The 57,243-nt window shown below is 63.2% G+C and carries 48 protein-coding genes, 2 tRNA genes and 1 pseudogene (1 of these 51 only partly in view); 18 read left to right on the top strand and 33 right to left on the bottom strand.

Annotated elements, in window-relative coordinates:
* The 3 genes from GGR39_RS15525 to GGR39_RS15515 form a co-directional block, all read right to left on the bottom strand.
* Positions 1-235: the 5' portion of a ThiF family adenylyltransferase gene (locus tag GGR39_RS15525; protein WP_183618332.1), read on the bottom strand. It extends 1,484 nt beyond the left edge of the window; only the first 235 of its 1,719 coding nucleotides appear in the window; the start codon lies at positions 233-235; its stop codon lies beyond the left edge, outside the window.
* Complete coding sequence (locus GGR39_RS15520) at positions 232-1,437, bottom strand: nucleotidyltransferase domain-containing protein (protein WP_183618330.1); 1,206 nt, start codon at positions 1,435-1,437, stop codon at positions 232-234. Before GGR39_RS15520 ends, GGR39_RS15525 begins: the two co-directional genes overlap by 4 nt.
* A gap of 130 nt (positions 1,438-1,567) precedes the next feature.
* Entirely contained in the window at positions 1,568-5,521 is a 3,954-nt protein-coding gene (locus tag GGR39_RS15515) for an ATP-binding protein (protein ID WP_183618328.1), read from the bottom strand.
* Between the two features lie 203 nt (positions 5,522-5,724).
* On the opposite strand from GGR39_RS15515, the gene GGR39_RS15510 reads away from it, so the two are divergent.
* From GGR39_RS15510 to GGR39_RS15500, 3 genes are all read left to right on the top strand, one after another.
* The gene (locus GGR39_RS15510; RefSeq protein WP_221226172.1) at positions 5,725-6,936 is read left to right on the top strand and encodes a phospholipase D family protein; all 1,212 of its coding nucleotides are present in this window, start codon (positions 5,725-5,727) and stop codon (positions 6,934-6,936) included.
* Positions 6,936-7,463: a GNAT family N-acetyltransferase gene (locus GGR39_RS15505; RefSeq protein ID WP_183618324.1), complete on the top strand. Its 528-nt coding sequence runs from the start codon at positions 6,936-6,938 to the stop codon at positions 7,461-7,463. The genes GGR39_RS15510 and GGR39_RS15505 overlap by 1 nt, the downstream gene beginning before the upstream one ends.
* Before the next feature lie 127 nt (positions 7,464-7,590).
* On the top strand, positions 7,591-8,538 hold the full coding sequence (locus tag GGR39_RS15500) for a hypothetical protein (RefSeq protein ID WP_183618322.1): 948 nt from the start codon (positions 7,591-7,593) through the stop codon (positions 8,536-8,538).
* A gap of 183 nt (positions 8,539-8,721) precedes the next feature.
* On the opposite strand, the gene GGR39_RS15495 is transcribed toward GGR39_RS15500, so the two are convergent.
* Together GGR39_RS15495 and traA are read right to left on the bottom strand one after the other, a co-directional pair.
* On the bottom strand, positions 8,722-9,423 hold the full coding sequence (locus tag GGR39_RS15495; protein ID WP_183618320.1) for a DUF6118 family protein: 702 nt from the start codon (positions 9,421-9,423) through the stop codon (positions 8,722-8,724).
* Between the two features lie 9 nt (positions 9,424-9,432).
* Positions 9,433-12,282 carry a Ti-type conjugative transfer relaxase TraA gene (gene traA / locus GGR39_RS15490; protein ID WP_183618317.1) on the bottom strand — a complete coding sequence of 950 codons (2,850 nt, stop codon included), beginning with the start codon at positions 12,280-12,282 and terminating at the stop codon, positions 9,433-9,435.
* A gap of 172 nt (positions 12,283-12,454) precedes the next feature.
* Between traA and GGR39_RS15485 the strand changes: the two genes are divergently transcribed.
* Both GGR39_RS15485 and GGR39_RS15480 read left to right on the top strand, forming a co-directional pair.
* Entirely contained in the window at positions 12,455-12,793 is a 339-nt protein-coding gene (locus GGR39_RS15485) for a conjugal transfer protein TraD (protein ID WP_183618315.1), read from the top strand.
* A complete protein-coding gene (locus GGR39_RS15480; protein WP_183618313.1) occupies positions 12,759-13,109 on the top strand; it encodes a conjugal transfer protein TraD in 351 nt (116 codons plus the stop codon). The genes GGR39_RS15485 and GGR39_RS15480 overlap by 35 nt, the downstream gene beginning before the upstream one ends.
* On the opposite strand, the gene GGR39_RS15475 is transcribed toward GGR39_RS15480, so the two are convergent.
* The gene (locus tag GGR39_RS15475; RefSeq protein WP_183618312.1) at positions 13,022-13,750 is read right to left on the bottom strand and encodes a hypothetical protein; all 729 of its coding nucleotides are present in this window, start codon (positions 13,748-13,750) and stop codon (positions 13,022-13,024) included. The genes GGR39_RS15480 and GGR39_RS15475 overlap by 88 nt on opposite strands.
* Positions 13,751-13,827: 77 nt before the next feature.
* Here GGR39_RS15475 and GGR39_RS15470 point away from each other — a divergent pair, with 77 nt between their 5' ends.
* From GGR39_RS15470 to GGR39_RS15455, 4 genes are all read left to right on the top strand, one after another.
* Positions 13,828-14,001 carry a DUF6771 family protein gene (locus tag GGR39_RS15470; protein ID WP_183618310.1) on the top strand — a complete coding sequence of 58 codons (174 nt, stop codon included), beginning with the start codon at positions 13,828-13,830 and terminating at the stop codon, positions 13,999-14,001.
* 27 nt (positions 14,002-14,028) lie between these two features.
* The gene (locus GGR39_RS15465; RefSeq protein ID WP_183618308.1) at positions 14,029-14,373 is read left to right on the top strand and encodes a DNA ligase-like domain-containing protein; all 345 of its coding nucleotides are present in this window, start codon (positions 14,029-14,031) and stop codon (positions 14,371-14,373) included.
* A gap of 314 nt (positions 14,374-14,687) precedes the next feature.
* Positions 14,688-15,272, top strand: a complete 585-nt coding sequence (locus GGR39_RS15460) for a hypothetical protein (protein WP_183618306.1) — start codon at positions 14,688-14,690, stop codon at positions 15,270-15,272.
* Between the two features lie 288 nt (positions 15,273-15,560).
* On the top strand, positions 15,561-15,770 hold the full coding sequence (locus GGR39_RS15455; RefSeq protein ID WP_183618304.1) for a helix-turn-helix transcriptional regulator: 210 nt from the start codon (positions 15,561-15,563) through the stop codon (positions 15,768-15,770).
* A 43-nt stretch (positions 15,771-15,813) separates the two neighbouring features.
* On the opposite strand, the gene GGR39_RS15450 is transcribed toward GGR39_RS15455, so the two are convergent.
* From GGR39_RS15450 to GGR39_RS15405, 10 genes are all read right to left on the bottom strand, one after another.
* Positions 15,814-16,098, bottom strand: coding sequence for an RNA polymerase sigma factor (locus tag GGR39_RS15450; RefSeq protein WP_183618302.1), 285 nt, complete (start codon positions 16,096-16,098; stop codon positions 15,814-15,816).
* On the bottom strand, positions 16,095-16,976 hold the full coding sequence (locus GGR39_RS15445; RefSeq protein ID WP_183618300.1) for an ArdC family protein: 882 nt from the start codon (positions 16,974-16,976) through the stop codon (positions 16,095-16,097). Before GGR39_RS15445 ends, GGR39_RS15450 begins: the two co-directional genes overlap by 4 nt.
* Before the next feature lie 404 nt (positions 16,977-17,380).
* Positions 17,381-17,680, bottom strand: a complete 300-nt coding sequence (locus GGR39_RS15440; RefSeq protein WP_183618298.1) for a hypothetical protein — start codon at positions 17,678-17,680, stop codon at positions 17,381-17,383.
* Positions 17,681-17,690: 10 nt separating this feature from the next.
* Positions 17,691-18,593 carry an HNH endonuclease gene (locus GGR39_RS15435; protein ID WP_183618296.1) on the bottom strand — a complete coding sequence of 301 codons (903 nt, stop codon included), beginning with the start codon at positions 18,591-18,593 and terminating at the stop codon, positions 17,691-17,693.
* A 351-nt stretch (positions 18,594-18,944) separates the two neighbouring features.
* Positions 18,945-20,912, bottom strand: a complete 1,968-nt coding sequence (locus GGR39_RS15430) for an ATP-dependent nuclease (RefSeq protein ID WP_183618294.1) — start codon at positions 20,910-20,912, stop codon at positions 18,945-18,947.
* Between the two features lie 190 nt (positions 20,913-21,102).
* A complete protein-coding gene (locus GGR39_RS15425; protein WP_183618292.1) occupies positions 21,103-21,549 on the bottom strand; it encodes a hypothetical protein in 447 nt (148 codons plus the stop codon).
* A 234-nt stretch (positions 21,550-21,783) separates the two neighbouring features.
* A complete protein-coding gene (locus GGR39_RS17320) occupies positions 21,784-23,067 on the bottom strand; it encodes a type II toxin-antitoxin system HipA family toxin (protein ID WP_183618290.1) in 1,284 nt (427 codons plus the stop codon).
* Positions 23,064-23,354: a helix-turn-helix transcriptional regulator gene (locus GGR39_RS15415; protein WP_183618288.1), complete on the bottom strand. Its 291-nt coding sequence runs from the start codon at positions 23,352-23,354 to the stop codon at positions 23,064-23,066. The genes GGR39_RS17320 and GGR39_RS15415 overlap by 4 nt, the downstream gene beginning before the upstream one ends.
* A 126-nt stretch (positions 23,355-23,480) precedes the next feature.
* Positions 23,481-24,704 carry a tyrosine-type recombinase/integrase gene (locus GGR39_RS15410; RefSeq protein WP_183618287.1) on the bottom strand — a complete coding sequence of 408 codons (1,224 nt, stop codon included), beginning with the start codon at positions 24,702-24,704 and terminating at the stop codon, positions 23,481-23,483.
* Between the two features lie 232 nt (positions 24,705-24,936).
* Positions 24,937-25,023, bottom strand: a tRNA-Leu gene (locus tag GGR39_RS15405).
* Between the two features lie 257 nt (positions 25,024-25,280).
* Between GGR39_RS15405 and GGR39_RS15400 the strand changes: the two genes are divergently transcribed.
* Complete coding sequence (locus GGR39_RS15400) at positions 25,281-26,249, top strand: complex I NDUFA9 subunit family protein (RefSeq protein ID WP_183618284.1); 969 nt, start codon at positions 25,281-25,283, stop codon at positions 26,247-26,249.
* 78 nt (positions 26,250-26,327) lie between these two features.
* On the opposite strand, the gene GGR39_RS15395 is transcribed toward GGR39_RS15400, so the two are convergent.
* Positions 26,328-26,999 carry a glutathione S-transferase family protein gene (locus GGR39_RS15395; RefSeq protein ID WP_058735781.1) on the bottom strand — a complete coding sequence of 224 codons (672 nt, stop codon included), beginning with the start codon at positions 26,997-26,999 and terminating at the stop codon, positions 26,328-26,330.
* 196 nt (positions 27,000-27,195) lie between these two features.
* Between GGR39_RS15395 and GGR39_RS15390 the strand changes: the two genes are divergently transcribed.
* On the top strand, positions 27,196-27,573 hold the full coding sequence (locus GGR39_RS15390; RefSeq protein WP_183618282.1) for a VOC family protein: 378 nt from the start codon (positions 27,196-27,198) through the stop codon (positions 27,571-27,573).
* Between the two features lie 15 nt (positions 27,574-27,588).
* Positions 27,589-28,350, top strand: a complete 762-nt coding sequence (fdhD, locus tag GGR39_RS15385; protein ID WP_183618280.1) for a formate dehydrogenase accessory sulfurtransferase FdhD — start codon at positions 27,589-27,591, stop codon at positions 28,348-28,350.
* 69 nt (positions 28,351-28,419) lie between these two features.
* Here fdhD and metW read toward each other — a convergent pair whose 3' ends face one another.
* From metW to metX, 3 genes are read right to left on the bottom strand one after another with little or no spacing between them, the layout of a single operon-like run.
* On the bottom strand, positions 28,420-29,007 hold the full coding sequence (gene metW / locus GGR39_RS15380) for a methionine biosynthesis protein MetW (RefSeq protein ID WP_058735782.1): 588 nt from the start codon (positions 29,005-29,007) through the stop codon (positions 28,420-28,422).
* The gene (locus tag GGR39_RS15375; protein ID WP_183618278.1) at positions 29,007-29,462 is read right to left on the bottom strand and encodes a GNAT family N-acetyltransferase; all 456 of its coding nucleotides are present in this window, start codon (positions 29,460-29,462) and stop codon (positions 29,007-29,009) included. Before GGR39_RS15375 ends, metW begins: the two co-directional genes overlap by 1 nt.
* The gene (metX, locus tag GGR39_RS15370) at positions 29,459-30,574 is read right to left on the bottom strand and encodes a homoserine O-acetyltransferase MetX (RefSeq protein WP_183618276.1); all 1,116 of its coding nucleotides are present in this window, start codon (positions 30,572-30,574) and stop codon (positions 29,459-29,461) included. Before metX ends, GGR39_RS15375 begins: the two co-directional genes overlap by 4 nt.
* 177 nt (positions 30,575-30,751) lie before the next feature.
* Between metX and hisC the strand changes: the two genes are divergently transcribed.
* The 3 genes from hisC (at position 30,752) to GGR39_RS15355 (ending at position 33,677) form a co-directional block, all read left to right on the top strand.
* Positions 30,752-31,864, top strand: a complete 1,113-nt coding sequence (hisC, locus tag GGR39_RS15365) for a histidinol-phosphate transaminase (RefSeq protein ID WP_183618274.1) — start codon at positions 30,752-30,754, stop codon at positions 31,862-31,864.
* 32 nt (positions 31,865-31,896) lie between these two features.
* Positions 31,897-32,817 carry a prephenate/arogenate dehydrogenase family protein gene (locus tag GGR39_RS15360; RefSeq protein ID WP_183618272.1) on the top strand — a complete coding sequence of 307 codons (921 nt, stop codon included), beginning with the start codon at positions 31,897-31,899 and terminating at the stop codon, positions 32,815-32,817.
* Positions 32,818-32,900: 83 nt separating this feature from the next.
* On the top strand, positions 32,901-33,677 hold the full coding sequence (locus GGR39_RS15355) for a transglutaminase-like domain-containing protein (RefSeq protein WP_183618270.1): 777 nt from the start codon (positions 32,901-32,903) through the stop codon (positions 33,675-33,677).
* Here the strand turns inward: GGR39_RS15355 and GGR39_RS15350 are convergent.
* The 4 genes from GGR39_RS15350 to ftsE are packed head-to-tail and all read right to left on the bottom strand — an operon-like array spanning position 33,658 to position 36,581.
* Positions 33,658-34,374: a lysophospholipid acyltransferase family protein gene (locus GGR39_RS15350; RefSeq protein ID WP_183618561.1), complete on the bottom strand. Its 717-nt coding sequence runs from the start codon at positions 34,372-34,374 to the stop codon at positions 33,658-33,660. The two genes, GGR39_RS15355 and GGR39_RS15350, sit on opposite strands and share 20 nt — an antisense overlap.
* Complete coding sequence (locus GGR39_RS15345) at positions 34,374-34,916, bottom strand: YdcF family protein (protein ID WP_183618268.1); 543 nt, start codon at positions 34,914-34,916, stop codon at positions 34,374-34,376. Before GGR39_RS15345 ends, GGR39_RS15350 begins: the two co-directional genes overlap by 1 nt.
* A 10-nt stretch (positions 34,917-34,926) precedes the next feature.
* Positions 34,927-35,865, bottom strand: coding sequence for a cell division protein FtsX (locus GGR39_RS15340; RefSeq protein WP_183618266.1), 939 nt, complete (start codon positions 35,863-35,865; stop codon positions 34,927-34,929).
* Complete coding sequence (ftsE, locus tag GGR39_RS15335) at positions 35,862-36,581, bottom strand: cell division ATP-binding protein FtsE (protein ID WP_058735773.1); 720 nt, start codon at positions 36,579-36,581, stop codon at positions 35,862-35,864. Before ftsE ends, GGR39_RS15340 begins: the two co-directional genes overlap by 4 nt.
* Positions 36,582-36,794: 213 nt before the next feature.
* Here ftsE and GGR39_RS15330 point away from each other — a divergent pair, with 213 nt between their 5' ends.
* Together GGR39_RS15330 and GGR39_RS15325 are read left to right on the top strand one after the other, a co-directional pair.
* Entirely contained in the window at positions 36,795-37,559 is a 765-nt protein-coding gene (locus GGR39_RS15330; RefSeq protein WP_183618264.1) for an MJ0042-type zinc finger domain-containing protein, read from the top strand.
* Positions 37,560-37,665: 106 nt separating this feature from the next.
* Positions 37,666-37,752 (top strand) — tRNA-Leu (locus tag GGR39_RS15325).
* A gap of 107 nt (positions 37,753-37,859) precedes the next feature.
* Here the strand turns inward: GGR39_RS15325 and GGR39_RS15320 are convergent.
* The 4 genes from GGR39_RS15320 to GGR39_RS15305 form a co-directional block, all read right to left on the bottom strand.
* Complete coding sequence (locus GGR39_RS15320) at positions 37,860-38,900, bottom strand: sensor histidine kinase (protein ID WP_183618262.1); 1,041 nt, start codon at positions 38,898-38,900, stop codon at positions 37,860-37,862.
* A complete protein-coding gene (locus GGR39_RS15315; protein WP_058735775.1) occupies positions 38,897-39,343 on the bottom strand; it encodes a response regulator in 447 nt (148 codons plus the stop codon). Before GGR39_RS15315 ends, GGR39_RS15320 begins: the two co-directional genes overlap by 4 nt.
* Complete coding sequence (locus GGR39_RS15310; RefSeq protein ID WP_288486046.1) at positions 39,340-40,827, bottom strand: sensor histidine kinase; 1,488 nt, start codon at positions 40,825-40,827, stop codon at positions 39,340-39,342. The genes GGR39_RS15315 and GGR39_RS15310 overlap by 4 nt, the downstream gene beginning before the upstream one ends.
* Before the next feature lie 77 nt (positions 40,828-40,904).
* Positions 40,905-41,606 carry a glutamine amidotransferase gene (locus tag GGR39_RS15305; protein ID WP_183618260.1) on the bottom strand — a complete coding sequence of 234 codons (702 nt, stop codon included), beginning with the start codon at positions 41,604-41,606 and terminating at the stop codon, positions 40,905-40,907.
* A gap of 174 nt (positions 41,607-41,780) precedes the next feature.
* Here GGR39_RS15305 and GGR39_RS15300 point away from each other — a divergent pair, with 174 nt between their 5' ends.
* Complete coding sequence (locus GGR39_RS15300) at positions 41,781-42,590, top strand: ferredoxin--NADP reductase (protein WP_058735778.1); 810 nt, start codon at positions 41,781-41,783, stop codon at positions 42,588-42,590.
* A gap of 51 nt (positions 42,591-42,641) precedes the next feature.
* Here the strand turns inward: GGR39_RS15300 and GGR39_RS15295 are convergent, their stop codons facing one another.
* The 5 genes and pseudogenes from GGR39_RS15295 to GGR39_RS17600 all read right to left on the bottom strand — a co-directional run.
* Complete coding sequence (locus GGR39_RS15295; protein ID WP_183618258.1) at positions 42,642-43,853, bottom strand: HlyD family type I secretion periplasmic adaptor subunit; 1,212 nt, start codon at positions 43,851-43,853, stop codon at positions 42,642-42,644.
* Positions 43,850-46,009 carry a type I secretion system permease/ATPase gene (locus GGR39_RS15290; protein WP_183618256.1) on the bottom strand — a complete coding sequence of 720 codons (2,160 nt, stop codon included), beginning with the start codon at positions 46,007-46,009 and terminating at the stop codon, positions 43,850-43,852. Before GGR39_RS15290 ends, GGR39_RS15295 begins: the two co-directional genes overlap by 4 nt.
* Positions 46,002-47,351 (bottom strand): TolC family protein, encoded by a 1,350-nt coding sequence (locus GGR39_RS15285; protein ID WP_343055906.1) that lies wholly within the window; start codon positions 47,349-47,351, stop codon positions 46,002-46,004. Before GGR39_RS15285 ends, GGR39_RS15290 begins: the two co-directional genes overlap by 8 nt.
* Positions 47,352-47,429: 78 nt before the next feature.
* Positions 47,430-57,008 carry an Ig-like domain-containing protein gene (locus GGR39_RS15280; RefSeq protein WP_343055905.1) on the bottom strand — a complete coding sequence of 3,193 codons (9,579 nt, stop codon included), beginning with the start codon at positions 57,006-57,008 and terminating at the stop codon, positions 47,430-47,432.
* A 51-nt stretch (positions 57,009-57,059) separates the two neighbouring features.
* Positions 57,060-57,200: pseudogene (locus GGR39_RS17600) on the bottom strand (Ig-like domain-containing protein); the annotation flags it as partial.
* Between the last annotated feature and the right edge of the window lie 43 nt (positions 57,201-57,243).

Here is a 57,243-nt window from a genome sequence, read left to right as displayed (position 1 = left end):
GGCGTTTTCCGTCCCGAGGCAGGATCCACGGCGCGGCGTCGGGAAAGAGATCGGGATAGACGAGCGTCAGCGGTATTGTTCGGTCGCCGATCTGGACGTCGAAGTCGAAAGCGACCCGCATACCTTCGGCGAGCCGCTTGATGGGGTTGCTCAGCCAGGAGCTGCGTTCGGCAAGTTGGCCGAGCGCCCTTTGCTCCTGGATGGCCCGTTTGGTGTCTTCAGCCCACCAGTTCAAGCGAACCCCTTGGGCGAGGTCGGCTCGCGACGGGTGCTCGGGAAGGCAGGAGCGCTGGCTGCGCCCGCGCCAATGATGGCTGCGGACGCGGCCGGACGGAGCATGCTGCCGGAACTCGGACCCAACCGTGTCGCTGCCCTTTCGGCTGCGACACCCATGTGCGGCTTAACGGCTTCGACGATGCGGCGGCGGTCGACCTGCTGCCCGAGATACTCGAAATCACGCCGTGCTTGGGCTAGCCATTCGAAGAAGGCCTTTTCGCGTTCGGGATAGAGCGGCCATTTGTCGGCGAAGTTTTCCAGTGGGTCGGTAGGGTTACGGATGATGCGCACGTTGCCGTTGCGCTCGATGTACCGGTCCATACCCTCCAGAATCGTATAGAGGGCATCAGCAATGCGCTCCTCGCCATTGTAGGCATGGGAAGCGAGCGTGGTGATGATGACCGAGATTGGGCGCTCGTCGTATCGGCCAACGAACATCCCGTCGCGGTGGCGCTTCAGGATCATGATGGCCGACTGGAGGGGCGTCCTTACCCGATACTCAGGAATGTCTTCGACGCTTGCCTGGATCGCTTCCGCGACGAACTTGCGGCGCTGTTCGAAGATCGGCCCCATCCGCAGGCGGAACCATTCGGCGTAACCCTTAGGGTTCGAGCGCGGCCATTGGTTCGTTTGCTCATTGTAATTGGGCAAGCGGCGGTCGGTTATCGCGATTGCGGTCTCCGCCCATCGAGTGTCGTACCCGGCGGTTTCGAGCAGTGCCTTTTGCCGGGAAGAGTTCGGTACGGCGGGAACGATGTCCATGTGGAACTGGGCTTCATTGGCGTAGGGCAGCACCCAGCACCGGTTGCCCTCTTCGACAGACTTTACCATGGATTGCGACCGGTGATACGCCGTGATCTCGTCACCGACGAGATGCTTCAGCTGCCACTGGGTCAGGTGGCTGGTGCTGAGCAGGCGAAGGACGCAGACGGAGTCGACGTCGTACTCTTCTTCTTCGTTGAGCGGTCGGATCGCGGTGCCCAGCCGAAACGACCCTTGCACGTAGATCTCGGGATCGAACTGCAGCACCTTCGACGCGGGGCGATGCAACCAATCGCCGAGCGAAGCGTAGCTCTTGTTGGCCTGTTCGTAGCGAATGTCGCTGATCGCAAGCTCGTCGGCGAGCGCGGCAAGATAGTCTTCTGCAGTCTTCGTCGGCATGGAATGCGCCCCCTTCAATTCTATATTTATTCCCAAGCGCTTGTTTTCAACCTTCAGGCAGAAGAAAAGGTGAACAAAGTTGTGGGCGTGGCACCGTCAGCTGACTGAGGCGTTGCGCTCCGGTACCCGCTTACGAGGCGCAGACGACCCCCAGCACGAGGCGGGCATTCAGCATCACCGGCAGGTCCGGCGCCCCTTCGACTCGTTCAGTTGCGAGAGCTACCGAGGCTCCAAGACCCCCGATCGTTTCGAATTGGCGCAGATATGGCATGCTCCTAGATAGCGGGGCACCAATGCGCTTCAGAATGCTGTCGCCATCTTCCAGTGTAACCGCAACCATCTCACCTTCCATGGCATCGAGTTGATCTAGGGTCATAATCGCCCCCCCGAGAATAATCTGACCGGGCATGACGAGTGGGACGGCGCTTTCCTCGCGGACACGATATGCGACTTCCACCCGTCCAAGGGCGGGGTGCCCTTCAAGGAACGCGGCTTCTTCCCGTCCGTCTGGTGGAGGGACGTGAACGAACAAGGCCCCAACGACGCGATGCAGGTCAAGTTCGTGATTCTCGAAAGCTAGCGTCGGTCGGCCGCTGCGAGGATCTGTAGCTTCAGCGGCTAAGGAGTATCCTTCGCCGTTACGCGGGCGCAGTAGCCGACGGGCAAATGCCTGCGTTCCGCGGCGTCCAATAACCAGTTCGTGGTCGGCGGGTGCGGAAGGCGTTGCTTCCACGATCGCGATGTATCCGGCTGGGATTGTGAAGCCCATGGTGTCTTTGCGGATGTAGAACAGCGACTTGTCATCGAACCATTGGCTGGAGAGCATTTCCAAGCCGTCATCCTGATTGCCACCACTCGGAACGTGGCGGCTAAATGCTGCAATGTCCTGAACGATCGGGACGTTGAACGCTGGCGCGGTGACAACAGTCAGAGGCACGACGTTGTCCGGGAGAGTTTCCTGAAGCGGCTCCCTCCAGCGATAGCGGCGGAATTCTTCGTGGACGCGCTCGACTGCAGAGCGCAACCGCTTCAGGTCTGCATCGACGTTCTGCACGTCAATGTAGCTTAAGGCATCGGCGTCGCGGTGATGTGCCTGGTTGAGCACTCTTCGCGGTGCAGCGCCGTCGGCTAACGCCGGGTCTTCACAGAAACGCGAGAGGACCGGGCTTCTGAAGAGTTCGTTACTGCGGGCGGTGACCAATGAACGCAGCCGCCCTACCAGCGGCATTAGTGTCGGCGCGTCGGTGGGAGCCGAAAACGCGGGATAGGCGGGGTCATCGAACAGATCCCCGAGGCGTGCCTCAAGAAAAATCCGAGCCTGATTCGCGTAGTCCTGCGCGTGAGGCGCCGAGTCGGCATTGGCAACAAACTCGTTCCGCTTCCGATCTAAATCCTCGATAGCCAGCGACGTCTCGAGGGTACCGCGAGATGTGTGCACCGGATGGACGGCTCGGTGCTCGACGCGGTTGGAACCGCGTGCTTCGGCCACCAGAATGCGGCCGAAGCTTCGGTCATAGGTGGTCGCCAGAATCTGAGCGCCACCTTCGGCCAGCTTGTTCAAGGCGCGCGCCAAGCGCGCGCGGTTGTCATAATCGAGGAGATCTTGAGGGTCATCCAGGATCAAGAGCGACAGGCCGCCATCCGTCCGGAGAACATGCTCGCGAAATGCGAGATAGAACCCCACGAGCGATGCTCTGAGAGCCGAAGCGTTCGACACATGCTGAGCAGGCGCATGGACGCCATCGCGTCCAACCTGAATTGCGATAGCACCTTGTGGGGTCATGCCAGTTCGGTGTGGTTTGGGAGCTAAAGTCGTCGCGTTCTGGTAAATCGCGTTCCGCCAATATTCTGCCCGATGATGCAACCGGGCCTGCAAGCCTTCAACCTGCGCGGTAGCGAGACCGCCGATTGGGATGATCTCGTCGAGCGCCTCAACTGCGGTCCCGCAATCTTCAATCGCCTTCAGCTTGCGCTTGTGAGCGATCTGAGAGGTGGTCATTCGCTTCGATAGGTCGACCGCTGCGTTGATGGGCGCGACGCCTTTAACGATTGCATCTAGGCGCGTGAGTTCTGCTCGGAGGCCCGTCGCCTGGCCAACGGGGCCACCGGGGCCAGCGGTTTTGCCTCGGACCTCTTCAAGCGCAGCCACAAGTTCATCGCGATAGTCGGCCATCCAGTCGACAAATGCCAACGCTCGTATGAGGCGGTTCAACGTGCTGCTCAGCTTGGCTGCATGGGCTCCAACTCGGCTCGGCAGAACCCGCTGTGTCGGTTCCGCGAACGCGGGCAGGGTTCCCATCGCGTGATCGGTAAGCGTTCCCATCTTGCTTCGCAGCGAAGAGAGAACCCCTGTGAAACCCTCCGTGCTGAAGAGGTCGTCGAGCAACGCGGCGCGCAAAATCGCACTGGGAGATGCCGGCAGATCTTTTTGCAAATCACGCCGCAGGGCGTCGGGCAGATCCCGAGCCAGCTTGCCGGTCCAGGCCTCTGCCCATTGGGAAACGGTCTTGGACAGGATCTCACTATCCTGAGCTACTTGGCGAAGATGCTCTGCGACCAGACCACCTGTCTCCGGGTCGACAACCTCCGCGAGGGAATGGTGGCAGATAGCACAGTGATCATCATGCGCCTTGCCATGCTCGCGCATCCAGTCGGTGACGCGGGCATAGAGTTGAGTTCGGCGTTCAAGGACCGGGTTTGCGGATAGTTCCTCGAGTGTCCCCGCCTCTTCGAAAAGACGATCTATGAGGGAATTCACCTCTTGGCGGGCGTCGACCTCCAGTTTGAGAGCGGCCAATCGTTCCATTGAAGGCAATTGTGACAACCGGCGCACCTGCTCGAGTGCAGGGGCAATGCATTGTTCCAGGCTCTGTCGCTGTGTCGCATCCGAAGCGTCAAATGTATCGCCAAGGACGTCACGAGCATGCGCAAGTCCGTTAGCCTTCAAGTTCTCGAAATGCTGGCTCAACTCGGCGAATACCGTTGGGTCATCTGTGATTGCGGGGTGCGCACTGGCAGGCGCCATTTCTGGAAACTCTGCGACGCGCTGCTCGAGATCATTGCGATGCTGTCGATAATCAGCTTCGATCCGTTCCAACTCGCCTTTGCGCTCTTTGGTGATGTCCCCTGCGATTTTCGCTCTGGCGCGTGTGGCATGCTTTGCCAAGGCCACCAGATCGGAAAGGCCCGTCAGCTTGGCCACGGCTAGCCCCAACTCCGATGGATTCCCTATTTGAAGATAAGGCAGCAGACCGGGCATGGTGGTACCCAGAGTGAAGGCGATCGGATCGAGGCCCAAATCAGCCGCGTTGGGTCCGACCTCTTCCAGCTTGCCGTTCGTCTTTCGCGACTGCGTCCTCCGGATCGGTGGCAGGCGAGTTCCGTCTTCGAGTTCGAAAGTCAGTTCGACCCATGTATCGGCAGGAACGGTTTTTGCCGCAGCCGCAGGGGTCCAGTGTTGGACGCTTGGCAGCGGCGTCACGGCGCTAATCTTGTGCTGTGAAACCTCTTCCATCGCCCCCCGATCAATCTCGCAATCGAATTCGGCGTCACCGGCCTCGGGAAGTCGCTGGGGGCGGAGCAGCTTTCCGGTGAGACACCAGATCACCGAGTTCATAAGGCTTGTCTTGCCCGACCCGTTCCAGCCTTCGAAGATCGTGATGGGGCTGTTCGGCTCGAACACGAAATCCGTGCTTGGCTCATCTGCAGTGCCATACGCATGGAGGCCCGCAAATCTGTGAGCAACGATCTTCGCAAGTCGAAGAACCCGCCTTTCGTGATAAGCGGAGACGGCTGGGGCCGGTACCTGATCCGGATTCGCGCCGATACTCGTTATGATCGCTTCGCAGTCGGGCGTCATGACATTGCCCGCCCACTTAGCCGGTGCGGCCCGATACCAAGACAGTACTCCGCGAGCGGCATTGCTCTCAAGCGTCAGCCGGTGCCCCTCGTTTGTGGCGATTGGACGTCCGGAAACCAATTCTGCAAGAAGCAAATCCGTAGTGAGCAAGTGAAGTGCGCGCACGGGCGACAAACCCGTCAAATCGGTATCCGAATCAGACAATTTTGTGCCCCCAAATTCCAATGGAATGCGTAGCGTTCGATTAATTGCGCGTCATCCGGGAAGTCAATCAGAGGTCGCTATCAGCGGCTATCATCGGCGACGCTCGGCTGCGTCAGTATTGTCACCCATCCCCGTTTTGCCCAGTGCTACTTTTTAAAACCTATGCGGCTTGCCGGGCGGTCGCTACGTGTGACACCAAATAGAAAGTGAGCAAAAGGCGAAATATGCAGATATCTCTGGTGACCGCGACAGCAACGGCGCGAAAACTTTCAGCGCTCATCCGCAAGCATGGCAGAATTTCGATTGCGGTTGCCTGGGGCGGTATCACGGAGGTTGCAGAAGAGCTCCTTGCCCATAGCGAGAAATTTGAGTCCGTTCTCCTCGGTGTCGACTTCTCTGCAACCGAGGCCGCGCTCATCGACCGCCTCGTTGATGTTCCCAACGCCTATGTCGCGAAGAACCGCCGGGGCTGCTTCCATCCTAAAATATTTTACTTCGAGACGGGGGACAAGGCGGAGGCGATCGTCGGTAGTTCCAATTTCACAAAGGGCGGGCTGGGTCCGAATTTCGAGGCCGGCGTCCATGCGAAGGGAGCGAGCAGCAATCCCTTTTTCGTAGAGATCCGCAAACAAATCAAAGCGTACGCGCCGCTCCGCCTCGCCATTACGCCCGCGCTTGCCGACAGCTACAGACGCCAGGCCAAGGCAGCTGCCGGCAAGGCGAGGCCGAAGAGCCCTATTCTGCCGGACGATCGAAAGGAGTGGGCACGGGTCAACTCGCCGCTGGCCACAATGGAATGGCCCGAATTCGTGAAGCTGGCCCGTCGGGATGAGTATCATGACTTCAAGAAACGCATGAAGCTCGTGCGGGCCATCCAGCAGATCTTTTCGCGTACCCCTTCATTCGCGAATGTCTCGGCTGCCGAGGCCAAAGGCATCGCAGGTGTGCTCGGCAAGAATGAGGCTGAGGCCGAAGGTTTGGCTAATCTCGATTGGGGCTGGTTCGGCTCGATGGGAGGAGCCGGTACATTTGCTGAACTGATTGGCCTCGAAGACGGCGCTCTTGCTGCCGCGCTGGATGCGATCCCGCGCCGTGGCGACGTAACGGAGACCCAGTTCAACGATTATATCGCGGCCTTCACCGCCGCCTTTTCGAATTCCTCGCGTGTGGCGCGGCTCGCACCGGCAACCCGGTTGCTCGCCATGAAACGCCCCGATGCCTTCGTCTGCGTGAACGGAGGCAACACCCCGGGCCTCGCCGAGGCTCTCTCGTTCGCGCCGACGACAATCAAGCTCGAAAACTATTGGGCGCGCGTAATCGAGCCCATCAGGCAGGCGCCTTGGTACACGTCAGAGCGGCCCATCGGGCGTGACACCGAGCTCTGGGACGCGCGCGTAGCCATGCTCGACGCCATTTATTATCGACCGACCAAATGATGAGCGGAGAGCCCGAAGCCGGGAACCAACTCGCGCGCTGGTCCGGCAGCTTTGCTGATTTGAGTCTTTTCGACCAGTGTGCGGTCGCGGAACTCGTCAAAGGAGGCGGCGCCATTCAAGGCAGCGTCGAGGAAATCCTGCCGAGGCTTCGTCGGACCAGAATGATTACCGTTTTGCGCAAAGGTGAGGGAGGACGCATCATTGGCGTGGGCGCTCTCAAAGCACCGCTGCAGCACTATCGCCAAAGCCGGTTTGCCAATGCGGGCGCATCGATCGTTGGATTCGAGGAGGCGCCGGAACTTGGATATGTCGTCGTCCATAGCGATTGGCGCGGCCAGAGGCTCTCCGGCGATCTCGTCAAGGCGATTGCCGAAGCAACCCATGAGTCCGTTTTCGCCACGACCGACAGCAACACCATGCGCAACAACCTTACGCGGTCGGGCTTCATGAGGCTCGGAACAGACTGGCAGGGCAGCAAAGCCCCACTGTCGCTGTGGGTCCTCGATATGCGCCGCAGCCAATCTTGAAAGGTCGGTCCGCTTTCGTTCGACTGACAGGATTTGCGTTTCTCGGATCGCTACACGGCTCTCGACAGCAGCGAGTGCCCCAACGGCAATTCGCGAAAGCAGTCGCACGATGACAATGGGGAGAAGTATGAAGCTCGATGAAATTGACCTTGATAGCTACAATCGCATCCAACTCCCTTCACTCGGGAAGTGTATTTATTGTTATGACGATGAAAATAAGCGCACGGAGGAACATATAATTCCGTACGCAATTGGCGAAAACACTGTCAGCATTCTGGATGCCCGCTGTGATAATTGCCAGATCATCATTAATAAGTACGAGCAAGGCTTCCTAAGCAAGCAGATCGGTCCATTCAGGGGAGCTATCGGCGCGCCATCACGAACGCGAAAAAAGAAGAAGAGGCTGCAGGAGCACCATACGCATATGCGGTTCACGTTCACTGAGATCGACTGGACGGGAAAGTATATTCGGGACCTTGGCTATCGGTTGATCCCATTTACCCAGGCGCCTTTAGTCTTGCCGCTTTGGACCTCACCGCCGCCCACGATCCTTGGATTGCCGGTCAGAGCGGGTAGCGAAATGGGAGAGAGTTGGCTTTACCAAGAAAAGGACAAGCTTGCCGCTCTCGCTAAAGACGTGGGCACCGAGAAGGGCGCGTTCATCGTCAAGACGCAGACCGGAGTAGTGTCACGTGAACATACGCTGCGGTTCCTTGCCAAGACTGCGCATGCTTGGGCAGCCGCGCAGTTCGGCCTAGATGCCTTCGACCCGTTCCTCACCGATATCGTTCTCAACAAAGCCCACGATATGGAGCGCTATATCGGTAATGCGCCACCTTACATGTATGAAAATATGCCTGAGCTCGGGAAATTGGTGGAAGGCGAAGGACACATATTCCGGATTGTTGGGGGTCGTGAAACGATTGGTGACATGTCTGACTGTTTATTCACTCTTATCCAGCTGTATCCGATGGTAAACAGTCCTGTGCACCTTATTGTGGTCGGAAAGGTCAAGCCAGGCTTTGATATGGATGCCAGGATGCTTGAGCGGCATGGTGTAGAGGCGCTAGCCTGACCAATGAAGGGGGGAGGGAGCGTCCCGCCCCCGAATGTCGGATTTTCTTGATTCGATGCTCCGAAGCCGACAGTCGCGAAAGTCCCAAGACGCGACATAAGCGCGCTCTCCAGCTTAAATTCTCAGCTTCGCGATCGCAGAGCTTCACCTGCGCAAATATTAACCAAAATACTTCTGAGCAGATCACCTAGCTTTCGCCACATCCGAGCGAATACGGCAAGTGATTCCTTTCGCATTATCATATCCCCGTTGGAGGCAATCTGAGAACTTGGCACGCTCCTTTTCCGGCAATTGCAGAAATAGAGCTACGCCTTCCCATCGCGTCGGGTCGTAAATCTGCATCAGCCGCTCGCCGGCAGACCAGCCCTCGCGGTTCATAGCTTGCACGGCAGTCTGTTCCCGCCACAGCCAACTGTCCGGCACGACGTCCAGCGCCACGCGAGGCACCACGAACATCAGCATCGCGCCAACCACGATGCCTATTCCCATGCAAACCAAGAGCCACCGATCCTGTTTCGCAGCTTCCCGTGCAGAATAGACGACTTCCCGGATCGAGTTGACCTCGACGCTGAGTTGTTGGCGCGCCTGTCCCCAAGTTGCCTGCTCAGCCTTCCGCGCGGTGTTCGCGGCCTCGTCGATCTGGCCAGCGATCCTTTCCGGGGTCAAAGCCATCGCCGGGCGGCGACTGAGGATGTTGATCCCTTCTCCCAGCCGTTCGATGCGTTCTTCTATCTGAGCCAGATCCTTGCTGTAGTCGCGCTCCTGCAGGTCGTCGAAGCGCATGGCGAAGCCGTCGATCGCCGCTGACATTCCGGCAAGACGGCGGTTCATCGCCTCGAAAGCCTCTGTTGCATCAAGCTCGGCTGGTGGGTCGGGTTCGGTCATGCACAAAGCCTAACGTTCAAGGCCACGCGAGCGCGAGCGGCCGATCCAGTCCTGGATGTCCCGAGACAAGCTGCTTCCCTCCCGGGGCTTGAAGCCCAGCTCATGAGACCTCATGCGAAGCCGGGATTCCAGTTCCGGGTCGCGATGGAAGCTCTTTGACAGGTAGTCGATTCGCTCTGCGGCCCGGTCGGCGCCGAGATGATCGCCCATTTTCTGCAGCCGCAATAACTGGCGGGTGCGGGTCTGCCATTCTTCAACGAAGCGATCGGCGCGCTGATCGGCCGAGATACGGATTTCGCTTTCCAACTGCATCGCCTGGATGGCGCGAGCGCTTTTCCCTTTGGCCGCTTCGTCCATCAGCGACGGGTCCCTGCGCATGGCTGCATAGGCATCCTGAGCGCCATCCGGCCGCTGGGCATCGAGGTCGCGCCTTGCCCGTTCGATGGCCTGCCTCTGGCTGACGATCGGATTAAGGCCCCTATCTTGCATACGCTCGATGTCGCGCACGGCGCGGGCATAGCGCGCAACAGCCGCGTCGAGAGGGCTGGCGTGAGGAGGCGTCGGCTCCGGCTGCGACTTGAACCGCAGCCCCGCGAAGGGATTGCGCCGTGTCTGCGGTTCGCGCTCTGGCGTCGGTGCAATTTCAGGCTTCGACACAGGTGCAGTCTCGCGCTCGTAATCCGACGCCATGTCCTTGCCCCGCTCGCGACTTAGCGCGCGCACGAGCCGATCCCGATCGGCAAAGTCATCCTGCCCGTAATGGAGGTCGACACTATCCCGATGCCGCGAAAGCGCGACATACGCGGCGTGCCGATCGAGCCCCGGCGTTGCCAGCACATGGACGCTGTTCACCGTCATGCCCTGGGCCTTGTGGACCGTCGCCGCGTAGCCGTGATCGACATGGGCATAGTCCTTGAGCTCGAAGGCGACCGAGCGCCCGTCATCGGTCCGCACCTGCATGGCGGTCTTGCTGACATGTTCGACCGTGCCGAGCGTACCGTTCTTCACCGCCAGGCTGCGCTCGTTCTTCAAGAACATTACGCGATCGCCGGAGGCAAAGCTGCGCTCGCCGCGCTCGACCATAATCCCCACATCCTGCCCAAGCATCTGCGCTCCCCGCAGGCGCGTACGCGCCGCATCGTTGATTTCTTTCACCTCGTCATTGGTATGGGTGAGGATGATGCGGCTGGCATCGGGCCGGGCTTGTCGTTCCCTGTCCCAGCGATCGATGAGGGCTGTGCGCGCCTGCTCGCGCGTCTCGGCGACATGGACATGCCCGGCCTGCTCGTAGGCTGCCAGCGCTTCGCCGGTACGCCCGGTGGCGAGCTGCCGCGTGGCATCGCGCTGCCATTCGGCGGACTGGCGCCGAATCGTGGTGATCTCGACCGCGCCGTGGCGCTCTGCGATCGAGCGGAACGCGGCACCCGCCTCGATCGCCTGCAGCTGTTCGGGATCGCCGACCAGTACCACCTTGGCGCCGCGCCTTTCCGCCTCGCGCATTACGCGCTCCATCTGCCGCGTGCCGATCATGCCGGCCTCGTCAATGACGAGGACGAATTTGTCTGTCAGCAGTTCGCGGCCCTGGCCCCATTGATGCTCAAGACTGGCGATCGTGCGCGAGGCAATCCCGGAGCCGGTCTCGAGGTTCTCGGCGGCGATGCCGGATAAGGCCGCGCCGCGCACCTCGTAACCGGCCGCGTCCCAGGCATCGCGCGCCACACCCAGCATCGCGCTCTTTCCGGTTCCGGCATAGCCGATGACATTGCTGATCCCGCGCGCATCGGTCACATGCTCGAGCGCACCGCGCTGCTCGGGTGAGAGAACCATCCCGCGTGCTTCAGCCCGGCCCAGCGCCAGATCGCGATGCCGGTCGAGCAGGCCATGATGGCGCCGGGCCTCAAGCGTCGCGGTCTGGCGCTCGAGGTGCTGTTCGGTTTCCAGCATCGCGCGCGACGTGAAGCGGTCCTCGCCGCGCCCGTCCTTCCCCAGCTTCACCATCTCGGGCGAGGACTTCACCGCTTCCATCACCTGATCGAATTGATCCTTGCCGTCGCTGTGCCGGTGGACGAACATCGCGAGGTCACGGTTGGTGAAGGTCGACTGCTGGTGGGTGATCGCCTCAAGCGCGATGTTGGGGTTGGCGAGAATGCGCGTTCCATTAGCGCGGGCGATGGCGTGGTGCTCGTCGAACCGCTCGCTCTTCAGCCCCTGGCCGACCATACGCGCAGCGGCCGGGCCGATCTTGTGCTGCGGCTCCAGTGCGATCCCCTGCGCTTCCAGCGAGCGATGATCGACACGCGCGTCAATATCGAGCTGTGCCAGCCGTTCGTTAACATGTTCCGCCCAGGCTTCGCGCCAATGGGTGAGGAGCTCGGTGCGGTTCCAGTCGCGGACCTTGGCGCCAAAGCCTTCCTCGGTCACTTTGCGAAGCCCAAGCATTACATGGGCATGGGGCTTGGGGCTGCCATCCTCGCCGATATCCCAGTGCACATTCAGATCGGCAACCATGCCGCGCGCCACAAATTCGCGCTCGACGAAGTCACGCGCAAGCGCGATCCCGTCGGCCTGGCTCATCTCGCGGGGGATGGCGAACTCGACTTCCCGCGCCAGCTGGGCATCCTTGCGCTTCTCCACCGCCTCGACGTCGTTCCACAGTTGCTCGCGGTCGCGCCATTGCTCGGGCGCGCCATCGGGCAGCAGGATCTCGGAATGAACGACGCCGGCCTTGTTGGAAAAGTCATGGGCACGGTCGAGCCGCTGATCGTGCAGCCGCGAGGCCGAACGATAGGCGGCCGCTGCCACGGCGGAGGAGCCGCCCGCGCGCGAGATGACTTTGGCCGAGAAGTGGTAGACCGCCATGACGACCTACCAATTACCCCTGAAAGCGCACGTCGGCACGACGTATAAGCGCGCCCTCGAACGATTTCATCTGCCTCGGGATCACGAAGGCTCAGAAGGCTTCGCCCTATTGAGAGGGCGTCATCATGCCGATAACTGGTTCGTCCGACACCATCAACGGGAAGGACGAACCATGCGCAAACCCCGCGACTATGATGCCGAGCTCAAGGCGCTCAATGACAAGGCCCGGCAACTCAAGACCCGCAAGACCAGCCAGCTTGGCGAACTGGTCGCCGCGACCGGTGCCGATGGGCTGACGGTCGAGGAATTGGCCGGCGCGCTCCTGGCGATCGCGGCGACAAGCGATCCTGCCAAGCGGGAGGCGTGGCGCAGGCGAGGCGCCGCGTTCTTTTCAGGTGAGCGAGAAGCCGCGGCTGGCAGCACTCGCCAAGGCGCTGGCATCGAGCCGGGCGGGTCTGCGGCGGAACCGCGCGGCGATGAACCGCCTCGCAGCCCATCGGGCACGGCATGATACGCGGGAATGGCAAGTGAAGCGGCGCGAGCGAACACGCCACCTTATCGAACTGGGTGGCCTCGTTGTGAAGGCTGGCCTTGTCGAGCTCATTGATGACGACCGCGCCGTGCTGCTTGGCCTCTTGGTCGAAGCGGCGAACAAATTGCAGGGCGCCGATCGCGAGCAGGCCCTGGCCTTGTGGCGGCGGCGAGGGAAGCGCGCCTTAGCCGACGATGCTGATGCGGCTCAGGGCTCGCCTCTGACCCGCCGCAGCACGGCACCGGCAATGCCGAGCGGAACGACAACTGCATCGCCGGTGAAGAGCGCACGCTGATCGAAAGGATCGAGCTCGCTGGGTTCGTAAATATAGCGCCAGCTGTTGATGCCACCCGGGGTGACATCGAAGGAAGCCAGCCGCCGATCGTCACCGCTGCGAACAATCCAGCGCCTGCCGGGCGCCGTGCCTTCTTCTGTCGGCACCGTCAGCATGCCGTCATCGAGCGCCGAGCGGGGATTGGCGTCATCACCTTCGCCGACGTAGAGATCGGATGGCGACTGGCCATCCGTCGTGCGGACCTCGATGCGCAGGGCAACGGTCGGATCATGCCTGGCCTCGACGAGGCTGATGCGCGGTTCGCGTAGCGGGCGGGCGAACAAGTGCAGATCGCCATTCTCGATGCGCCACTCGCCCTTCCGGGTAAACTCACGCGACAAACCGCCGCCTTCGGTTTCGAACATGGGCTCGTCAGCGACCATGCGCTGCTCGAAGCGGCGATCGGCAGTGAGGCGCAGGGTGATCGTCACGCCTTCCTCGCTGCACCGATAGGTCCCCGGCAAACCCGACGTGCCTGGCGGGCGGGCATCAAGATCGACGTCGCTTCCGCCGCACAGAAGGGGGACGCTGTCCGGATTGGCGAGCGCGGCAGACGGCGTCGCAGCAAACAGGATGAGACAGCTGAAGATCGCAATGCGCATGACCCCATTCCTGCCGGTGCCGACAGGTTGCCGCAAGCCGCTTGCCGACTAGATTCGCCGCCGCCATAGGCACGGCGATGAATGACACGACCTCCGCGATTATCCTGCGCGTTATTGAACGCGCGCCGCAATGGATCAGGCACGACCTGGATTCCAAAGACGAGGCGATCCGCACCCGCGCCGAAGAAACGCTGGCCGCGATGATTGCCAATGCCCTTGAAACGGGAACCAGCGAGTCGCGCGAGGCTTAAGAAAGCTTACCTCACCGGAGCTTCCATATGCGCCCCCGGGCGTTGTATCCCCTCGCTGCAACTGCTGCCCTACTTGCCGGCACGATCGCACCTCTTGCCCTGGCCCAGCCGCTCGCACCGGCCGAGCGCATCACCTGCTCGGGCGGCAGGCAGTTCTTGCTGCGAACCAGCACTAATGGAGCACGGGTCCAGATCGGCACCCGTCAGCTGAACCTTCCTCGCAAGCCTTCCGCGCTCAGCGAACGCTATGCCGGCACTGAAGGCACTCTCATGCTTGATGGCGAGTTCGTCGCCTTCGTGCCCAAGGGTGATGCGGGCTGGAAGGACTGCCGCCGCTCGAAGATCATCCCGGCATCATCGCCGAAGGGCTGAGCGAACAGCCCGCAAGCTCCCCGCTTTTTACTCAAAACTTGGCGCGCGGATTCGCGTCTGGTATCGTGCAAGGGCGCTGCGCAAAAGGCGGCGCCGGGACTGGTAATCCCGCCAGAGATGCAAGCTCGGAAGACACAGTTTTCCGGGGTGCCGTCGCGCATGTCCAAGCCTTCGGGTGAAAGGCGGCGGCGCATGTCTCTGGCATGTTACCAGCTCCGGCGGCTCCCGCGCGTTAGCGTGCGGGAGTTCGGGGCCGGTCCGCACGATGCCCTGAAACCTTCCGCTACCGCCCCTGACGCGGACCGGAGGTACTTATGGACACGATCGTTCCTGCTACTTCGACCGGGCTTGGCGCTGCTTTGCCGGGCGCTGCCGTCATCACATTGCCGAGAGAGAATTCCGAGCTGGGTGCGCTCTGGCGGCGCTACGATGCGCGGCCCGTCCGGCTCCTGCGGACCCGCGAAGGACGCGCGCTCAGTTTAGAGCGCTATCTGCGTGCCAGCGAGTTCATGGGATCGCTGACGTCTAGCACTGCCGACGACACGGCCTATTTCTTCTACTCGGCGGGGATCGTCGCGCAGCTGGCGATGTCCTCGCATCTGCTCGACGTCGGCTTTCCCGACATGTGGTGTGCCAAGTACATCGGCCTTCATGTCGATCGCTCGCTGGCCTACGCTAACGCCACGGCGTTCGGCTACGAGGATGCCGCAACCGAACGGCTGATGGACGTACTGTCGCCCTACTGGAAATGGAACAGCCTCAGCAGGGCGCAGGGGATAGAGCCTGACGACGGTGGCTTCGCCAGCGACGAAGTCCGCGAGATCATCGTCCGGCTCTTTGAGCATGTCGCGGAAGTGACAGGCCACATCCGCCCGGCACGCCGCGCGGCGCGATCCTGAGCGGACGGCTTGGCGGCGAGCCGATTCCTCCCGCCAGACGCCCGTAATCAGGGAAAGGCTGCCGCCGCGACCGGGATTCGAGCCTTTCAACGCTCATCGCATGGTCCCGAGACAAAAAAATTTGCTCGTCCGGTAGGGTGCACCAGAGTGCACCAGGGTACACTTAGGGTGCCAGGTGGGGCAGGATCGGACATGGGCGGGTTCTCATGCAGTTGCGCTTTTCCAGGGATGCCCCAATTCTACTCGTGGCCGGCCAATCCAACCCTCGAAAAAGGAAGGATGCGCCACATGAATACCGCCTCTCCCAATGCGTTCGTGCGTCTGCCTCAGGTACTCAAGGAAACCGGGCTGTCGCGCGCGACGCTCTATCGCAAGGTTCAGGACGGGACCTTTCCCAGACAGGTCCGCATCGCGCAGCGATGCGTCGGCTGGCGTCGCGCTGCGATTGACCAGTGGCTGCAGAATCCCATGTTCTATTCGGTCGAGGACTACGCCTGAGCAATCAGCAGCCGCGCCCGCCGCAGCGGGCGCGGCCGATCGTTCACCAGCCCTTGCGCTCCTGCCGCCGCAGCGATCGGCTCAACAGCAAGATTGTGCGGCCCATCTCGATCTCCACCCGCCGCACGCTGATATCCAGGCGCGCCGCGATCTCCTCGTAGGACCAGCCATCGTAGCGCACGAGGCAGAACAGCTGGCGGTGGAAGGGTGGCAGCGAATGCACCGCTCTTGCAACCCTGCGTGTTAGCGGGTCTTCGTACTCAGGAAAGGCATCGCGTAGCAACGCTTCGCGCACATACTGCTCCAGTCGATAGAGGGGCCCGATCATGACCCTTCCTCCCCGAATGCGAGAAGATAGTCAGCGCCTTTGCTGGCTGCGCTCGCCGCCCGGAAAATGGCCTTCTCATCGGACCGCATTGCTTCAAGCCATGCGCCGATGTAATCCGAGTGCCGCACTGTGGGCTGAATGCTGAGCGTTGCGCAGGTGAAAGCCGCCGTCATCTCGGCGACAAGTTCCTCTTTTGCGTACGCCATCGAGCCGAACCGCCCGGACTGATCACGCTCCAGCCGTCCCTTACCGCCGACCCAATGACCAAGTTCGTGCAGCGCCGTGCGAAACCAGTTTATCGGCTCATGAAACGCTGCCTGCGGCGGCACCTGCACGTAGTCCTGCCCCGGCGAATAAAACGCCTCGTTCCCACCGATCCGGAAGTCCGCACCGCTCGCGGCAATCAGCCTGTCCACCTCGGCAATCGCCATGACGGGATCGGGCAGCACCGGTTCGGCCGCATACTGCTCTGGTAGCCCCTCGATCTGGTCGACGTCGAACACGGTAAAGCGCTTCAGGAAGGCGATCTGACGCGCCTCGCGGTCCTCGGTCGCGGCCTGCGCGGCCTCGTCCTTCGGGGTGAAGCGGTCGGCATAGCAAATCACCGTGCCTTTCTCGCCGCGCCGGACATGCCCGCCTGCCTGCTCGGCCTGCTTGTAGGTAAGCCAGCGCTGCGAAGAAAACTGGCGTTCGACCGCCTCACACCACAGGATCAGCACGTTAATTCCGGAATAACTCCTTCCGGACACGGCGTTATGCGGCATCGTGCAAGGGCACCGGGCGCTGTCCCAAGGCTGCACCCATGGAAGACGTCCCTCTTCCAATTCTGCGATCACACATGCGGTAACCTCGCCATAGAGGCTCTGACGGTCGGCCATGACTTCTCACTCCTTTCCTCAACCGCCATTGACCGGCGCCAGGGTGGCGGGGGGCGGCAGGAGCGGACTGACAGCCCCGCCGGCTGAAGGCGGGGCGCACCCGAAGGGCCGAAATGAAATGGAGGACCCGGCAGCGAAGCGGACGGGTTGCGGCCCGTCGAGGCGGGGCTACAGGGCAGCGACGCCCCCCGCCACCTTGGAGCCGTCAAGGCTCAACGCCGCCGCGCCGGAGGCGTGGCGACTGCTGAAGGGATGCGATGCATCCCGCCCCCCGACAGCGATCGTCACAGCTATGCCGACGAGACGCCGCAGGTGGCTCGGTTGAGCGTCAGCGAAATAGAGCGCGGCCGCGCCATGCGCGGGGCGGCCTTACCCGCTTGCGACCATGTCAGAATTAAGTCTCTTCAGGAGGGCGATTCTGCCTGGCTCAATACCTTGCGAACGGCAAACTCGACATCGGCACGCCAGGTCTTAAGCGCCGGCTCATTAAGGTCGCGCGCCAGTTCCTGCCCATGAAATCCGAGATAGTCCTCGATCGCATCCGCAAGATGCCCCGCAAACTGGCCCAATCCCTCGGGGAGCGCGTCGAACGCGCCGGGCCGCTCGGCAAGCGCCGATTCAACCGCCGCGCCCGTCAGCGGATTGCCGCATGTCAGCACACTCATCTTTGTCTTAAGACGCGAGAGAAGAAGGTCAGTGCTCATACGGTGCTCCTCAGTGCTTGAAGCAATTTTCGCGATGCCAGCTCAGAAAGCTGGGGTGCGGACGATCACCAGCCTGAAGAGGGGGAAGTGCAAAGCCGGTGCGATTGATCAGCCCGCGAATGGAATCGGCATCATTGGCTTGGCGGCTAACCAAGACCTCAAGGTCATCGCCTAGAGAGATCAGGCCCCGATCGAACATCCAATGCACGGTACCGGATAAGGCCAGACCATTGCTCACGATATCAGGACCGCCCTTTTCGACGGGTCTGATATGGGCTGCCTCGACCTCGGCCCTGCCGCCGCCATTGATGAGCTTGAGACCAGTAATCGCGCAGCGCGCATCGTAGCCCGTTACGACCCGGCGCCGGAACAGTCTATCGCGCACCAGCCGCGAGCCGAGATAGGCGACCCGGTCGCGCTCGATCTCGTCGACAAAGGGCACGCGCTCTTCCCGCAGGACTGAAACATCGGGCGCGCCTAAGCCAACCCGGGGCAAAAAGCCCGCTTCCTCGGTGGTGCCCAGATCGATGATCCGGTTGAAATCCTGGCTCGACAGCGGCCGCACCGCGGACTGGGCGCGGCCTGAAACCTTGCCGGTCTCGTTCAGAACTCCACGCTCGACGATGCCAAGCGGGCCGTTGAATGGGACAACGTTGATGAAATCGAGATAGGACCCCGGCTCCAGAAGCGCCAGATACATGCCGGGCGCGGAAGGATCGGGCACTACCCGATCGACCTTCGCGACCGCAAAGTAGCCCTTCGAGAACCGGATCTTGCTCGGCTCGTAATAGATAATCCAGTCGCCAATGCAGGCGCTTACCCGGCTGAGATACTGCGGCGGAAACTGATATCGCTCGGCCGGGCTGTCATCGTAAATAGAGTCCGAGCGATGGATGAAAACGCCTTTTGCCATCCGGCGCGAGTACCCCCAAAAGCGGAGAGAGGGAACTCAGATCGATCCTCGGTGGAGACCGCACCTTCATCCGCATCGCGGCCGAACACCATTGTCAGGCGCTGGGCCGCAATTCTGCAAGACGCCAATTCCGATGCTAATGCCTGGCCGCCCGACCAACCAAAGTTGGGAGAATGCCATCGTTCATGGATGGTGCCGGTGGCGACGAGTTTCGAATAGGATCAACCACTCCCGGAGCGCCCGAGATCAATCTGGGAATGACTAGGGTTGGCCGGGAACGGACTGTCCTCTTCGTGTCGGAGAATCCTGCAAGCAGACTCTATCGCACACAAAGGATGCGGTAAGCCGTTACTACTTACTCAAGAGCCCGTTCAAATGCTTGAATGCCGCCTCGAATCGGTCCTTCGTCTCGTCTGACACCTTCGGCCAAAGTGTGGCTAGCTGCTCGGTGAAGTAGCGCGCAGGCCTGTAGTGGCCGAACGAGCCGGACTTCATGGGGTTGCCGGCCAGCCAAGCTTCTATCGCCCGAAGTGTCCGCGGCACGTGCTGGTTCAGCTTCGCAAGCGTGATCTTCGACGCAAGTTGCTTGCCGTACTCGCCGTTGACCAGTTCAAGATAGAACGAACGGTCGAACATGTCCTCGACATCAGCTTCCGCGGTGCCGGTGAAGTCCGCGTAAGTCGATACCTGCTTCTTGGTGAGCAGGTTCTTCTTGTACAGGTCTTCAATGAGCTGCTTGTCGCTGTTCTGAATGTCCAGCAGGGTGGCCACGTTCATACCCTTCTGCGAGCCGAGCATGGCCACGAAGGCGGGCACCTTACCGCTTCCACCGACCGGCGTGATGACCCAGTCCTCCGACAGCCCGGTACGCCCTTCCCGCTCCATTTGCGCCGCCACGGCCCTCAGGTAGAGCATGTCGGCGACACCCTCGACGATGAGCGAGTTCGGCCCAATGAAGAGGGTCTGCTGGATTTCGTACCCGAGCGCGCCTTGCAGCGGGAACAGGCTGTCGTCCGTGGCGTCGAACACGTTCGCCAGCACCTTGGTGCCGTCCTCTTCCTTGGGCAATGCCTCGGGCGCGTCGATGCCCAAGTCCTGCACGATGCGGACCCGCTCGAACTTCGTCGGGTCGATCATGAATGGCGAGTGCGTCGTGTAGAGGAGTTGGTGGCCCGACAGTTCTGCGTCGAAGTAGCGCAGCAGGTCGGCCTGCGCGCGACCGTGCAGCGACAACCCGGGCTCGTCCAGCAACAGAATGACGTTCTGCCCCTGGCGCTTCACATCCTCGTACCAGGCAAGGAATGAGAAGAACCACACGAAGCCCCGCGAGCGGTTGTTCAACGGAGTGGTCGCCCAGTGCACGGAGTCGTAAACCTCACCCCACACGTTGACGCCTTGCTGCATACCTTCGGGGTCTCCAGCTTTGGCGTCGCGCACGTCGAAGCGCATCTGGATGTGCCTATTCTGAGACCAGTACTTGACGATACGCTGGGTCAGGTGGTTGCCGGCACCTTGCAGCTTGTTCTTAAGCTCCACGGTGTTGTTGGTGGCCACGAGCTTGCGGTGATCGAGACGCGCGAGGTTGATGAGGCCGATCAGCGGGTAGTCGGAGTCGAGGAGCTTCTCGCTGTCCTCGCGCGCGATGAGGGCGTTGAGGTTCGCCTGCCCCTCCATCTGGTAGTACTCATCGAAGTACAGGAACTTCGGCGCGCGGGGCCAGATCAACGTGTTGAAGACGTAGTGGCTAAGCTCCTTCTCGCGCACCCTCGCCACCAGCTTCTTAACGGCATTGACGGCATCCGTCGCTTCGACCGCATCGAGCGCGGCCGCAAAGTCCTGCCAGGTGGTCGCTGCCGCCAGAGCGGCGCGCAGATCATCGGAGAGCGCCGGGTTGCTGGCGAGATGCTTGCGAGCTGCGGCGTTGTCGCAGGTGAGCGTGTATTTGCTGTTTGCGTCCCCGTAGTAGGTTGTCCGCTTGAAGGTTTTTCCTTTGAGTACGCTGGGGCCGAAAACGTCCTCCACCGCGAGCAGGTCCGCCTTCTCAAGCTCATACGTGCACTCTACTAATGCCGCTTCCTCGCGCTCGCCATTCTCGACGGCGAAGCGGTAATCTTCGACCTCCCGCTTCGGGTAGTCGTAGGTCTCATCAAAGACAGCATCGCCCTTGCGGATTGGGTTGGTGCGGTAGAGTGCAGTCAAAATCGTGGTCTTGCCTGCTTCGTTCTTTCCCACGAAACAGGTGGTCTGTTCGTCCACCTCAATCGGCCCGCTGTCCCAGATGCTACGGAACTCACGGACCCGGTACTGCTTCAGCTTCATCTCAAACCACCCTGTTGCGTTCGCACTCGAGGCTTGCCCCAAGCATCTATGAAGGAACAGAAGTCGAACGGCAAGACTTACAACTTGCTGACTTGTGATCAAGCTAATGGAAAGATCGGAGGGAAATTAATGCCGAGCAGCCGACGAGCGCCGGTTGTAGTATTCCATGGTCTGCTGCCCTCACTGGGTGCTAGACTTGGAAGAACTCTTGCTCCTCATTAAGCGCGGCCAGCACCGACATGCAGATGTGCTGCACATCGTGCTTCTTGCCGTCTGGCGTCGCAACCACCACAGTCTCGCGTGCATCCGAGTGCGTCGAACCGTCGGAGTAGTAGGAGCCGTCGCAGAACGCGGCCCCCTTCCCTCTAACCAGGTGCTCGGCACGCAGCCCCAACAGTTCAGACTTCGGATGGCGTGTTAGCTCTACATGCTTGCCCGCGTTGGCAATTGCCCGGATCGTATGGAAGGCTGGGACCTTCGCCGCGATTTCCATTGCGACGTCATGCGGATTACTGCCTCTCACGTGTGCCACGACGTCCGCGAAGTGGTACAGAATGATGCAGGTCGAAATGGCGAGGTCGTAGGCGGTCGGCTCAGCCTCGAAGCGACGACACAAAGGCGCTGCGAGTTCATCCATGTACACTTGGGGGTTCGAAAAGGCCATGAATATGGCATACGCGGACCCGACCAAATATTCCACTGGGCAGTATCACGGCCGTTCCAATCCCGTCAGTCATGTTGACCGCTTTCGGGAGAGCGTCACAGGCGCCGTTGTGACTGACAAGGGCGCGTTGCTGCCCGGTGGTTACGAGATAACGGAAACGGTAGGCCGATTACAGAAGTCGTCGTCCCGATCGGATCAAGCTGCGATCTATGGGTTCGTCAGCAGCTCAGCACACTTCCAGCTGTTGATTTTTAGGCACTCGGTTAGGCGATCAACGAGACGGTGATTCATACCGGCAGCCTGCATCCTATCCCGAACCTTCATCGCTTCACCGGGTAACCGCCCTGCCATTTCCCGAATTCGCCCGAAAGCCTCTACCGGGTCTAGAGCGACCTCCTCGCACAGCTTTTCCCAGTTTCGCATTGATATCTCGCGAAGTCGGTATTTTCCGCCGATCTTCATTGCCAGCTTGATGCGCATGGGATCGAAATCGTCGTACGGAAGGATGCTGGCAACGTCGTAGAGAGGGGCCAGCCGTGCTTGCCCGCCACCGGCGATCAGCATCGAGTAATTCTTGGCGTGCGCATCTGTCCCCGCGATCAGCCAGTTGAACGCGATGGCATTAACGAACGTCCACACATCCTCGTCCGCCTCGCTAGAGCTTTGCCGAAGCAGCTCGACAATCCGGCGGACTCCAGGCCCCCCTTCATTTTCGTATTTCATGGTCGGCAAGATACCGGCCGCCTGGCACATATCTTCCTGGTGGACTCGGATGACGCCGCGCGCCGTGACCTGGCGATCGTACCTCTCGGTGACGAAGGCAACCTCGTCACCAAAGCGAACGACGCTCGACGTCGCCGCAGGCAGGCCGAGTGCACGGGCAAGGGCGAGGCAGAAATGCTCGTTTTCGGCATGCCCGTCGAAATCATGCCCGGGAGGCTTGAGAATATGGGTCGTAGGGATGCGCCCGCTGGGCACACCCCAGCGCCCGTCCTGCAGCAGCAAAGCCGTTTTCGGCTGCGCTCCGGCTAGACTGAACTGGCCGACGTCACCAGCGCGACGCCACGCCGAATGATCGGATTTCAAGGCGCGCATGCGTTCGGCGATCCCGGCCTCATCAAGCCACGCAATGTCATCACCGCCAGCCTCGAGGACGGCTTCGACACGCTCGGATCGCACGAACTGCACCGCGCCCGCACAATCCTCGCCAACCTGAGAGATGAGGGCAAACGCATTGCGGGCTGACACCTGGAAATTCTTTGCCCACCGGGCCAGCACGAGCTCGTTGTCGGGGAGCAGTCCCCAGATGTAGGCCTCGATGCTCTCGTGAGGATGTTCCAGGGCGGCAAGCGGCATGGACAGCGACAAGGGATAACTCCCCCGCGTTTCCCGCCAAGCCGCATCATAGACAAACTCGAGCTTGCCGCGTTCATTCTGCGTTACCCGGCCGACCGGGCGACCAGACAGAAATACGATGAGTTCCTTGCTCAAGATGACGGACCTCGTGCGTTGCGGACAATCGAGCTGATGTCGACAGGCTCAAGCTCGTTCGATTGAGGGTCGGCGGTCCCGTCGGTGCCGATCCGGATTTCCACTCCGAGGGCAGCAAGCGCCTTCATGACCAGCCCGATCTCGGCACGTGGCTTACCGCCCTCGATTTCCATGACCCAGCGGCGGTTGACGCCGATCAAGGCGGCAAGCTGCGCCTGGCCCAGCTTCTGGTGCTTGCGTCGGTCACGAATGAACGTGCCGATGTCCTCCGGAGTATGAACCAGCATTCTAAAGCGCCTGTTCCGATCGGTGGCTTTGTGAAAATGGCACCGAACGCTCACTTTGTATCGATGATACCGTTCACTCACAAGCGAAATACAGTAGGGCTGCTGGAGTACGGCGGGCCGACGCCATCAGGCGGCAACTTTACTCGCCGGCAGGAAAGCTTCCCTTTCGCCAGCACGAAGTGAATCGAGATAGTCGCTCCACCACTGGTGCATCGCGACCCGTTCATCCCAGTACCGCCCCCGATTGTATGTTCCCCGGATCGTATCCTTGTCGGCATGGGCCAAAGAGCGCTCGATGGCATCGGGGCTCCATTTTCCGCTCTCGTTGAGTAGCGTCGACGCCGTAGTGCGCAGGCCATGCGCAGTCAGTTCGGCGGCCGAATAACCCATTCGCCGGAATGCCTGGTTCATCGTGTTTTCGCTCATGGGCCGCCGCGATGTATGGAAGGCCGGAAACACGAACCCGTCTGGCCCGGTCAGCGTGTGCAAATTTGCCAACATATCGAGCACCTGACGCGAGAGCGGAACCGAATGAGCACGACGCATCTTCATTCGCTCGGCCGGGATATGCCAGACCGCGTTCTCGAGGTCGAATTCGGGCCATACCGCTTTTCGCAGCTCCCCTGGACGGGCCATGAGATGCGGGGCCATTTGGATCGCTAGGCGGGTCACGCCATGGCCCGAGTAGGCATCAATGCTCCGCAGCAAGTCGCCAACCGCCTCCGGCTCCAGCAGGGCACTGTGATGCTTAGGCTTGGGCGCGATCAAGGCGCCGCGCAGGACCGAGGTTGGATCGGTTTCCGTTCGCCCCGTCGCCGCGCCATAGCGGAATACCCGGCTAGCGAAGGAACGGCAGCGGCGTGCCGTTTCATATTTGCCCCGCGCCTCGATGCGCTTGAGCGCGCTGAAGATGTCAATCGGCTTGAGGTCGGCTATCGGCGAGCGCGATATCGGCTCCAGCTGTTCGAGCAGCCAGTTCGCCTTCGTCGTGGTCGCGGTCGCCCGCCCCTCGTTGACCATCTTGTCAATGTATTCCCTGGCCACATCCCCGAAAGTGTTGGCGGCCTGGTACCGCGCGACCAGTTTGCTGCGACGGCGTTCTGCTCCGGGATCAACGCCGTCTGAGACTTTCAGCCTCGCCTCATCGCATTTCCGCCGGGCATCGCCGAGCCCTACGTCGGGATAGCAACCCAACGCGATACGCTTGTCCTTGCCCAGATAGCGGTACTTGTACCGCCAGAGCTTCGAGCCGCTGGGGTGGACCTCCAAATAAAGGCCACGGGCGTCAGCGCACTTGTAGACCCGGTCGCGCGGCTGGAGGGCGCGGATTGCAACATCGGTGAGAGCCATAACCATTCCTCCTTTTCAGGTGGTCCTGGTCGGCGATTTCGACGCGATGGGATTCGTCATCTGACCCCATGGGGCCATGAAATAATCGGGGGCCATGATGGCCCACTTCCATGGCCCCATATGGGGTGAGATGGCCCTAGATCGCTTCGGATGATTTGGAACAGAACCATCGACAAAATGGCGCGAATCCGCGGTTTTGTCGATGGTTTCGGTTCACCCCCGCAGGGGTAAATGGTGCCCAGAAGAGGACTCGAACCTCCACGCCCTTGCGAGCGCCAGCACCTGAAGCTGGTGCGTCTACCAATTCCGCCATCTGGGCACGGGGTAGGAGGGCGCCGATACGGGCTGCTTCGGGGGTTGTCAACGGGCCATTGTTCAGTGGCCGCTTCTTTTCATCAAATCGGATGGGCCGAAAAGCTACTCACGCCTTCAATCGTCATCTCACCGACCTGGCTGCGGTTGCCCGCGGCGGGGGGTTGTGCCAAGGGCGGGCCAGCGTAAAGCGTAAACGGCAAAGGCTTCTGGGCCGCATCGCAAGTTGCAGGAACCGGGCCTGGCGGAAGGACTTATCGAGGCATGAGCGTCAACGCGACCGGTTCTTTGAGCGGCAAGGTAGTGACAGTGCTGGGCGGCACCGGCTTTGTCGGCTGTCATCTGGCACAGGAGCTTCTGTCACGCGGGGCGCGGCTGCGGTTGGTCAGCCGTAATCCGAACAAGGCTTGGCGCATCCGCCCCCTGGGCAACCTGGGGCAGATGCAGTCGATCGCGCTAGACATCACCCGCACGCACGACCTGGCCCGTGTCTTCGCCGGCTCTGATGCCGTGGTGAATCTGATGGGCGCTTTTTCGGGCAATCTTGATGCTTTGCAGGGACGTGGGTTGGCGCGGATCGCAACCGCCGCGCGCGAAGCGGGCGTGCATAGCTTCGTCCATATCTCGGCGATTGGAGCGGATGCAGAGGCCGACGTGGCCTATGCCCGCACCAAGGGCGAGGGCGAGGCGGCCGTGCTATCCGGATTTCATGGGGCGACGATCCTGCGCCCCTCGATCCTGTTCGGTGATGACGACAATTTTGTGATGATGTTTGGCCGCTTGATAGCGATGGCGCCTGCCCTCCCCGTGTTCGGGCCGACTGCGCGTATTCAGCCGCTGTTCGTGGACGATGCCGCCGAGGCGATCGCCAATGCCATCGACAACGATGCGGCACGCGGCCAAACCTACGAAATCGCCGGGCCCGAAGTGCTCACGATGCTGGAACTTAACGAGCGGATCGCGGCGGCGCAATGTCGCAAACGCGCCTTTATCGAGCTTCCCGATGCCGTTTCCGGAGCGATCGCGTCCGTGCCATTTTCGCCAATCTCCCGGGATCAGTGGGCCTTGCTGAAGGCGGGCAACGTGGCGAATGCGAGCAAGCCGGGCATTGCCGAACTGGGCGTGGAGCCGCGGCCATTGTCGCTGTTCCTGGATCGCTGGATGGTGCGGTTCCGCAAGGCCGGACGCTTTAACGAGTCGAACACAATGCCCGCTCCCGGGCCCAAGTTCTGACGATCGCCTATGGGTGAGAATGTCCGTTCGTGTCTGGATTTTGCTCGACACGAACGGCTGGGTTTCGCCTCTTCCTAGCTAAGCGTCGACTTCGGCGTAGTGGGTCGGCGGCTGGATCACTTCCATTCGCTCTGACAGCAAAGGGCGAAAGCTGGGCCGGCTCTTGATCACAAGGTACCAGCCGCGCGCCGGCTCATGCGTGGACCAGTCGATCCCGCCCAGGTAATCGGCGACGGAAATCTGCGCCGCCGCGGCAAGGTCTGCCAAGGTCATCGTCGCACCTGCCAGCCAGGGGCGATGATCGATCAGGTAATCGATATAATCGAGCCAGTCGTGCGCCAGCTTCATCGCTTCGCGCAGCATCCGCGCATCGGGCGCTTGACGGAGCACCAGGCGCTTTTTCATGCGCTCGTGAAGCAGCGGGCCGGAAACATCGTTGAAGAAATTTTCGTCGAACATCGCCACCAGTCGCCGCACTTCGGCGCGTTGCTGCGCGGTGCCGCTGATCAGCTGATTGTTCTCCACCGTCTCTTCGAAATATTCGCAGATCGCGCGGCTGTCGGACAAGGTTATGCCGCGCTCTTCATCCTGCAGGACCGGCACGCGCCCCGCCGGGTTCATCGCGAAGAAGCCGTCGCGATTCTCCCATGGCTTTTCGGTCTGGAGTTCGTAGGCGATGCCCTTTTCGCTCATCAGCAGGCGAACCTTGCGGCTGAACGGGCAAAGCGGGAATTGATAGAGGTGCCACATCCTTTCCGGATGCCAAAGTGGCGAGAAGGCGTCCAGCGTTGCGCCAGCGCCGGGCGGGGCGTTTGGTGGATAAGTCGGCAGGTGGGCGCGCGTTACGTCTGGCGTGTCGGTACGGCCAAAGCAGGGGCAATTGACCTCACCGGTCCGAACCGACATGACGACCCCCGCGAAACCAACGTCAAAGAGGGAAAGTGCGATGCTGAAGGGCATGCGAGTGGGATCGAACGATCTGGACCGATCGCGCCGTTTCTACGACGCCACGTTTGAAGCGCTGGGCGTGAGTGCCGGATTTCAGCCCGAGGGCGCCTCGATCGTGATGTACGCGCTGCCCGGCGGGCAGAACTTCCTTTTTGGTACGCCACGTGATCAGGCGGCCGCCGTCCCCGCCAATGGTGCCACGATCGTGTTCGCCGCGCCGAGTGCCGAAGCGGTCTCCGCCTGGCACGCGGCTGGGATGGCGCAAGGCGGCCAGGATGAGGGGCAGCCCGAGGCAAAGCCCCAGGCAGGCGGCGCGTTCGGCGCCTATATGCGTGATCCGGATGGCAACAAGCTTTGCGTCTACCACGGCATCTGATGCTGACCTGAGGCGATGCCAATCCTGGAACATGCGGCGGACGGAAGTGTCCGCCCGATCGCGCGGACCTGGGTGCCCGAAGTCCCCGTGGCGCTGGAGTTCAACGGCCTGGCCTATGCCGTGATGATGGCGACACCGCGAGATCTGGAGGATTTCGCCACCGGCTTTGCCATCTGCGAAGGCCTGGTCTCCGATCCCCACCAAATCGCCGACCTTGCGATTGCCGAGGTCGAGAACGGCTGGGTGGTACGCACCATGATAGAGGGGCTCGGCGCGGACAAGCTGGGCGAGCGAGTGCGGGCGCGGGTGGCGGAATCGAGCTGTGGCTTGTGCGGGATCGACAATCTGGAGGTTGTGGCCCGCCCCCTGCCCGCTGTCGCCCCGCACGCGCCATTGTCGGGCGCTGTGATTTTCCGTGCTCTTGCTGCTCTGCGTGACCATCAACCGCTTGGCCGCGAGACGAACGCCGCCCATGCCGCCGCCTATGCCGAAGCCGAAGGCCGAATCGCCTGTGTGCGGGAGGATGTCGGGCGGCATAATGCGCTGGATAAGCTGATCGGCGCGCGGGCACGGGCCGGCTTGGCGCTGTCCCCCGGCTTCATCCTGTCCACCGCGCGCTGCAGCTACGAGATCGTCGAAAAGGCGGTGAAGGCGGGCGCGACCACTCTTGTCACGGTATCGCTGCCGACCAGCATGGCGGTCTCCCGCGCGGCGGCTGCGGGGCTTAGCTTGTGGGCACTTGCCCGTGATGACAGCGTGCTGGCGGTGACGGCTTAGGCGAACTCGAAATCGAGTGGTGGCCGGCCTTCGCGATCCACTCCGTTCGTGGGGCAGTTTGCGCGTCCCTTAGCGGGAGAGGAGGAACACCGCGTGTTCGGCGCGGAAGCTGGCGGCGGCGGCGCTGCATTGGCGGTCGCCGCGCAGGAACCAGGCTTGCTCCACCTTGATGCCGCGCGCTTTCACCATGTCCCGAAAATCGTTTACGGTGGCGTGGTGAATATTGGGCGTTTCGTACCACGCGACGGGTAGCAGCCGCGTCACCGGCATGCGGCCGGTCCACAACAGGGACGTGCGCACCTTCCAATGCGCGAAGTTGGGAAAGCTGACGAAGGCACGGCGGCCGATCCTGAGCAGCTGTTCCAGCACCTGATCGGGCCTCATGGTTGTCTGCAACGTCTGACTGAGAATGGCGTAATCGACGGAAGCCTCGGGAAAGAACGCCAAGTCCTTGTCCGCATCGCCCTGGATCACCGACAGCCCCCGCGCAACGCATTCGGCGACGTTTGCCGCGTCAATCTCCATCCCGCGTGCATCGCAGCCCTTCTGGTCACGCAGCGCGGCGAGCAGCGCGCCATCGCCGCAGCCGACATCGAGGATACGCGCGCCCGACGCGACATTGTCGGCGATCACCGCCAGATCTGGACGTAGCGTCATCAAGCCGGTTCCACCCGGGCCGCCAAGAGATCGGCGAACTCTGCAGACAGCCGCTCCATGTAACGTTCCGGCTTTAGCGGCGCGTGAAATCCCAACCCGGCATAGACGCCATGCGCGTCAGCGGTGACGAGGGCGAAGCGCCGCACGGTGGCATAGTCCGGATGGTCTAGGAACCAGCGCACCAGCCGGCGACCGATACCCTGCCCACGCACCGCTTCGTCCACCCAGACGTCAGCAATCCAGGCGAAGCTCGCCCGGTCGGAGATGACGCGGGCAAAGCCGACCTGCCCGTGTTGGGGATGATAGGCCCCCAGACAATGCGAACCGGCGATCTGCTTCGCCACCCGGTCGCGCGCGATGCCGGGCGTCCAGTAGCTGGTGGTCAACCAGCCATGCACGCGATCGCCATCGATGCGCGAGGGATCGTCCGACAAGTCGATCATCGCGTCGGTCATCGCGCTTCACCCAGAAAGCCTGCGACTACCCGGTCAAGTGCTGGCACATCGAGCAGAAACGAGTCGTGCCCGAATGGCGCGGAAAGCTCCACGAAGCTAACCGGCAAGCCCGCAGCCGTCAGCGCATGGGCGACATTGCGCGATTCCGCGGTGGGGTAGAGCCAGTCGGTATCGAAGCTGACCAGGCAAAAGCGCGCCCTGCTGCCCGCGAAGGCATTGGCCAGCATCCCGCCATGCTCCTCGGCGAGATCGAAATAGTCCATCGCGCGCGTGATGTAGAGATAGGCGTTGGCATCAAACCGGTCGGTAAAGGACAGGCCTTGATAGCGCAAATAGCTCTCGACCTGGAAATCGGCGTCGAAGCCGAAGGTCTTCTCCGCGCGATCCTGCAAACGACGGCCGAACTTCTCGGTCAATCCGGCTTCGGACAAATAGGTGATGTGCGCGGCCATACGCGCCACGGACAGGCCCTTCTCCGGACCCTTGCCGTAGGAGTAATAGTCCCCCTCACGCCAGGCGGGATCGGCCATGATCGCTTGGCGACCTACTTCGTGGAAGGCGATATTCTGCGCCGAATGCCGCGCGGTGGAGGCGATCACGAGAAAGGCCTTTGCGCGATCCTTGAAGTTCGCCGCCAGACTGAGGGCCTGCATCCCGCCCATCGATCCGCCGACAACGGCGTGCAGCGTCTGGATGCCCAGCGAGTCCAGCAAAGTCACATGCCCGCGCACCATGTCGCGGATGGTGATCACGGGAAAGCGCATGCCCCACGGCTTGCCATCGGGCGCGATCGAGGCGGGGCCGGTGGTGCCCATGCAGCTTCCCAGCACATTGGCGCAAACGACGAAGAAGCGGTTCGTATCGATCGGCTTGCCGGGGCCGACCATGCGCACCCACCAGCCTGGCTTGCCGGTCTTGGGATGCGGGCTGACGAGGTGATGGTCCCCGGTCAGCGCATGGGTGACCAGGATCGCATTGTCCCGCGCGGCATTGAGCGTGCCGTAGCTTTCATAGGCGATGCGCACCCCATCCAGGCTACGCCCGCTATCCAGCGGCAACGGCTCGGGCAAGGTCAGCGCCTTGCTGGCATCGATGATCGGGGAGGTAGCCATGGTGACCGGGTGAAGTGGGGGAGCAGGCTGCCTGTGTCAATGTGGAGCGTGAGCAGCGAAGAGACATGCGCCTTTACCCGCCTGCGACGAACGAATGATGCACCACCATGCGCGGATGATTTTCAATCAGATCACGGGGGTGCCAATCGCGCACATACGCGCTAAAGGCCGCCGGTCATGACCGATACGCCCACTCGCCGCCGCGCTCCGGAACCCAAGTCCTGGATCGAGGCTATCCATGCCTATGTCCCGGGCAAATCGACCGGCGCGGACGGACGGCCCCTGATCAAGCTTTCCGCCAACGAGAATCCGCTGGGCACCAGCCCGCGGGCGATCGCAGCCAAGGCGCAGGCACCTTCGCTTTATCCGGACCCCGACAGCAAGGCCTTGCGGGCCAAGCTGGGCGAGATGCATGGGATCGATCCCGCCCGGATCGTGATGGGCACCGGTTCTGACGAACTGCTGAACCTCGCCGCGCAGGGCTATGCCGGACCGGGCGACGAAGTGATCTATGTTCGCTATGGCTTCTCGGTCTATGATATCGCCGCCCGCCGCTGCGGCGCGACGCCGATCGTCGCGCCCGACAAGGACTATGGCACCGATGTCGACGCGCTGCTGGCGCTGGTGACGGAGCGGACGCGGGTCGTGTTCATCGCCAACCCCAACAACCCGACCGGCTCCTATCTGCCCAAGGGCGAGATCGCGCGGCTGCATGCCGCCCTGCCCGCCGACGTGGTACTGGTGATCGACCAGGCCTACGGCGAATACGTGGCGCCCGCCGACGAGGATGGCGCGCTGGCGCTGGCGCTGGCGCATGAGAACGTGCTGGTCACTCGCACCTTTTCGAAAGCCTATGGCCTCGCGGGCGAGCGGATAGGCTGGGCCACCGGCGCGCCGGGCCTGGTCGCCACGCTGAACCGTATTCGCGGCCCGTTCAACGTCTCGGGCACCGGTCAGGCGATGGCGGTCGCCGCGCTGGAAGACACCGCCTTCATCCAGCGCAGCCATGATCACAACCTGGCGGAGCGCGGGCGATTTGTTGCAGCCATCGAATCTATGGGCAACCATGGGCTGCGTGCCCTGCCAAGCGAGGCGAACTTCGTCCTAGTCCTGTTCGACGGCACGCTTACCGCCGAAGCGGCCTTTAACGGCTTGGCAGAGCGCGGCTACATCGTGCGCTGGCTACCGGGACAGGGTCTGCCGCAGGCCTTGCGCTTCACCATCGGCAAGAGCGAGGACATGGATGCGATCCTGAACGGCCTGCGCGAAATGGCCGAGGCCGCGAAGTGAAGCGGCCGGGCGCGAGAGGGGCTCAACGGGGCATGAGCTTCCAACACGTCGCCATTATCGGCCTGGGCCTGCAAGGCGGCTCGATCGGCCTGGCGGTCCAAGCTTGCCTGCCCGGCGTGATCACCACCGGATATGACCGCGATCCCGCCACCCGCGCCCGCGCGGCGGAACGGCGGCTGGTGCAGACGGTTTGCGAAACCGCCTCGGAGGCGGTGGCGGGCTGCGATCTGGTCATCTTCTGCGTGCCCCTGGGCGCGATGGGCATGGCGGCGGAAAAGGTGCGCGAAGCCCTGCCCGCTCACGCACTGGTCAGCGACGTCGGTTCCAGCAAGCAGGTGGTGGCCAAGGCGCTGGCAGAGGCGTTGCCCGGCCACACCGTCATCCCCGCGCACCCCGTGGCCGGCACCGAGAACTCCGGCGCGGATGCCGGGTTTGCCGAACTGTTCCGCAACCGCTGGTGCATCGTCACACCCCCGCCCCAGACCAACTTGGTCAAGCTTTCAGAACTGGTGGCGTTCTGGGAAGCGCTGGGCGCGAACGTGGAAATCATGGACCCGGAGCACCACGATCTGGTGCTGGCCGTGACCAGCCACTTGCCGCACTTGATCGCCTATACCATCGTCGGCACCGCATCCGATCTGGAGGAAGTGACCCAGTCCGAGGTCATTAAGTATTCCGCCGGTGGTTTCCGGGATTTCACCCGCATCGCCGCGTCCGACCCCACGATGTGGCGAGACGTATTTCTGTCCAACAAGGATGCTGTGCTGACGATGCTGCAGCGTTTCACCGAGGACCTGACCGCGCTGCAGCGGGCGATCCGCATTGGCGATGGCGAGACGCTGTTCAATCACTTCGCCCGCACCCGCGCGACGCGCCGCTCCATCATCGAGGAAGGGCAGGACGATGCCCGGCCCGATTTCGGACGGGCGGACCACAGTTCGGCCGCAGACTGAATTCACCTTCGGGCAACCGGACCCATTCCTCCTTTTCAAAGGTTTGAGGCAGGTCAGCCTCACGCCCAAGGTGCCTCCTTTCCATGAAACTCGCGATCTCGACCGAACTTGATTACGACGTTCCGGAAGATGCCGACCTGCTGCTGCAGCTGGAAGCCGCCATCATCCCGGAGCAGCGCGTGATCAGCGCCCATATCGACCTGCCACCGGTCCAGCACTTCGCCCGCATCCCGGGTCATGACACCATCGGCGATCGCCTATGGGTGCGCATGCAGGGCCATCTGAGGGTCCGCTACAACGCCGTGGTCGAGATCAACCGGCTCACCGCCGACATTGCGAGCCTGCGGGCGGTTCCGCCGCATCGCCTGCCAGGTGAGACGATCGAGTACATACTCCCCTCGCGTTATTGCGATTCCGATGAGTTCCAGCCGATCGTCGCCGAACTGTTCGGCCATCTGGACGGTGGGGCGCGGATCGCCGCGATGCAGGACTGGATCTATCGCCACATCACGTACGAGGCGGGCAGCTCCACCTCATCCACGGAGGCGATGGACACCTATAACGGTCGCCGGGGAGTCTGCCGCGATTTTGCGCACCTGATGATCACAATGGCCCGCGCCAGTGCGATTCCGGCGCGGTTCTGCAGCGTCTACGGCCTGGGCGTGGAACCACAAGACTTCCATGCGGTGGCCGAGGTGTTCCTGGACAACACCTGGTACATGGTCGACGCCACCGGCATGTCGAGCCCTGATATGATGGCCAAGATCGGCGTCGGGCGCGATGCCGCCGACGTGTCGTTCCTCACCAGCTTCGGCGACGTCCAATACCGCAACCAGTCGGTCAAGGTGTTCCCGGCCTGATTGCCGTCTGGGGGTTCAATGCGTTGATCGCCGCGGTCACCCGCTGCTCGATTTCGTCGCGCTTAAGGCCGGTCGGGATGGTCTCGCCCACGCGAACGGTGATGGTGCCGGGCCTTTTCCACCAGCGGTGATAGAGCGGACCGCTGTCCACCGCGATCGGCACCACGGGCAATCCCAGCAGCTTGTAGAGCCCGGCAAAGCCCGCGCCGAGCGGCGGTGCGGTGTCGTGCGGAACCCGCGTGCCTTCCGGGAAAATCGCCAGCACCCGCCCCTCGGCCACCAGCTTGCGCGCTTCAACCAGCATCGCACGCAGGGCCTTTGCGCCGTTGTCACGTTCCACGCCGATCAGGCCATAAGCGCTGGCCGCCTGGCCCCACAGCGGGATGCGCAAAAGTTCGGCCTTGGCGATGACGGCGGGCAGCGGTAGCAGATTGGGCAAGTCGATCGCTTCGAAGAAGCTCTCATGCTTAATAGCCACCAGGAAATGAGACTGGGGGAGATCGCCTTCGATCACGACGCGAATCCCCAGTAACCAGCGCGTGCAGAGCCGGTGATAGCGAGACCAGTCACGCACCGCCGTCTGGAACCCGCTCCGACTAAAGGGGAGCGCCGCCAGCGAGGCCAGCACATAACCCAGCGTCCCGATGTAGAAGATCAGGTAGAACACCAGGCTGCGCAGCACGTGGACAACCCGCATCATGCCCCCCGCCACTTCTGCCAGGTATCGATCACGTAGCGCGCCAGCAGCTTGTGATATTCCAGGAACAAGACCTCCAGCGAGGGGTGGCTGCGAACCGCATCGCGCAGCATTACCGTGCCGGACGGCAGTTCGCGACCCAGTTCATAGGCGGCGCGGCGCATATGCCAGTCCGTAGTGACGAGGCGAACGGTGCGGGCCTTGCTGGCCTTGAGCCAGTTCGCCGCCTCCACCGCGTTGGAGCGCGTGTCGAACGCACGGTAGCCCAGCGTGACGCAGCAACGCATCAATGGCGCGGGCACCTCGTATTCGCGCATGAATTCGCGCGGCAGAACTTCGGGATCGACGCCGGACACCAGCAGGCGCGGGGCCAGCCCACGGCGGACCACGTTCAGCGCATGGGGGATGCGCCCGGGCCCACCGGTGAGCACGATCACAGCGTCAGTCCGCTCCATCCCGGCGGGACGCGGCAGGGACACGGCAAACCATAGGAAGCCGAAAAGCCAGATCAGGAGCAGGAAGGCGGCGATGCGGCGAAACATGGAATGCTACTTATAGCATCTTGCGCAAGGCATGCATCACCGTCAGTCGGGCAGTGATCATCGCCAGCGCGGTCGCCAGCAGCGGCACGAGCACCAGCAGCAGCCAATCGCTCCACACTAGCGCCCCGCTGCTGACCAGTCCGGCGCTTAGCCCAGCGAACCGGCGGCCCAGGACCACGATCACAATCCCCGCCAGCAGCAGCCCGACCAGCCCACCGCCCGCCGCGTCCACACCCAGCGAGCGCTGGAACACCCGGGCGATCTGCGCGTCCGTACCTCCTAGCAAGTGGACGATCTCGATCGTATCGCGGTTGGCCCCCAGCGCCGAACGGGCCGCGAGCAGCACGGCAGCCGAAAGCGCCATGGCCAGCAACGCCACCAGCACCAGCGCCAACCATTGCAACGAGACGATCGCATCGAACACCGGCTTCAGCCACTCCGCTTGCGCGTCCACCCGCGCGGACGGGGCCGCGGGCGCCAGCGCGCGGCGAATCGCGGCGATACGCTCGGGCGTCGCCGCCTGCTTCAGGCGCACGTCGATCAGCGCGGGCACGGGCACGCCGATGCCGGCCGTCACATCCACGCCGCCGCCCAGCCAGGGCGATACCAGCGCGTCAAGTTCTTCCTGCGGTACCAGGCGCATGCTGGCGATCGCCGATTCGCCCTTCAGCGCGTCCAGCGCACGAGCTGCTTCCTGCTGGCGCACGTCTTCGCGCGGCTCCACCACTTGCACCGTCACGCCGCCGGAAATCTCCGCAGTCGCGCTTGTCACCGTGTTGCCAAGGGCGAGCCCTGCGGCCAGCGCGATCGCCGTCATCGCCACCATGATCGCGATCACCCACGGCATCGGTCCGGACAAGCGCGCTTGCGGCACGAACTTCGCCTCGGCCCCGGCGAACAACCGCCGCCCCCGGGCAATCCCGGCATTCTTGCGAGCGCGCGCCTTCATGCGGGCGTCCTGGGGGGATAGCGCAAGGCCCCGGTCGGGTCCGATAATCGACCCTTGTCCAGCCGCATGATCAGGGCGCTGGGCACCTTACGCAGCAGCTGCATGTCGTGCGTCGCGACCACAATGGTCGTGCCCTGGCGGTTCAACAATTCGAACAATCGGATCAGCTTCAGGCCCATGTCGGGGTCGACGTTGCCCGTCGGCTCGTCCGCCACCAGCATGTCGGGCCGTGCGATCACGGCGCGCGCGATGGCGATGCGCTGCTGCTCTCCGCCCGAGAGCGCGGCGGGAAACGCCGTCTTGCGATCGGCCAGCCCCACCCACTCCAGGATATCGCCCACCGGCCCGGCGATATCACGCTCGCTGAAGCCCGCCACCCGCAGCGGCAGGGCCACGTTGTCGAACGCGGACAAATGCGGCACCAGCCGGAAATCCTGGAACACCACGCCGATCCGGCGGCGCAAGGCGGGCAGACCGCTGCGCGGCATCGTGATCGCGTCCTTGCCGAACATGCGCACCACCCCGCGTGAAGGGCGCTGGGCAAGGTACAGCAGGCGCAGCAGCGAGGTCTTCCCCGCTCCGCTCGCCCCGGTTAGAAAATAAAAAGTGCCACCAAACAGCGTGAACGACAGATCGCTCAACACCTCGCGATCATGGTCGTAGCGCAGGCCGACGTTGTCGAAATGAACGATTTCGCTCTCAGCCTTGCCCGTCATCGCTTCGTCTTACGCTCCATCGCGGCGACTGCGGTAGGCGCTAAACCGGGGCGCAGGCAAGACGAACGACGCATCCGGTAGCAATCGGTTACGCATCTCTCCCGATCAACATGGGTGCAACAAGCGATGAATGTGGAAAAAATCGCTTCCGAGCGTGATCAAGACGGTCACCGGCTTGTCGCAAACGCAAGTCCCGTGTCTAGTCGCCTGACCATGATCATCGCCTGCCCTGCCTGCGCCACGCGCTATGCGGTCCCGGACAGCGCAATCGGCGTCGAAGGGCGCACGGTCCGTTGCGCCAAATGCCGCCACAGCTGGTTCCAGGACGGACCGGCACTGGAAGGCGCGTCTGCGGGCGTTGCCGCAGCATCGGCGCCGGAAAGCCCGTTGCCAGAGCCTGCAGCCACCGTGGCTGACGGGCCTGCAGACGTTGCGCCCCCGGCCGAAGCGGCAGCTTCCCCGCGGCCCAATCGGTACGACGATACCAGTACCAGCCAGTTTTCAGACGAAGGCCCGTCCCGCTTCGATTTTGCGCCACCGTTCCGCCCCCGGCGCAACTGGGCAAAGATCGGCATGGCCGCCGCCATCGTCTTTGCCGTGGTGACGCTTGGTCTGGCAGGCGTGGTCGCCTGGGCTGGCCTGCCCGATTGGGTGCCGGTCGCCCGTCCCACGTTCGCCCAGGCGCAGCAGGACCTGACGCTGGATTTCCCGCCCAAGCGACAGGATCGACGCACCCTGCCCAACGGCACGGAGTATTTCGGAGCCAGCGGCACCGTCAGCAACATCGGACGGGAAACGCGTTACGTCCCCACGATCCTGATCGTGCTGCGCGATGCGCGCGATCGGATCGTCTACAGCTGGGAAGTCGTCCCGCCCAAGCGCCAGCTGGCCCCTGGGGAGACGATCACCATCAACGAGGCGGTGACGGATGTGCCCAAGTCCGCCAAATCGGCTGAGATCGGCTGGAAGCCTTCCTGATTTCTCCTTGGTGATAAAACAATCGCCATCGCCCTTGCCGGGGACGGATCGCTTTGCTAATGGCGCGCTCCTGCCCCGGAACGGCTTCGGCCAACCCGGTGATTTAGCGGTCATGGCGGAATTGGTAGACGCGCAACGTTGAGGTCGTTGTGGGCGAAAGCCCGTGGAAGTTCGAGTCTTCTTGACCGCACCAGCAGTTTCACGAAACAGTATAGAACCTTGCCTTCGGGCACCCGTGATGATCGTTGGGATACGCTGGTTCTGCGTGTGCCTCTAAGCCATCCGCTACGAAGCGCCCGCTTAGTGCAGTGGCGCGCGCAGTGTGGCGCGCAGGCCCGGATTGGCGCCCTGATAGCTGACTTCCGCCCGAAGCGTCGAAGCCATTGCGCCCACGATCTTGGAACCCAGCCCGGTGCCTTTCACAAGCCCCGATTGTGGCGGACCACAGCCGTCATCCTCCACCACCAGGCAATAGCTTTCCGGTGTATCCGCATGGAGCCGCACCCGCACCGCACCGCCGACTTCGGGCTGGTAAGCGTATTTGCAGGCGTTGGTGACCAATTCGTTCACCACTACCCCCAGCGCCACCGCGCGGTCGGTAGCGAGCTGCAAGGGCTCTGCAACCAGCGTGATATTGCGCGGTGCGGTAGGTGTGGACCAGGTTTCGCCCAGTTCCGCCACCAGCGAACCCAGATAATCCGCCATGTCGACCGTCTCCACGCTATCCGACGTGTAGAGGCGGCGGTGGACTTGCGCGATCGCGGCCACGCGGCGCTCGGTGTCGGCCAAGGCGGCGAAGGCAGCCTTGTCCGTCACCAGCCGCGCCTGCATGCCGACAAGCGCGGAAACCAACTGCAGACTGTTCGCGACGCGGTGATTCACTTCCTTCAGCAGGGATTGCAAACGGTCATTCGCCGCCCGCAACTGCTGTTCGCTGGAAGCATGCTCGCGCCGCAGGCGAACATTCGCCAAGGCTTGATCCACCGCTTCCACCAGAAGGTCGAAATAGTCGGCATCTGCGGTCTTCACCACATAGTCCATCGCGCCCGCCTTCAGCGCGGCGACGGCCAACCGGCTTTCATCCGAACCGGTCACATAGATGACCGGCGGCGCCGGATCGAGCGCCTGCAAGTCCCGCAGCGTCTCCAGCCCGTCCTTGCCGGGCATGTAGTGATCCACAGCCACCAGATCGAACGCCCGGTCGCGCGCCGCCGCGATGCCCTCATCGCCACTGGCCGCCGTGGTGACCATATAGCCGCGCCGCTCCAGCGCCCGCTGTGTCAACCGTCGCAGGCCTTCGTCATCGTCGATGTAGAGTATCGCGGCCCGGTTGTCGGTCATGAAGCTTCCGGATCGGGGACCTGGATGACGGACAGGAACAGTCCTAATTGCTTGATAGCGTCCGCGAAGCTTTCATAATTCACTGGCTTGGTGATATAGACGTTGCAGCCCAGATCGTAGCAGCGCTGGATTTCTACCTTGTCGTCGGTGGTGGTCAGCACCACGACGGGCGCGCGCTTGAGCGGGCTGTTCTCGGCCTTGATGCGCGCCAGGATGTCAGTGCCGCTCATGTCCGGCAAGTTCAGGTCCAGCAGGATCAGCGACGGTCCATTGTGCACCGGCCCATTGGGGTCCTCGTACAGAAAGTGCAGCGCCGACGTGCCGTCGAGGAAATGGTGCACCGTGTTGCTGATCCCGGCGCGGCGGATATTCTTCTCGATCAGACGGGCGTGGCCTTCGTCATCCTCGATCATCACGATGTTGACCGCGCGTTCCGTCGTCATGCTAACCGTTCCTTGTCACCCTCGTACCGGGCCGGCAAATCTATGGTGAACGTCGCCCCCTCGCCCAGTTGCGACGTGACGCCGATCGTTCCGCCCAGCCGATAAGCCAATGTCCGCACATGCGCCAGCCCGATCCCTTCACCTTGCTGGTCCTGCACGCCAGAGCGCCGGAACAGATCGAAGATCCGCTCATGATCGCGCGGGTCGATACCGCGGCCATTGTCCTGGATCCGAATGCGGATGCGGCCAGCGGCTTCCTCCGCCAAGATCGCGATCTGGCCGGGACGAGAGGGCTGCAGATATTTCAGCGCATTTTCCACCAGGTTCGAAACCACTTGCTCCAATGCCAGCCGATCGGTGAAGATCGTGGGCATGTCCGGCTGGACGGTGATCTGCGCCCCGCGCTCATCCACCAGATGTCGGATACCATCGACGATGCCTTCGGCCAGCGGCGTCAACGGCACATCATCGGGGGCGATGTTGCGCCGCCCTTCGCGTGATAGGCGCAGGATGGCGTTGATCAGCCGGTCCATCTTCTGCGTCGAGGCACGAATGAAGCCGAGTGCTTCGGGCAAGTCTTCCTTCACCGCCAGCCGGGCATCGGCGGACACGAGCGCGGGGTTGGTGGCCTCCACCTGCTCCAGCAACTGCGAGAGCGGGCGCAAAGCCGCCTCCAGCTCGGACGTGAAGCCCATCACGTTAACCAAGGGGGCACGTAAATCGTGGCTGACGATGTAGGCGAAGCGCTGAATCTCGTCGTTGGCGCGCTGCAAGTCCTCTGTTCGAACGCGCACCGCACCTTCCAGATTGGTGTTGAGCGCGCGCAATTCGTCACGGGTGTGGGAAAGATCGCGCGTGTAGCGAACGATGATCAGGATCGATGCTCCGCCAACGAACAACAGCAGCACGCCCGCGACACCCAGAATCGCATAAAACATGCGCAACGTAGCCTGCTGAGCCTCCGCCCGATCCTTCATCAAACCACGCTCTTCCGCGAGCATGCGGTTGGCCAAGGCGATCAGCCGGATCGCGGTCTGTTGCCGGGCCAATTCGTCCAGATGCGCCGTCTCGTCACCGCGCAACGCCTCGCGGTATTGCGTATCCAGCACGTTCGCTTCGCCGCGCAGTTCGCGCACATTGGCCTGTTGCACGATGTTGTCTTGGGTCAGCCGTTCCGCACTGGCGATCTCCGCGTCGAGATGCCGCCGCGCCGCGTCATAGGCCGCCGCGCCGCCCGCGCGGCCCAGCAACATGCCGCGCCTGGCGCTGCGCATCTCTTCCAGTGACAGACGGATGCCGCTGACGTGCCGCTCCACCATGTAGGTGTGATTGACCCAGCGAGTGTGCTCCTCGCTGCGCAGCATCACCAGCAGCGCACCGATCCCGGCGACCAGGACCGCTAGAAATCCAAGGCCCACCAACGTCACGACGATGCGTGCGAAGGAGCGCTCGGCCACGAGGCCCCATTGGCGAATACTGTTCACGCTGCCCGCCCTAGCACCGTCACATCAAAGGTAAAATGCCCGGTGTTGAGGAATGGCGTCAGCCTAAGGAAGAAAGATCAATCAAGTTCGCGCAGCCACTGCGCGATCATCGCCTGCCCCGCCGCGACCGCGCCCGGCCCCAGACGATCATGATCGGCGCGCAGGCTGGCTTCGTCTCCGCCCGCCTCCACCACGGCCCCGGGCCATTGTCCCAGCCAATCGTCAAAACGCGGATCCAGTCCCATCTCGGCATGGAACTGCAGCGCCAGGATATTGCGCCCTCGGCGGAACGCCTGGTGGTCGTAGACGTGGCTGGACGCCAGCAGTTCGACATCGGCGGGCAATGTGAACGTATCGCCGTGCCAATGCAGCACCGGTACATCGATCAGATGACGCAACGGCCCGTCCTGCGCGGTGCCCAGGATAGTCACCGGGTGAAAGCCCACTTCCTTGGCCGGCCCGGCATAGACCTCAGCCCCTAGGGCGGCGGCGATCATCTGCGCGCCAAAGCAGACGCCCAGCGTGGGCCGCCCCGCTTCCAGTCGCTGCGCCAGTTTCTCCAGCTGGATGGTGATCCAGGGATAGCTGTCCTGCTCATAAACGCCCATCGGGCCACCCATCATGATGAGCAGATCATACCGGCACAGGTCGAGATCGGGAAACGCGGGGTCCGCCACGTCGATGCGATCGACCTGGTAGCCCGCCGCCTCGATAGGTTCGCGATAGGCGGCAACACCCTCGTAGGGCACGTGACGGATGATGAGCGCGGTCTTAGCCATAAGCCGGCATCATGAAAGAACGCGCCAGCCGGTTCAAGCGCAGGATGTCTTCCCCCGCCAGACATGCCCTCGCTTGACCAATGCGGCAAATACGCCGATAACCGATTAATGAGATTGACTCGCATTATCTAACAAGTGCATTTTTTCTGCAGGAGGTTCGAGGATCGAAGCATGATGAGTGATCGCAAGCTCGCGCTGGCTGCCCATGCCCCTTCCACGCTGAGCGTGGAGGAAGTCACGCGGGTGCATCATTGGAACGACCACCTTTTCAGCTTCGCGATCTCTCGCCCGCCATCCTTCCGTTTCCGCTCTGGTGAGTTCGTGATGATCGGGCTGCCCGGCGATGGTCGGCCGCTGCTGCGCGCCTATTCGATCGCCAGTCCCTCGTGGGCGGAGGAACTGGAGTTCCTATCGATCAAGGTACCCGATGGGCCGCTGACATCGCGCCTGCAGCAGGTGGAGCCGGGCGATCCGGTGTTCCTGGGCCGCAAACCCACCGGCACGCTGGTCGCCGATGCGCTGCTGCCTGGGCGCAGGTTGTTCCTTTTCTCCACCGGCACCGGGCTGGCCCCGTTCCTGTCCCTTGCTCGCGATCCCGACATCTACGAACGGTTCGGCCAGATCGTGATCGTCCACTGCGTCCGCTCTGCCGACGATCTGGCCTATCGCGGCGAATTGGAGAGTCATCTGGCGGACGATCCTCTGGTGCAGGAGCAGGCCCTGCTGCAACTCACCTATGTGCCCACGGTGACGCGGCAGGCGTTTCACACCATCGGCCGGATCGGTACGCTGATCGACAGCGGACGACTGTTCCAGGGCCTGGGCGGTGAGCGGCGGCTCGACCCGATGACTGACCGGGTGATGCTGTGCGGCAGCATGGAAATGATCCGCGACTTAACTGCGATGCTGGTCGACACCGGCTTTCGCGAGGGGTCCAACGCCCATCCCGGTGACTTCGTAATCGAACGCGCATTCGTAGGGTGATCGTTTTTTCGTAGGACTATGCCACCCAACCCCACCCCGTCGGCTTTGAACCTACTTTTCCCTCATCGCCTCGTTCGCTTTGTTGATCGGCTTCATCAAGTATTGCAGCACCGTCTTGCTGCCGGTCTTGATCTCCACGGTCGAAACCATGCCGGGCATGATCGCGTATTCCCGTCCGTTCTTGGCATGCAGCGTCGACCGGTTGGTGCGCACGTAGACGCGATAATACACTTGATCGCGGTGCACCTCGTCCTGCAGTGTGTCGGGTGAAATGCGATCCACGGTCCCGGCCAAGGTGCCGTAGATCGAAGGATCGTAGGCCGTGATCTTTACGGTCGCGGGTTGGCCGGGCCGCAGGAAGGCGATGTCGCGCGGCGACATGCGCGTCTCGATCAGCAGGTTCTTTTCCAGCGGCACGATCTCCATCAGCGAACCGCCCGGCTGGATCACGCCGCCAATCGTGGTGACTTCCAAGTTCTTGACGATGCCGCGCACCGGACTGGTCAGCACGGTGCGATCAAGTTGGTCACGCCGCCCGCCGACTACCTGGACGACTTGATCCAACTCGGCCTTGGCCTTGGCGTAATCGTTGCTGGCATCGATGACGTACTGGTTGCGCAGGGAATCCAGCTTGGCCTGAATCTCGTTCTCTTGCCGGCGCAGCTGGATGATCTCCACCTGGTTCGCCGCGCCCAGTTCCACCAGAGGCTCCGTCATCGCCAGTTGCCGTCGCGTAAGGGCCAGCGATTCACGCATGCTGGCGGTGGCGACCTGCAGGTTCTGGCGGCGCGATCGCATCAGCTCCATCTCGCGCCCGACGAGGCCAGGCATTTCGCGAACGGCGGCGGAGAATTGCGGGGTGCCGCCGTTGATCTCTGCCTCCAGCCGGGCGGCGGTTGCCTCCAGTGAGCGGGCCTTGGCCTCCGCCTCGCCCAGCATCGAGCTGAACCTGGCCCGGTCCAGCGTCGCCAGCTTCTGCCCGGGGCGGACGATATCGCCTTCGCGCACGAAGATGCCGTTGACGATGCCGCCTTCCAGGCTTTGGATAATCTGCGACCGGGAAGGCGGCGTTACCTTGCCGCTGCCCACCGCCACTTCGTCCAGCACGCCGAAGTAGCTCCACACCAGGAAGGCGAGGATGCCGACGGACAGGATCGGGATGATGCGCAGGCGGCCAAAGGTCTTGACCCAGCGGCTATCATCCCCGGTGGGCAGAGCATCCAGCAGTCCGACCGAGCGCGTCGCGGGTGATACCGTGCTCATGCCCGCTTCTCCTGCACCGGCGTAGGTCCGGACAAGGCCCGCATGACCTGCTCCTTGGGTCCGTCCAGGGCGATCCGCCCCTTGTCGATCACGACGATGCGGTCGACCAGTTCCAGAAGGCCCGGGCGATTGGTGGTGATTACCAGCGTGCGCTTGCCCAGCCAGTTGCCCAGATTGGCGACCAGCGACCTTTCGCTGATATCATCCAGCGGGGCCGAAGGCTCATCCAGCAGCAGGACGTTGCCGTTGCGCAGCAACGCGCGCGCCAGCAGCAGAGTCTGGCGCTGGCCACCCGAAAGCCCCACACCGCCTTCCTGCAGCAGCAAGTCCATGCCTTGCGGCTGGCTTTGCACCAGGCCCAACCCGCCAGTGACCGCCAGCGCGTGCAGGATCTGCTCGTCGCTGACACCGGGGGAGCCAATCGTCAGGTTTTCACGCACGGTGCCCAGGAACAGCTGCGCACCCTGCCCCAGGTACGCCGTGTCCCGCCGCACATCGAGCGGGTTGATCAACGACAGACTGGTGCCATCCAACAGCAGTTCGCCGGACGTCGGCAGCGACAGGCCGGACAGCAGCCTGAGCAGCGTGGACTTGCCCGCGCCGATCCGTCCCAGCAGCGCCACCCGCTCACCCGCGCGGATCGACAGCCGCTCCACCTTCAAAGCCAGCGGCGCTTCCTCGTCATAGGAATACGTGAGGTCCTTGATCTCGTAATTGCCGCTGAGCGCCGCGCGGCGCAGCATCCCGCGTTCGGGATCGTGATCGACCGGTTTACCGAACAAGTCGTTCAGGCCGGTGAGGGCGATCTTGGCGTTCTGCCATCGCGTGAAGATGCTGCCGAACGGCACGAACAGCACCAGCGCGCGGCTTGTCAGGATGGAGCAGGCGATCAGCGCTCCCATTGTCATGTTGCCGTCCATCACTTGGAACGCCCCGGCGACCACCACGGCGGTGTAGGCCAGCTGTTGCAAGGTCTGCGTCCAGTTGACGAACAATGCCGAGAAGAAGCGCTGCTCAGCACCGACGCGGCTTCCGGCCAGCGTCAGCCGTTCCCACAGCGACTGGAAGCGCGCCTCGGACTGCGAAGCCTTGATCTCGTCAATCCGCTCGATCGATTCCACCAGGATTGCGTTGCGCAGCGCACCCTCGCGCATGCCCTCGGTAGCGAGGCGGGCCAGCGGGCGCTGCAGGATCAGACCGGGCAGCAGGATCAGCAGCGCGGCCACGATCAGCACCCAGGTTAGCGATCCGGCCAGGAAGGCGAAAAGCACCAGGAACAGCACGATGAACGGCAGATCGATGAGCGCGCCGATCGTGGTGGACGTCAGCATCTCGCGGATCTGCTCGATATCGCGCAATTGCGATATCAGCGCCCCGGTAGATCGGGGCCGCGCATCGTTGCGGATGTCCAGCGCGCGGGCAAAGACGCGGGAGGAGATTTCCAGATCGGCGCGGCGGCCGATGCGGTCCACCAATTGCACCCGCGCGGTGCGCAGCGTCAATTCAAGGAACAGCGCCATGCCCGTGCCCAGTGCCAGCACCCACAGCGTGGGCACCGATTGCGCGGGCACCACGCGGTCCCACACCTGCATCGCGAACAGCGAGGTGGCGAATGTCAGCAGGTTGCCGAAGACGGACCCCAGCATGATTTCGCCATAGCCGCGCCGATCCGCCATGATGATGTCCCACAGCCAGGAGCGCGTGGGCGCGCGCAGGAATTCGTCCAGGCGGGCGTCACGCGATCGGGTGGACATCGGCTCCACCAGGGCAACCCGGCCAGTGGTCCGCTGCCGAAAGGCGTCCAGCGCGATCTCCACCGGACTGTCAGCGCCCAGACCCGCCATCGTGGCGCGTACGCTGTCGGCATCGCGGGCATGAACTATGGCTGCGCCGCCTTCCAGCTCGAACACCGCCGGCAGCATCAGTTCGGGAACCTCGTCGATCGCCAGCCGCACGATCTGGACCTCCAGCCCGGACAGCCGGGCCGCATTGATCAGCGCCTTGTCGCGGTCCTGCCCCTCCGACCAGTAAAGCCGCGCATCCAATTCCTGCGCGCCGACCGGCACGCCCTTTAGCGCGCCCAGGCTAGCGACAGCGGCGATCCAACCAGTCTGTTGCGCGGTAGGGGCGAAAACGGTCGCGGTATCGTCAGCCATCGATTTCGTCTTCCGTTAGCAATCGTGCAGGCAAGCCTAGGGAGGGTCGCAACCGGCCACACAAATTCTCGAACCGCACGCGGGCGGACATCACGTCGTAATCGGCACCGATCCGGGCGCTGGCGGCACGATAGACCTCAAGCTGAGTGTTCAGCAGTTCCGTCAGCGTGCGCTTGCCCAGCTTGTATTCCTCGAAGAAGATCTTGCTGGCAGTGATGGCCTGCTCTTCCTGTCGGGAGTACGCGGAGATGCGTTGCTGCCCGGCGCGGATTTCCTGGCGGGCCGAAAGCGCCTTGCCACGCGCGTCCAGAACGGTGGTGTCATGGACCGCCGCCGCCGCGCGGCGATCCTCCTGCGCGGCTTCGACCAGATAGCGGCTGCTGCGGCGATAGAGGTCTCCGCTGACAGTCACCATCGCGTTGAAGGCGTTGTCGCGCGTGTTGTAGGTATAGTTGTTGCGAGTGTAGCCCATTTGCAGGCCCAGCCGGGGATAGCGCTCCGCCTTGGCTTGTCCGATCTTGGAAGTGGCGGCTTTCTCTGCCTCCTGCGCTGCCAGAACGGAGGGCAGTCTCTCATAATCCGGCTCCTCGTCACCGGTCTCGAACCGGGAGATCAGGGGCTTGGGATCGTCATAAGCCTGCGGTAGCGCGCCGATAAGGTTCAACAGGCGCGATTGCGCCACGGTGTAGGCAGTCTCCGCTTGGATCGCCTCACCCCTAGCGGACTCCACCCGGACATCGGCCAGCATCAGATCGGACTTGTCCGAAACCCCGGCGTTGACGCGGGCACCGATCAGGAAGCGCAAGTGATCCAGCTCCGCCACCTGGTTCGCCGCGGCGGTGGAGAGCAGTTCGAAGCGCTTCACTTCCAGGAATGCCAGCGCGCTTTGTTCGGCCAGCTGATCGGCCACGCTTTCCAATTCGTATCCACGCTGACGCGTGGTGGACCGCGCCGCGCCGATCTCTCCCTTGGAGCGGCCAAAGTCCCACACCTGCTGTTGCAGGAAAACGCTGGGGCCCGCCATGTTCTGGTTCAGGGCGGAGTTGTTGCGGCTGGAGAACATGTTGGGGCCCAGGTTCGCCTGATAGCCGGCCTGCGGCATCCACACGGACCGGGCCGCGCCCAGATCCGCCTTGCCACGCGCCAGGGCCGCGTTGGCGCGCGCGATCTCAGGATGGCGGGACAACGTACGGACAACTGCGTCTGCCAGGTCGATCCGGCCGATACGGGGGTCCCCCGGCCGCACGATATCGCCGGAGATCGTGGGCGGAGCGACCGCTGCCGGTTGCTCTTGCCCATGCGCTGTCGCCACAAGCACTCCCGGGGCGACGATTATCGCCACCGGGCCCCTCCACCATCGCAACGCCATTCACTCCCCGATTTTTACGGCGTCTTTTGTTGTCTCGCGTAGTGCTGCCGGTCAGACGACCGCCAGCACCGCGTGATCTACGTAGATGTCCGTCGTGCCCAGAACGTAGTGGTTGTACGCCTCTCCATTGATCAGCGACTGGCCCTGCAGCACGGCCCCCGTCATCGTCACAGTATCGTTGCCGTCACCGTTGATGGTCAGGGTTTGATTGGCATCCGTGGCCCGCAGGACACCCGCCTCGGTCAAGGTGATCTGGCGGCCGGCATCGCCGGTGCCCAGATCGATCGCCTCGATGTTGCGGATGTTGCTCACAAGGTCGAGGTTGAGCACCGGGCCTGTTCCGGTGTCGATCAGCAATGTGTCCGTTCCGGTTCCACCGTCGATCAAAACATCGTTGCTATCGTACACCAGGGTATCATTTCCGGCACCGCCGTTGAGGGTATCGGCTCCCGCACCGCCCCGCAGGAAGTCGTTGCCGTCACCACCGTTCAGCGTGTCGTTCCCGCCATGGCCATAGAGTCTGTCGTTCCCGATAATGCCGTTCAGCGTATTGGCACCAGCATCACCTTCGAAAAGGTTCGGCGAGCCGCTGGAATTCAGCAAGCTGAGATCGAGCAACGTACCGGTGAGCGAAGTGCTGGTTAGATTGGTGGTGTCGGTCGCTGAAATCGAGGTCGAGTTGAGGACATCGAGGCTGGCGAGCGGCAGGTTCTGCTGGAAATGCACCGTCGCCAGCAGCTCGTTTGCGGCCAGGTTGTCGATCGGGCCGCCGTTGATGGCGCTGATCGTCAACGTCGAAGTCGGAGCGACAAGGCCCAGGACACCGGCGTTGTTGGTGATGGCGATCTGCAGGCCCAGTTCCGCCGCCACCGCCGCGGAAGCGGTCAGCGTGTAGGCCCCCAAGCCCAAGCCCAGCGCCGGGGCATAGCGGACCTGCAACGACCGGAGGTTGTTGTTGGGATCCACCGCTGTCAGCGATTGAGTGCTGAGATCGATCAGATTGAGCGCTTCCACACCCACCAGACCCAGCAGCGAGGTTCCGCTCGCCTGAACCAGTGGAGCCTGCTGCGTGATCGCGGTGATCGCCAGGGACTGGCTGGCAGTGCTGCCGATATTGCCCGCCGTATCGATCAGCCGTGCACCCACGGTATGGCTGCCCACCGAAAGGTTGCCAGCACCGTAGAACCAGCTTGTACCCGAAACCGTGGCATTCACCCAGGTTCCGCCGTCGATCTGGACCTGCAGCTGCTCCCCGGCGCCCAGCCCCGCGCCCAGCGTGCCGCTGATGATCGGGCTGGTATCCTGCGTGCTCCAATCACCCACCGCACCCGTGTCCGTGGTCAGGGTGGTAATCGCGATACCCTGCGCAGGCGCGACCGTATCCAGCAGCAGCCCATAGGCATTGGATGGCAGGCTGGCATTGCCGGCCGGATCGACGGTGGTGGCGGTGAAGCTGTGCGCACCGGCGGCGATGGCCGTTGCCGGGGTGAAGCTCCATGCGCCCAGGGCATTGCTGGTGGTGCTGCCAATGACCAGGCCATTGTCATAGATCACCAATGTCGTGTTGGCAGGCCCCGTGCCGTTGATCTGCGGCAGTGCATCGTTGGAAATGCCGCCGCTCAGGATGATGCCTGTGTTGGGCGCCACATCGTCCACAACGCTGGTTATAATTGGTACAACCGGAGCGGTTGTATCTACCGTGACGGTGAATGCCGCGGACGCCCCGCCCGGGTTGCCCGCCGCGTCAGTCGCCGTAGCGGTGAAGCTGTAGGTTCCTTCCACCAGCGGCGTTCCGGGGGTGAAGCTCCAGTTGCCGGTTGCGTCCGCCTGGGTGGTGCCGATGGCAATGCCATTTGCAAACACCGTCAGCGTAGCGCCTGCTTCGCTTGTCCCGCGCAGCAATGGCAAGGTGTCGTTGGTGACGCCGCCGCTGCTTACCGGGCCCTGCACCGTGCCGACGTCATCCGTCAGGCTGGTGATCGCCGGAGCCGAGGGCGCGATCGTATCCACCCGCACCGCAAACGGCGTGGAGGCCGGGCCCTGGTTGCCTGCGCTATCCGTGGCGCGAACGGTGAAGCTGTGCGCCCCCTCCGTCAGTGCCGTCGACGGGGTGAAGGTCCAGGCGCCCAGGGCACTGGCAGTGACGGAGCCGATCGGCGCGCCATTGTCGAACACCACGACGGTGGCGTTGGCCTCGGCATTGCCGGAAAGCGTTGGCAACGTGTCGTTGGTCGCCCCGCCATTGGTGAGCGCGCCCACCGCGGGCAACACATCGTCCAACACGGCCGTAATCGTGGCAGCCGCCGGGGCGACCGTATCGACGATGACGGTATAGGCGTTCGATACGGCGCTAAGATTGCCCGCGACATCCCGCACGGTAGCGGTAAAGATGTGCGGCCCATCCGGCAACTGTGACGGCGGGGTGAAGCTCCAGGTGCCGGTACCGCTGGCGACCACAGTGCCCAGCAAGGCCCCGTCGCTGAAGATCGAGACGGTGCCGTTCGCCTCCGCCGTGCCAGAGAGCAGCGGCGCGCCATCATCGGTGAACGCGCCGGACGTGAGCAGACCCTGCACGGTGCCCACATCATCTGCGGCGTTGATAATCACCGGCGCATTGGGTGCGGCGATGTCGACCGTCAGGTTGAACGCTGCCGTCGGCGCGCTCTGGTTGCCCACCGCATCGGTGGCGGTGATGGTGATGGCATGAGCACCGGCGGAAAGCGGCGTCGTGGGCGTGAAGGTCCACCCCCCAAGCGCCCCGGCGACGGTGGTGCCGATCTGCACGCCATTGTCGAACACCGTGACGGTCGCGTTGGCTTCCGCCGTGCCCGAAAGGCGCGGTGTGCCATCGTCTGTAAACGCTCCGGAGATCAACGGGCCGACGATCGTGCCGACATCATCGATTACGCTGGCCAGCGTCGGCACGGGTGGCGCGGTGACGTCGACCGAGATCGCATAGGCGGATGAGGGGAAGCTGGGCACTCCGGCGGCGTTGGTCGCCACCGCCGTGAACACGTGCGCTCCGCCCAGCAGCGGCGTGGTGGGCGTGAACGTCCAGTTGCCGGATGCATCCGCCGTGGTCGTGCCGATCTGGCCCAGGCCATCGAACACCGCGACAGTGACGTTCGCCGCCGCCGTGCCGTTGATCGTGGGGAGAGCATCGTTGGTGGCCCCGCCGTTGCCGATATTGCCGGTGATCGTGCCAACGTCGTCCAGCACCGTGGTGATGACCGGGATGGCCGGCGCTCCGGTAGCGACGGTCAGCGTATAGGCCGCCGATGGCGTGCTGATATTGCCAACTTCATCCGTGGCGATGACGGTGAAGCTGTGCGCGCCGTTGCCAATCGCGGCAGGCGGCGTGAAGCTCCACGTGCCAAGGAGCGACGCCGTCGTGGTGCCCAGCAGCGTTGCGCCGTCAAAGATCGAGACGGTGGAGTTGGCCTCGGCAAAGCCCGTCAGGGTGGGCGTGGTGTCATCCGTCACCCCGCCGTTCAGCACCGGACCGATCACGGAGCCCACGTCGTCCAGCGCCGCGGTGATCAGCGGCTGCGGCGGAGCAAGCCGGTCGATCGTCTGCGCCGTCGGGAACGACTGGTTGCCCGCCGCGTCTGAGGCCGATGCGATCACGATCGTGCCGTCGGTCAGCGGCGTGACGGGGGTGTACGTCCAGGTGCCCGCGCCATTGGCCTGCACCGTGGTGTCCACCGTGCCGTTGCCATCGAGATCGAGCGAGACGATGGCATTCGCCTCCGCCGTGCCGCTCAGGACCGCGCCGTTGCTGGGGGCGATAGTCGGCACACCGGGCGCGATCGTATCGACGGTGAAGGTTGCCGGTGCGCTGTTGATGCTGCTCAGCAACCCATCCGTCGCCGTGGCGGAGATGGCGTGCGGGCCGTCGAACAGTGGCAGCAGCGGTGTCAGGCTCCAGTTGCCCAAGATGTCGCTGGTGGTGGTGCCTATCAGCGTAGCGCCGTCAAACACGTTGATGATGACAAACTGATCGGCCGTGCCAGATATCTGCGGCAGGATATCGTTGGTGAACCCGCCGTTCGGGACATTGCCGGTGACCGTACCGAAGTTATCGAACACGGTGGTGACGGTGGGGATCGCCGGGGGGCTGCCCGCCAGTGGATCAACAACTGTAACACCTGGCAGCGAAGCATTGCCCGCTGCATCGGTTGCAATAGCATTGACGGTGATGAGCGGAGGGAGCGGCGTCTGCAGCGTCACGCTGAATTGGCCAAGCGCGTTCGCCGTGGTGGTGGCGACCGGCGTGGGGGAACCAAACGCGAAGATCTGCACCGTGCTGCCAGCCTCTGCGAGGCCGCTGACCACGGTACCATCCGTAGGATTGAGGATCGGAACAAGCGGCGCGACGATATCGAAATTCGCCGAATAGCCGCCGGACTGCGCACTTTCGAGCCCTGCGCCATAGCTGGCCGAAACCGTGAAGGTATGGGTTCCGGGCAGCACCAAGGGGTTGAACGTGAAATCGCCGTTGATGTCGGCCTGGGTGGTGATCGGCTGCGGTACGCCATCGATATAGAGCGTGATGATCGCGCCCGCTTGGGCGGTGCCCGTGATGGTGGGCACCAGGTCGTTGGTCGCCCCGCCCGGCAAGACCGGGCCGGTTTGCGGCGCAGCATCATCGGCTATGTTGACGATCGTCGGCACCGGCGGGGCGGAGGTGGCAACCGTGAAGTCGAACGGCGCGGTGGCCGGGCCGACGTTGCCCGCTGCGTCCGTCGCGGTGACGGTGATGCTGTGCGGGCCATCGGGCAGAGCCGTGGTGGGAGTGAAGGTCCACTCGCCCAGCGCATTGGCCTGGGTGGTGCCGATAGGCACACCGTTGTCCAGGATCGTTACCGTACTGTCCGGCTCGGCCGTACCCGTGAAATCGGGCTGAGCGTCGTTTGTGACACCATTCGGCAGGACCGGCGCGATGATGGGCGCCTGATCGTCGTCCACGGTGACCAACACCGGTGCCAGCGGCGCGACCTGGTCCACCAGAACCGCCGTCGGCAACGAGGTATTGCCCGCCGCATCGGTGGCGGTGACGGCAATCGGCGTGCCATCGCCCGGTACGGTGGGGAAGGTGTAGCTCCAGTTGCCCGCCTGGTCGGCGGTCACGGTGGTGGGTATGCCGCCCACGCCGATCTGGATCGAAACCGTGCTGAGCGGCTCTGCCGTCCCGGTCAGATCACCCTGCCCATTCGTGGCGTTGACTACCGGAGCACCCGGAGGCGTGGCGTCGATCGAAAAGGCATAAGGCGCCGATACTGGGCTGGGATTGCCCAGCGGATTCACCGCGCTGACAGTGATACTTTGCGCGCCTTCCAGCAGCACCGGAGTAAAGCTCCACGCCCCCCCGCCGTCTGCCAGGGCAACGCCCACCAATCCCCCGTTATTGAAGATCGAGACGACCGCGTTGGCATCGGCGGTGCCGCTGATCGTGGGGGTGAGGTCGTTGGTAAGACCACCTTGTGCGACCGGCCCTGTCAATGCCTGCGCATCATCGAGGACCTGCGTGATCACCGGTGTGGCCGGTGCCGTGGTGTCCACAGTCAGCGTGAAGGGCAACGAGGCGGGCCCGGTGTTCCCGGCAACGTTGGTGGCCGTCGCAGTCAGGTCGTGCGGTCCGTCACCCAGCGCCGTGGTGGGCGTGAAGCTCCATGCGCCAAGACCATCGGCAACCGTGGTGCCCAGCAGGTTCGTCCCATCGAACACCGAGATCGTGGCGTTGGCCGGGCCGGTCCCGCTGATCGCGGGTGCGGCATCGTCCGTCGTGCCGCCGGGCAGGACAAAGCCCTGCAGCGTCCCGGCATCGTCGAAAACGGTGACAATGACAGGCGCGGGCGGCGTGATGGCGTCCACATTGACGGTGTAGGACGCGGACACGGGGCCGATATTGCCCAGTGCATCTTCGGCGACCGCCGTGAACACGTGGGGGCCGTTCAGCAATGGCAGCGTTACCGGCAGGGTCCAGGCGCCAAGGTTATCGGCGCTGGTCTGGCCCAACGGCAGGCCATTATCGAACACGGTCACCAATGCGCCCGGCTCTGCGGTGCCGCCGATCACCGGCAGCGCATCATCGGTACCCCCACCATTAGCGACATTGCCCGTCAGCGCGCCGACATCGTCAAGCACCGTGGTGATGACCGGCGCCAGCGGCGGGGTCTGGTCGATGATGATGGTATCGCTGCCAGAGGTATTGCCGGCCTCGTCGGTCGCGGTGACGATCACCGCCACGCCGTTCGGCAACTGGATGGCCGGCGTATAGCTCCAGTTCCCCAACGCATCAGCCGTGGTCGTATCATCGACCACGCCATCGCCATTAAGGTCGAGGTTGATCGTGGCGTTGGCTTCCGCCGTGCCGGTCAGCACGTCACCCAGGCTGGGCGCAACGATCGGCGCATCGGGCGCGATGGTGTCCACTTCCAGCGTGAAGACGGCGGAAGCCGGTCCGGTATTGCCCGCCGCATCCGTGGCCGTGGCCGTAAAGACGTGCGGTCCTTCGCTCAGCGCGGCGCCGGGCGTGAACGTCCAGTCGCCGAATGCGTCGGCCGCTGCGCTGCCGATAGGCGCATTGTTGTCGAAGATCGTCACCGTCGTGTTCGGCTCGGCAGAGCCCGAAAGCACCGGCACCACATCATCGGTGACGCTGCCCGAACCCAGCGTGCCCAGGATCGAGCCGGCATTGTCCAACGCCGCAGTGATTACCGGCGCGGCCGGGGCCAGCGTATCGATGGTGATGACGAACCCGGCGGACACGCCGCTGGATACGCCCGCCGGGCTCAGCGCCTCAGCCGTGAAAGTATAGGTTCCGTCCAGCAGCGCCGCACCGGGCGTGAAGCTCCACGCCCCCAGACCGTCCGCCGTCACGCTCGTGATCGGAACGCCATCCTGATAGATGACGACAGTGGCATTCGCGCCCGCCGTGCCCGAAAGCGTTGGGGTGGCGTCATCCGTGCCCAGACCGCTGCCCAGCACACCCTGGATCACGCCGACATTGTCGACCGCGGCCACGATCGTCGGTATAGCCGGGACGGCTGTGTCAATCATGATCGTATAAGGCGCGGACGGTGGGCTGGTGTTTCCGGCCGGATCGGTAGCGGTGATAGTAAAGGTGTTGCCGCCCTGGCCCAGAGCCGTCGTTGGCGTAAACGCCCAATCACCCGCGCCGTCAGCCGTGGTCGAGCCGATCAAGGTACCATTGCTGAACACGTTGACGGTGGCATTGCCTTCTGCCGTGCCGCTCAACGTCGGTGTGGTATCGTCCGAGGCCGCCCCATTGGCGACTGCCCCCAGGATCGCCCCGACGTTATCGATCACGGTGGTAATCGCCGGAGCCGTTGGCGCGATCGTATCCACCGTCAGCAGGAACGGCGTAGACGGTGCGCTGACATTGCCCAGCGTGTCCGTCGCGGTGATGGTCAGGCTATGGCTGCCCTGCGCCAGCGGAATGCCCGGTGTGAAGCTCCATGTGCCACCGGCGTCGGCAGTGACGGTGCCGAGCAACGTGAGCCCGTCATAGACCGAAATGGTGGCGTTGCCCTCAGTCGTGCCCGATAGCGTGGGCTGGCTGTCGTCCGTGACCGAGCCACTCACCAGCACACCGATGTTGACGCCCACGTCATCCAGGACAAGCGTGATCGTCGGCGGGACCGGCGCTTGTGCGTCCACCGTAATCGTGCCGGAGGGCGAGATATTGCCCGCCGCGTCGGTCGCCGTCGCGCTCACGATCACGCCGTTAGGCACTGGCAGCAGCGGCGTGAAGGTCCAGGCACCGGTGGTCGCATCGGCAGGCACGATGCCGTCCACGATGCCATCGTTGCCGATATCGACGGCCACGGTCGTGCCGGGCTCGGCGGTACCGCTGATCGTGATCCCGTTGGTCGGGTTCACCACCGGCGCTCCGGGCAGGATCGTGTCGACGATCAGATCAAACGCGACTGTCGGCTGGCTTTCGTTGCCAACGGCATCGGTCGTCGTCGCCGTCAGGCTATGCGGCCCTTCACTCAGCGCCGCTGGCGGCGTGAACGTCCAGATGCCCAAGGCACTGGCGTTCGTCGTTCCCAGCAGAACGCCATTGTCGTAAACGGAAACCAGGACATTCGCTTCGGCTATACCGGAAAGTTGGGGCTGCGCATCGTTGGTGGAACCGCCGCTCAGCAGCGGGCCCTGGACCGGATTGATGTCGTCCACCACCAGCAGCAAGGTCGGCACTGGCGGCGGCGTGGTGTCGAGCGAGGTATCGATGGTCGTAGTGCCGGGCGCAGAGGTGTTGCCAGCGACATCGACTGCCACCACGCTCACCAGCGTATTGTCCGCCAGCGGCGGCACGAAGGTGACGGTCCAGTCTCCGTTCTGGCCTGCCGTCACGGTGGCGTCGGGGGTGCCGTCGCCGTTGGTGTCGATCGCAACAGTAGCACCCGCTTCTGCCGTGCCGGACAAGGTGATCCCGTCGCTCGGATTGACGACAGGCGCGGCAGGCGCGGTCACGTCCACGGTTACGCCGAAAGGCGCAGTCGGCGCGCTGACATTGCCGGCCGCGTCGGTTGCGGTGATGGTCAGGCTATGCGCACCCTCAGGCAACGCAGGCGTGGTGAAGGTCCAGTTGCCGGTCGCGTCCGCCAGGACCGTGCCCAGTAGAGTCGTACCGTCGAACAAGCTGACCGTGGCGTTCGCCTCGGCCGTGCCGGCCAGAGTCAGCGTAGGATCGTTCGTGATCCCGCCCGAAACCACAGTGGTGGGGCCGCCGGGCACATCGTCCGTCACACTGATCAGGATCGGGGTCAGCGGAACGCTGGCGTCGACAACCGTCGAAGCCGGAAGCGAAGTATTACCCGCCGCGTCCGTAGCCGTTGCGGTAACGGTGGTGCCATCGCTTACGGGTGCGCCGGGGGTGAAGGTCCAGTTGCCCGAGCCGTCGGCCTGTGTGGTGCCATCGCTGGTGCCGTCGCCGTTGAGGTCGATCGAGACGGTGGAGCCGGGCTCTGCGGTGCCGGTGATCGTCGTGCCGTTGCTGGGTGCGATGACCGGGACGGCGGGGGCAAGGGTGTCGACGGTGAAGGTAAACGGCGCGGAGGCCACACCCTCTCGGCCACCGGCATCGGTGGCAGTGAAGGTCACGTTGTGCGCGCCTTCGGCCAGGGCGGTGCCCGGCGTAAAGCTCCAGGTGCCGTCAGCGGCGACGGTGGCGGTGCCGATCTGCACGCCGTTATCGAACACCTTGATGGTCGAACCCGCCTCGGCCGTGCCGCTGAAGGAGGGCTGCGTGTCGTTGGTGGAGCCGCCATTGCCGATCTGGCCCAACACCGGTGCGATATCGTCCGCCACCGCATTGACCACGGGGGCAGGCGGCGCGGTCAGGTCCAGCGTCGCCTGGGTCGGCGGGCTGACATTGCCCGCCGCATCGCGCGCGGTGACGATCACGGTCGTACCGTCCGTCAGCGGCGTGGCAGGCGTGTAGGTCCAAGTGCCGTCAGCCCCGGCGGTGACGGTGGCATCAGGCGTGCCATCGCCATTAAGGTCGATCACGACGGTAGAGCCGGCCTCGGCCGCCCCCGTCAGCACCGTGCCATCGCCCAGGTTCAACGTAGGTGCAGCAGGCGCCTGCGCGTCGACCACGACAGAACCGGCGGGCGAAGCATTCCCGGCGGTATCGGTAGCCGTTGCGGTGACGGTGGTGCCGTCGCTTAAGGGCGCGCCGGGGGTGAAGGTCCAGTTGCCCGAACCATCGGCCTGTGTGGTGCCGTCGCTGGTGCCATCGCCGTTGAGGTCGATCGAGACGGTGGAGCCGGGCTCTGCGGTGCCGGTGATCGTCGTGCCGTTGCTGGGCGCGATGACCGGGGCGGCGGGGGCA

The sequence above is a fragment of the Novosphingobium fluoreni genome, assembly GCF_014196615.1.
Classification (GTDB): Bacteria; Pseudomonadota; Alphaproteobacteria; order Sphingomonadales; family Sphingomonadaceae; genus Novosphingobium; species Novosphingobium fluoreni.
The sequence above is the reverse complement of the archived record's forward strand: the minus strand, read 5'-3'. Positions and strand labels throughout refer to the sequence as shown.

Excerpts from the sequence above, each read along its gene's own strand:
- ftsE (WP_058735773.1), bottom strand. The coding sequence starts at position 36,581 with ATGACGGGCAAGGCTGAGAGCGAAATCGTTCATTTCGACAACGTCGGC.
- metX (WP_183618276.1), bottom strand. The coding sequence starts at position 30,574 with ATGGCTACCTCCCCGATCATCGATGCCAGCAAGGCGCTGACCTTGCCC.
- GGR39_RS15460 (WP_183618306.1), top strand. The coding sequence starts at position 14,688 with ATGGACACGATCGTTCCTGCTACTTCGACCGGGCTTGGCGCTGCTTTG.
- GGR39_RS15495 (WP_183618320.1), bottom strand. The coding sequence starts at position 9,423 with ATGACCGAACCCGACCCACCAGCCGAGCTTGATGCAACAGAGGCTTTC.
- GGR39_RS15375 (WP_183618278.1), bottom strand. The coding sequence starts at position 29,462 with ATGACCGACGCGATGATCGACTTGTCGGACGATCCCTCGCGCATCGAT.
- GGR39_RS15400 (WP_183618284.1), top strand. The coding sequence starts at position 25,281 with ATGAGCGTCAACGCGACCGGTTCTTTGAGCGGCAAGGTAGTGACAGTG.
- GGR39_RS15445 (WP_183618300.1), bottom strand. The coding sequence starts at position 16,976 with ATGGCCGACCGTCAGAGCCTCTATGGCGAGGTTACCGCATGTGTGATC.
- metW (WP_058735782.1), bottom strand. The coding sequence starts at position 29,007 with ATGACGCTACGTCCAGATCTGGCGGTGATCGCCGACAATGTCGCGTCG.
- GGR39_RS15520 (WP_183618330.1), bottom strand. The coding sequence starts at position 1,437 with ATGCCGACGAAGACTGCAGAAGACTATCTTGCCGCGCTCGCCGACGAG.
- GGR39_RS15450 (WP_183618302.1), bottom strand. The coding sequence starts at position 16,098 with ATGATCGGGCCCCTCTATCGACTGGAGCAGTATGTGCGCGAAGCGTTG.
- GGR39_RS15290 (WP_183618256.1), bottom strand. The coding sequence starts at position 46,009 with ATGGCTGACGATACCGCGACCGTTTTCGCCCCTACCGCGCAACAGACT.
- GGR39_RS15410 (WP_183618287.1), bottom strand. The coding sequence starts at position 24,704 with ATGGCTCTCACCGATGTTGCAATCCGCGCCCTCCAGCCGCGCGACCGG.
- GGR39_RS15355 (WP_183618270.1), top strand. The coding sequence starts at position 32,901 with ATGAAACTCGCGATCTCGACCGAACTTGATTACGACGTTCCGGAAGAT.
- GGR39_RS15305 (WP_183618260.1), bottom strand. The coding sequence starts at position 41,606 with ATGGCTAAGACCGCGCTCATCATCCGTCACGTGCCCTACGAGGGTGTT.
- GGR39_RS15430 (WP_183618294.1), bottom strand. The coding sequence starts at position 20,912 with ATGAAGCTGAAGCAGTACCGGGTCCGTGAGTTCCGTAGCATCTGGGAC.
- GGR39_RS15505 (WP_183618324.1), top strand. The coding sequence starts at position 6,936 with ATGAGCGGAGAGCCCGAAGCCGGGAACCAACTCGCGCGCTGGTCCGGC.
- GGR39_RS15345 (WP_183618268.1), bottom strand. The coding sequence starts at position 34,916 with ATGTTTCGCCGCATCGCCGCCTTCCTGCTCCTGATCTGGCTTTTCGGC.
- GGR39_RS15350 (WP_183618561.1), bottom strand. The coding sequence starts at position 34,374 with ATGCGGGTTGTCCACGTGCTGCGCAGCCTGGTGTTCTACCTGATCTTC.
- GGR39_RS15300 (WP_058735778.1), top strand. The coding sequence starts at position 41,781 with ATGAGTGATCGCAAGCTCGCGCTGGCTGCCCATGCCCCTTCCACGCTG.
- GGR39_RS15475 (WP_183618312.1), bottom strand. The coding sequence starts at position 13,750 with ATGCGCATTGCGATCTTCAGCTGTCTCATCCTGTTTGCTGCGACGCCG.
- GGR39_RS15360 (WP_183618272.1), top strand. The coding sequence starts at position 31,897 with ATGAGCTTCCAACACGTCGCCATTATCGGCCTGGGCCTGCAAGGCGGC.
- fdhD (WP_183618280.1), top strand. The coding sequence starts at position 27,589 with ATGCCAATCCTGGAACATGCGGCGGACGGAAGTGTCCGCCCGATCGCG.
- traA (WP_183618317.1), bottom strand. The coding sequence starts at position 12,282 with ATGGCGGTCTACCACTTCTCGGCCAAAGTCATCTCGCGCGCGGGCGGC.
- GGR39_RS15415 (WP_183618288.1), bottom strand. The coding sequence starts at position 23,354 with ATGCTGGTTCATACTCCGGAGGACATCGGCACGTTCATTCGTGACCGA.
- GGR39_RS15330 (WP_183618264.1), top strand. The coding sequence starts at position 36,795 with ATGATCATCGCCTGCCCTGCCTGCGCCACGCGCTATGCGGTCCCGGAC.
- GGR39_RS15435 (WP_183618296.1), bottom strand. The coding sequence starts at position 18,593 with ATGGCAAAAGGCGTTTTCATCCATCGCTCGGACTCTATTTACGATGAC.
- GGR39_RS15425 (WP_183618292.1), bottom strand. The coding sequence starts at position 21,549 with ATGGATGAACTCGCAGCGCCTTTGTGTCGTCGCTTCGAGGCTGAGCCG.
- GGR39_RS15295 (WP_183618258.1), bottom strand. The coding sequence starts at position 43,853 with ATGAGCACGGTATCACCCGCGACGCGCTCGGTCGGACTGCTGGATGCT.
- hisC (WP_183618274.1), top strand. The coding sequence starts at position 30,752 with ATGACCGATACGCCCACTCGCCGCCGCGCTCCGGAACCCAAGTCCTGG.
- GGR39_RS15510 (WP_221226172.1), top strand. The coding sequence starts at position 5,725 with ATGCAGATATCTCTGGTGACCGCGACAGCAACGGCGCGAAAACTTTCA.
- GGR39_RS15480 (WP_183618313.1), top strand. The coding sequence starts at position 12,759 with ATGAACCGCCTCGCAGCCCATCGGGCACGGCATGATACGCGGGAATGG.
- GGR39_RS15465 (WP_183618308.1), top strand. The coding sequence starts at position 14,029 with ATGCGCCCCCGGGCGTTGTATCCCCTCGCTGCAACTGCTGCCCTACTT.
- GGR39_RS15455 (WP_183618304.1), top strand. The coding sequence starts at position 15,561 with ATGAATACCGCCTCTCCCAATGCGTTCGTGCGTCTGCCTCAGGTACTC.
- GGR39_RS15340 (WP_183618266.1), bottom strand. The coding sequence starts at position 35,865 with ATGAAGGCGCGCGCTCGCAAGAATGCCGGGATTGCCCGGGGGCGGCGG.
- GGR39_RS15315 (WP_058735775.1), bottom strand. The coding sequence starts at position 39,343 with ATGACGACGGAACGCGCGGTCAACATCGTGATGATCGAGGATGACGAA.
- GGR39_RS15390 (WP_183618282.1), top strand. The coding sequence starts at position 27,196 with ATGCTGAAGGGCATGCGAGTGGGATCGAACGATCTGGACCGATCGCGC.
- GGR39_RS15320 (WP_183618262.1), bottom strand. The coding sequence starts at position 38,900 with ATGACCGACAACCGGGCCGCGATACTCTACATCGACGATGACGAAGGC.
- GGR39_RS15485 (WP_183618315.1), top strand. The coding sequence starts at position 12,455 with ATGCGCAAACCCCGCGACTATGATGCCGAGCTCAAGGCGCTCAATGAC.
- GGR39_RS15500 (WP_183618322.1), top strand. The coding sequence starts at position 7,591 with ATGAAGCTCGATGAAATTGACCTTGATAGCTACAATCGCATCCAACTC.
- GGR39_RS15470 (WP_183618310.1), top strand. The coding sequence starts at position 13,828 with ATGAATGACACGACCTCCGCGATTATCCTGCGCGTTATTGAACGCGCG.
- GGR39_RS15440 (WP_183618298.1), bottom strand. The coding sequence starts at position 17,680 with ATGAGCACTGACCTTCTTCTCTCGCGTCTTAAGACAAAGATGAGTGTG.
- GGR39_RS15395 (WP_058735781.1), bottom strand. The coding sequence starts at position 26,999 with ATGTGGCACCTCTATCAATTCCCGCTTTGCCCGTTCAGCCGCAAGGTT.